Origin of the sequence: Pseudomonas auratipiscis, assembly GCF_036324085.1 — a bacterium.
Classification (GTDB): Bacteria; Pseudomonadota; Gammaproteobacteria; order Pseudomonadales; family Pseudomonadaceae; genus Aquipseudomonas; species Aquipseudomonas auratipiscis.
Window position 1 is genome coordinate 1 of sequence record NZ_JAZDCU010000030.1, and the last position, 47,314, is coordinate 47,314.

The following is a 47,314-nucleotide window of genomic DNA, read 5'->3' on the forward strand; positions in this document are numbered from 1 at the left end:
TCTCGTTTGGATGCTGGTCTCACGGTGTCCAAGGAGAACGAGGCACTCACTATCAACGGAGTGACCTTTGACTTCTCCCGCCTTGCCGAGGGCTCGACGTTGCCCGCCGATTCGGTAGGTAGCGGATTCGTCATTGCTCCGGTAGAACGCATGAGTGGGCGCCTAGTCCTTACCCTCATGCTCCCGCACGCTGCTGATGCGTCGGAATCGGTGCGCTTTCCAGTCGATATTCATGACGCCGCTGACGGTCCCGTTCATTTGCCGGGGCTCGATATCGATCCGGCTCAACCGATAGCAACCAATGGCGTAATCGACTGGTCACAGGTCGTCACTCAGGAAATGAAAGCCCAAGCCGCCATTGATCAGCATCGTGCCCTGGTAGTCGCCGAGGCTGCAGCACGGCGTGCAGTGGCTGATTCCGCTATTGACCCGCTGCAGGATGCTGTCGATCTCGATGAGGCCACAGAGGCAGAAGCGGCTGAGCTCAAGGCCTGGAAAAAATACCGCATTGCGTTGATTCGTGTGCCGGACCAGCCAGGTTATCCCGATACAATCGACTGGCCAGCGCCTCCCGCCTGACTTATTCCGTACCCAAAGCACCCGCCATCGAGCGGGTTTATTTTTGCCTGGAGAAAAGTGAATGCGTACATCGCAACGAGGCCTAAGCCTCATCAAGTCCTTCGAAGGCCTGCGGCTGCTCGCGTATCGGGATGCTGTCGGCGTTTGGACCATCGGCTATGGCGCTACTCGAGGAGTGAAGGCCGGCATGTCGATCACCAAAGAACAGGCCGAGCGGATGCTGCTCAACGACGTGCAGCGCTTCGAGGCAGAAGTCGAACGCCTGGTGAAGGCGCCACTGAGTGGCAATCAGTGGGATGCCTTAGTCAGTTTCACCTACAACCTCGGCGCGGCCAACCTCGAATCGTCGACGCTGCTGCGCAAGCTCAACGCCGGTGACTATGCGGGAGCTGCCGAGCAGTTTCCGCGCTGGAACAAGGCGGGCGGTAAGGTGTTGCCTGGGCTGGTGCGTCGCCGCGAGGCTGAGCGGGTGCTGTTTCTGGAGGCAGCATGAGCGGCTTGGCACTGCGCGCTGTCGGCGCCGGTCTGCTCATTGCGCTGGGCATGGTCGTCGGCACTTGGGCGAGCACCGGCCACTTCCGGCCGCTGCTCGATGAACAGCAGGATCAAACGGCCACCTGCAAGGCCGCCAGGGACAACCTTAGCGGCCTGGCAGCGGAGCAGGGCAAGGCCCTAAGTGACCTGGTTCTGGCCGGAAGCGAGCGCCAGGTCATGGCGGAGCTGGCAATGCAGGAGGCAACTGCTCGAGCACAGGATGATTTCACTGCAGCCAATCGCCTGCAGCAGGATCGCACCGGCGGCGACCAGTGCTCGGCGGCCGCCTCGGTCATTGATCGGGAGCTTGGCCTGTGAACGACAAAGTCGACAGCAAAATATTCCCGAATCTATTCCTGGTAGTGGCGGTAGCGCTGCTGGCCGCCTGTGCGGGGAAGGTTGAGCCGGAGATCCGAACTGTGCGCGTCGAAGTACCAGTGCAGGTGCCGTGCCGCGCGCCTGGCGTTGCCATACCGCCTTGGGCTGCCTCAGGGCTGCGTAAGACCGACAGCCTAGAGATAAAGGTGAGGGCGCTGCTGGCAGAGCGCTTGCAGCGGATCGGGTATGAGAAAATGTTAGTGGCGGGCCTAGCATCTTGTCGATGAGCGGCAACTAATTAATTCTGGCTCCATTTGATTGCCCGTTAACTATGCTCTAAAAATAGGGTATTGGGGTATACAGTGGAGCTAGCCAATGTCCCGAGACTCCGTAGAGACCTTTGGCCGGTTTGTATGGGAGTACAGCTGGCTCATAGCAGACGCTGTGATGGTCTTCATAGTCTTCAGCATGCTATTAGGATATGGGGACCTTGATGCACCATTCAGAGTGTTGTTGCGTGGGATGGTGGTCGGTCTATGGTTCTACATATGGGTTTCTGGATTCCATATCTTGCTTTATATCCGTCATTGCGATGATGCCCCCAATCCGAGAAAGCCTGGGATCATGCCTTGGTGGAAATCGTTCCCGTGTTACTTGATAAAGGGTGGAATTATCGGAGTAGTACTATGGTGGGCAGACCAAAATGGATTGCTTGATTTGGTGGTCTGAGTTAACGACCGCTCGTGGACCAAGCAGTGGAAGGCTTACGCCGATACCCTTCGGCCTCTATTGAAAGCGGCGCAAATGAATTTTTGTAGGGCTTTTCGTTTGGGTGACGTGAAGCTGTTCTTTCCAGAAGTGAAAGTTGTGCTATCAAGTTTAGAGAAAAAGTTCAGCTGAGAAACCACGGTCGAGGAACTGTTCAATGGATGCTGGTCTATTGATTTCTGCAGTGTGTGGAGCCATTTCAGTGTTTCTGATCTTGGGGCTTATCTTTAATACCAAATTCCGCAGAGACGTACTTGGAGGTCAAGGCGAAGCGGCACTCTTTGGGGTTATTACAGCCAAGGGAGCGGCGATCATAGTGCTTTGTGCACTGTTCATCGGGGGGATGCTATATCCGCTTTCGACTTCTAACCTGGAGTGCAGAGGGGCTATTGATAGTCTGAAAGCTCAGTTGGCAGAAAAGTTAGCATCTCGCGTCCAAGATGCAGATAGGTCTTCAGACATAGATGCGCTACGCGGGATCATCAGCCGCCTTATGGAATCTGCTGAAAAAATTAACAAGTCGTGCCGTTGAGCTTGTTGGCTTTTCATTTTTTTGGAATTGGGCCCGACAGGGGTGAGGATATGAAGCATTTGGACGAAAAGCTCGCCACTGTCGAGCTGCTGGTGAAGCAAGCAATAGATGATGCTCTGCACCGATACTTCTCGGTCTACTGTAGAAAATTAGTTCCACTAGTTCAGCTCGAATGGTGGCATGAGGTGCCAGCCACTATCGGCGACGGCGGCTTTGGTTCATGAAGCCGCGCGAGGCGAACTTGCCCCAGGGGCTGCTCAACGAATTGTCGCCATCACCGATAACGGCGATCGAGGGCTGGTTGCCCTGAAAGCCCGCCCAGCCCATGTAAAAGCAGTGCTCGCCACAAAGCAAAAGACGCGGCCAGCTCGGGCGCGTCAAGGCAAGACAGAGCTCACTGGTGAGTTGGTGATTCTGAACTGGCCCCCGATGCGCTGGGGTGACTGTTCTGAAGTAAGCCGTGAGGTTTTTTCAAGCTAGCTGGGGAAGGTTGCGAGTGTCCATGAGGCGCCTACGACCCATTGCTGCACTTCGTGAAGGACAGCTATCGGCCAGAAGCTGACATTCAGACAAGTAGCGATTCGTGCATTTAGACAAAATTCGTAAAGACGTGCGATTCACAGGCTGTTGTTTTCCAATTAATATGATCTTCTCTGTTTCGACTGAGCGCTAGCATTGATGGAGCTGCAACCTCATAAATTAACCATCGACAAGGACGTAAAATGAGCAAACTTATTTACGAGAGACACCTCAATACAGCAGAAGATTTCATGGATTTTTTACTGCCATGGTCTGCGCAACATAAAGATATTAATTTCAAAGATTATATTTTTCGGGGGCAGCGTAATTCCGATCATGCGTTGACTCCGTTTGCGCTGAGAGAAAATGCGCGGGAAGAAATGCGCAAGAAAATGAATATCTTTTTGGAGGCTCATCCCGAGCAGACGAATTCACCCTATATATTGGCGCTAGTCGAATACCAGCTCATCAGAGATTTTTACCGACAAGCCGACATGCACGGTCTTCCAGTGCCGCCCTCAAAAACCCTGCGTAACCTCCATTATAAAAAAACCGAATTCACTACTATGGCGAACTGGATTGAAGATGCAGTTTGGCTTCCTGATGATATGTTGGAAGCTGCTGCACTGGCACAGCATTACGGTGTACCAACTCGTTTGCTTGATTGGAGTTACAATCCTTTTATAGCCGCTTTTTTTGCGACTCTCCCCAAGTTGGAAGGCCGGGATTCAGGATTCAGGCGCGAGGGGAGTTTCTGTATCTGGGGGCTCAATACGGAAGCATTGGGAACATTGCACCAAACTTACGAAGCGGTAAAGTTGGAGTCGATGTCCGTGCCTTTTCCAGAGTTCCCACTGAAGCTTGTAACGCCACCATACGATGGAAATCCAAATTTAGCAGCGCAACAAGGACTGTTTACTCATTGGGTGAGCCAGCCAGGTAGTATCAAATCGTTGATGAGCACCGTGCCGTATAATATTAACCAAACTAATCACGGCCTGGAGAAACAGATTGAAGGATTCTTTACATCGCTAAATTTTACCGGCATTGACCATATGCTTCTCAAGGTAACATTGCCAAACACCGAGGCTGAGAAGGTAGCCCGCTATCTTAGAGACCAAGGCTATGGCCCATCAAGACTGTTTCCAGGATATGAGGGGGTAACACAGGAAATAAATGAACGAATACATTTCACCCGCATGCGGAAGGACGAGCAAATTTAACGGTAAGCTTCAAAATTCTTAGTTCCGCGCCACCGTACTTTCACGAACTTTTGGAATTACAGTAGTCAGGAAGCGGCAGCTTGGCTCGAACACAGATCACCTTCCGCTATGGGTCGTTAGCCGACGTACGTGACTGACCATCAACGACCCAAAGCTGTCATGCGCATAGTCTTCACAAGAGCCGTTTTTACATCTATGAGTACCTCGAAGCCATACTTCCGGTCATCATATTATCTGTCAACATCATCCTTAAATCCCGCTTCCTTCCTTTAAAGGCGCTCCCTAACCAAGCCCTCCACGTAAGATGCTCTAAGTCACACAAAACGTGTGCATCCAACGTATGCAAGAAATCTCTTTGACCTCATGCTTGGGCGCAGGCCGAAGGGATACATGCTGTTGAGCTATCGACGCCTCGGGTTATTGTGCTTTGCTGGTCATGGCTGCGTCACCTGTTGCGTGAGAGCTGGCACGGAGCGCGGCAGATCGACAAATTACGATTTCCCAACGACCTCGAATTCATTGGGGTGCAGGCCCTTCTAGCCCCGCACAACTGAAGCCGACTTTTTGTCCTTCCTTGAGTCTTTTGAAGCCGCTTCCGTGATTGTTCTTAAGTGTACGAACAGGTCGTTGGGGCCGGATTCAAGATTATGAAGCCGTAGCCTTTTCATCGTTAAACCATTTGACGGCGCCGGTTTGTAGCCAGAAATGGTGGTGGACTGCAGGTGATGCGCTGGAGTGCTTAAGGCCGAAAATGGCCTTGTGATCATGCATCTAGGGCTGGAGGGGGCCATAGAGAGCATCAACGCTCAGCTACGCAAGATCATCAAGGCCTGGGGCATTTCCCGAATGATGACGCAGCGACCAAATTGATCTGGATGGGGCTGCGAAACATCCCCGCAAATTGGGTCTCAGCGGCGCATGATTGGAAGAGTTCGATGAATCAATTTACTCAGTATTCATTTGCCCTCTGGCTCTACCGCGTTCATTAAAACTACCTTCCTCTGCAACTGATCCACATGCACTTTCTCCGCCCGCAACGCTGAACGCAGTTCCCTATTCTCCGCCTCATGAATACGCGCCCAACGCAGGTTCGTACGACAATTGGCGATCACCGTCCACACCTTCTGCAGCTTGAGGTAGTGGGCCAACAGCAGTACAGCAATCACCACCATCATCACCAGCGCCGCTGTCGAAATCATATCCGTCGTAGTCATGCTCAATCCTTTCGCTAGGTCATTTATTCCGAAGACAGCCAAAGGATATGTAGTGATTTTTGACACGTATAGATTGTAGACTTGTACAGGTAAACAAATCATGCACATGGACGGCCCATGAAACGCACTCAAGAGATCAATCAGGTCCGCTGGGACCTGGCACTTCGCTATCGCTTGATCGAGACCGTGGCTTGGTGGGAAGGCCGCCTGACCACAGGCCACCTGATGCAGAGCTTCGGCATCAGCCGCCAGCAGGCGTCCAAGGACATCAATACCTACATCGCCGAACATGCGCCTCAAAACCTTACATACGACAAGCAACTGAAGGGCTATGTGCCGAGTAAGCACTTCAAGCCGTTGTTCATCGACGACAGTGCCAATGCTTACCTGCAACTGCTGAACCAGACCCACTCGCGAGCACCGCATGTGGAGGGACTGGCGCTGGCCTATGCACACACCAAGGTGCTGGAGGTACCGGACCGTACGATTCGTCCAGAGGTGCTGAGACCGCTGCTCAAGGCATGCCGTAATGGAGAGGTGATTGCCATTGAATACGTGTCGTTGGCCAACCCGGTTCCGGAGACGCGACTGATCTCGCCGCACACCTTGATATACACAGGCATGCGCTGGCATGTTCGGGCCTACTGCGAGAAGAACCGCAAGTATCGAGATTTCGTGTTGAGCAGGTTCCGCGGGGAGCCGGAATTCGAGCGCATGAGCGAGAACCTGATCAGCGATGACGAGGAATGGAACACCCTCATCGATGTGATCATCGAGCCAGATTCGCGACTGAAGCCTGACCAGAAGGCGATCATCGAAGTCGACTTCGGTATGGACGATGGCGAACTGGTCATTTCGACGCGGTGCGCGCTCGTAGGTTACGTGTTGCAGCGCTACCAGATCGATCCGAAAAAATTAGAGCCCAAGGCTTCAGCGCAGCAGATCGTCGTAAAGAACCTGGAGACATTGACCCCTTGGCTCTATGTATAAGCTCTATCGCAGGAGATACGACCGTTGAATCGTGGCCAGTGTGCAGACATATGTAAAGTTTGCGACGCACCAAGGTGCTAGAGATGTGCGGCGCTTCGACGCCCATTGACTCACTGGTCGAAGCTCCACATCGAGTAGCCCAAGGGGTAAGCACCTCTCTCTCCCGGCCCCAGGCTCGAACGCCCCCTCTCGAACTGCAAGGGCCTTTCCAACAACCCCAGGTATGCACCCGTGCCTCAGCTCTCACAACCTACATGGATTGTTTACCTGTACATGTAAACACTCTAGATACGCCCTTAAAGCCTACATATCGTGCCTCTGTCCTGACACGGTTGACCTCATCGCGTCAGGGCGCCGAGTCAAACCCAGCAAGCCAAATTACCCGAAAGGAACAAGCCATGAAAAATCTCCTGGCAGCCATTGGGCTCGTGGTGGTGATCAAGAAGGGCTACGAGTTGTACCGCGAATACTCGGAGCTAAAGCGCGCCCATTCGGCACGCGAGGAGGCCTAATCGAGAACGGCCTGCGCGTAGCCGATATCGTCTAAAGTCAAAATGGCATTGCGCCATCATCCGAGTTAGCATGTCGCAACTCGCTTAACCTAGAAAAGGATCTTCCATGAGCGTTAGCGCCTATCTCCGCGAAAACCTCGGCTCTATCTCTTCCAAGAACGTTTCCGTTGCTCCGGGGATTGACGAAAAAAAGCTGAACAACGCACTCAAGGCATTTGCATACAACGGGTTGCCTGGAAACGTCGTGGCGTTGTTCGACAACACCCTGTTCGGCACTGCAAAGGACGGCCTGTTGTTCACTGGCGAGCAGGTGATCTACCGCTCCGGGTTTGCCGACCCGATCCATTTCCCCTACGAGGGGATCCGCAGCGCCAAGTACACCCAGATGCACACCGGAAGCATGGACAAGCTCGAACACGCCCTGATCATCGAGCGCAAGGACAATAGCCAACTGGTCATCAAGGACCTAAGTGATTGCGACTATGCTGCGCTCGCATCCGTGCTGCAGGGCGTTATCGAAAACTTCACGGATTTCCAGGACGAGAAGCAGCTCATCCCGCTCGAAGAGATGGACGAAGCGGTCAAGGTGGCTTACCTCAAAGTCATCGTGAACATGGCCTACGACAATGACGAGGTCATCGATGAAAAAGAGTTTGCGGAGATCCTGCTGTTGATGACGCGGCTGGACCTGGAACCCGAATCGCGCTTCACTGTGCGCGCCTACATGACTGGTTTCAACCAGGCGGCACCGCTCGAAGCGCTGCTCGCGGAGCTGGACAGCCATTGTCCACGGGGGCAGATCAGACCGCTGCACATCTCGCTGACCAAAGACTTGATCAACCTGTACTTCTCCACTGGCGGCAGCTCGCTGGATACCTTCGGCTTCCTGCAAAGAAATCGCGCGCTCTTGCAGGTCACCGACGACGAGATCGATCTCGCCGTTGCGGCCATCCGTAACGACCACAGCATGCTGAAGGATGATGTCACCGATGACCAAATCGTCAGCGCACTGAAGCTCCTTTCGGCGAAGGCCGCGGCTGTCGGCACTCCACTGGCCGCGGTGTATCTCTCGGGTTCGGTGGTGGGCATGTCAGCGGCCGGGCTTTCGTCCGGCCTAGCGACTCTGGGCATGGGCGGTATACTCGGCCTGTCGGGCATGACCGCGGGAATTGGTGTGGCCGTGTTGCTCGGTGTGGGCGCATATACAGGTATGCGCAAACTGACGGGTGCAGACGAGCTCACGCGCTCGAAGCGACGCGAGCTGATGCTGGTCGAGGTCATCAAGCAGACCCAGGCCACGATCTCGCTGTTGATGCAAGACCTCAACCACATCACTGATCGGCTGAACCAGGCCCTGGCCGAGCATGGCGAGCAAGGTCAAATGATTCAGCGCGTTACCGCCATGATGAGGCAGATGACCGGAGCCGGCACAGTGCTGACCAACAAGTGCGAAGCGACCCAGAGCAGCGCGACCAAACTGAGCTGCGCTCGTTTCCTCGACGACGCCAAGCTCAAGACGCTCACCAAAGAGCCTACTAAGGCAGAGCTCTACGACTTCATCAGGTCGTTCTACGAAGAGCGCTCGTTCTCCCAGGAGAAAGACGGCCAGCAGATCGAGACGCTCAAGCTTGCGATCAAACCAGGCGTTTCGCCGAAGGCACTGGAGAACCTTGCCCGAGCTTTCGAAGCGGTGGGTTATTTCAACGTCAGCGATGTACTTGTCGGCGGCGCCGCCGATATCGCAGACAAGGCCAAGGGCAAGCTGCTCGGTCTGTTCTCATGAGCAAGAAGGATGCGTGGACCGAACAGGCCCAGGCGATGCTGGTGCAAAAGTACCAGTTAAACGCCGCGCAAAACCACTTGGGACTGGTCGATGGTGCACTGCACAACCTGCAGGCGACGCAGTCACAGAGCCGCCAGCATCTCGAACTGATGCTGTTCGAAGCTCAAACGCTGGTCGAAGGAAATCAGGTGATTTTCGAGGTGGATGACGACGATGCGCTGCTTGTCGAGAGCAGCTATGTCGTACAGGAAAACATCCTGAGCGCCGGCACGCCGTTGCCAAGCCTCGACTTCATCGACATGAATGGCAACAGCGACTGGAGTGGTTACCTAGACCAAGTCACTGCCTATGCCCAGCGGCAGCGAATCGAGTTTGGCCACGACCCGTTCCGCGACATGATGAGCACAAGCCAGCGCATTGCGCTGGAAAAGCGCATCCGCGACGAGTTCTCGTACAAGGGCGCTCACTGCGACAAATACGACTACATGATCGCCGGTACCTGCGGCTTGATCGGCGGCCTGGTGGACGTTCTATTCGTCGGCCTCCCCGGTCAGGGGGTACTCACCCACTTTACGGACGACATGACCGATAAAACGGTGCAGAAGTTTGCTTCTTGGAACGGTTGGCAGGGCCCCAACAAAGGCAGTGACCCGGTAACCAGTGCCATTGGGTTCCTTGAAAGAAAGTACAAGGTCAACTACGACCATCGGCACGGGGGCGATGTCGGCGGCCTGTTCAAGATGAGTACGCGCAACCACCACATCAAGAGCCTGGCGCATTCTCCGGACCTTGTCGGGTTGTTCTTCTCGATACTCGATCAATTCACCAGTACCGCACATTTCGTCGATGGCGGCCGAATCATCAGTGTCGATACCAATACGTTCGAACTCCAGGGATCGAACCTGGTGGCCAAGCTGTTCTGTGGTTTCATGAACTGGCTGGGACACCTGTTCTCGGATGTGGCCGGTTCCTCTGGCGCGAAAACACGGGGATCGGGTATTCCGATTCCGTTTTACTCGCTACTGCAATTCATCAACATTGGCGAGTTTGGACAGCATCGGCAAACCTTCGCCACGATCGCCGTCCAAGTATTTGAAAAGGGCTACGACCTACGTCATGGCCTGGCACTGGCTATTCCGGTGATGCTTAGCGAAATGTTGACCCGAGTGATGTGGGTCGTGAAGCAGCGCTTCTATCACGAGAAGGAATGGGCCCAGTGCATTCCATCGGCCACCAACCCCGAACTTCAGCGAATGTTGCTGGTGGCGCACGGCACGCTTTGCGTAGTAGATGGCGCTGATGCGGCGATTCGATCGGGCGGCGACATGATCCAGTTCATGTTGCGCTCGAACCTTATTGCCTGGGCGCGCTTCGGTACCCTAGCACTCAAGGAACTCAACTCCTGGTACCAGGAAGGAAGGCTCGACATCAAAGCCGTCGACACTTACCTGGATGGTGAATACGAGCGACTAGCGGCGAGCGTATGAGAGATTCAAGGAATGAAACTCTGCTACAGATTTTCAAGGGAGGCCACCTGACTAATGTCCGTGCTGTGGCCTGATCACAGGCCATCCAATCCGGTCCTAGCGGACGGAAGCACCAGACAGCCACAACTCAGAACTTTGATATTTATAAAGTTCGCGCCCGCGGCCCTACCCTCCGGATCGCGGGTGATGACGCAGGCTAGAAAACATAGCTTTGGAGCAAGGTCAGCTTTGGGTCGTGTACAGACTTTCAGGGTGACGGCAACGATGGATTGAAGGCACTGTAGTATTCCTAACTCAGATCCGGATTGCACGGACATAAGCCTGACAAGCCTCGACGGACCGCTGGTCAGGTCATCCAAACGTTTCCAGCCCGCAACGCCCTAACTTGAAGCGATGGATCACTGAGGGCACGGATGATGGATTTTGATATGGCGGCGTTTAGAAAGAGAATGGCTGCTGGCGAGCCGCTGGTGAAGCAAGCAATGGACGCTCTGTGCCTGTATCACAAGGCCCGTGAATCGTCGGCAAGCCAAGAGGAGCTGAAGTGCCTACTGGTTCAGGCTGAATATTTGTTTCAAGCCGTGCGAGATTTCCAGAATGGAGTGCTCGGCGCAGATGGGGCTACCTGTCACTGAGTCGGCTGAACCAGCCTGACAACATCCGCCGCTATCGCCCGAGGCCAGGCAGCCACCCGCGCCGCCATGGTGCTCTCCCACTTGCTCGCACGGGCTGATGAGAGATCGGGAGAGCTGGCGAAAGCTCTTGATAGCTCCAGAGTATCTGGGCAGCAGTGTGAGCGAGAATATGACGGACTAATCTGGGTCCGCTGATGGTTACTGATACGAACAGTAGGACTCCAAGATGGCAGTGGCTAATATTTATAGGATCCCGAATACAACCTGCAGTAAATTGTAATGTTGGGCATAATGGCGATTTTGCCTTGCGGGAACCTTTGATGACTCGTAGAGATTTTTTGATTTCAGCTGGCGTAATTTTTGCGTTTTCCTCTGTTCCATTTTTACGCAAGCTGTCTTCCCCGAAGCCTCTAACCCTAACAAATGCTTATAGCCTTTGGTACAACCGTCCTGCAGTTGCGGAGTTAGATGGAGGTTTTTGCGTTGGATACGTCACATCTTCAGGCGAGGTGACAGTGGCAGAAATAACCAATGATTTGTTGATCAGGCGGACGGCGAAGCTTCACAAATTTTCTGACTCCAGCGATCATGGCTCGCCTTCTCTTATTAAAATTCCAAGCGGCAAATACGCCGGCCGCGTCTTAGCGTGCTTTAGCAATCATGCATCTCCGATGCTAAGTATTCGCAGCAAAAGTCAAAATGACGCATGGTCGTGGGGTGAAGCTAATGTAATAGATTCTGGAAGGGCGACCTACGCGTCACTGGCGGCTCTTCCGGATGGAAGGGTGCTACTCATGTACACACTGCAGGAGCGGATAGGACAGTACTCTAACGGCGAATGGAGGCGTGTTGTTTCTAGATACACCAGAGATGGAGGTGACTCTTGGAGCGATCCGGTTGTTATTGCTGGTTTTGGGGCGGGAACATTTCCATACTCCACGCCTTTGTCGTCGGCTGCGGATGGCAGGTGTGCTATGGCATACGCGATCTACTCAAGTTCTACCAAGAAACATCGTGGACTGACTGTAGTGGTTACGAATGACGGATTTATTAATAAAGTTGAACATGTAATCAATCTCGGAGAAAAAACCGGACTCGATACTATCCCTTATGAAACAAGGTGGATCTCAGGGCGCGATATATCCGTTTCGTATACTGAGATGAATGCTGGAGGTGATAGAGGTATAAGCAGGATTGTGACTATAGATTCAGAAACTGGCAAAGTCTATTCAAATAAACAGATAGCAGAGTCTGCGCTGCATACGTATGCAAGCGGCGCAGCGATTGGACTAGATGGAAAGAGTGCAGTGACGGCTCCCGTTGCAGGTGGTCTCGCTCGTCATGACCTCGAAAGTGGAGAGATCCATAGCATAGTCGACTCAGGTTTTTTTTCTATGCCATGGGTATTTCATATACAAGGAAGGAAAATGCTGATGACCCTTCGAAATCCAATGATCATAACTACACGAGACTTCAAGGCTGATATTTACATAAGTGAGATTTAGCCTTAAGTTGGCATATATAATAAGGTCAGTTAGTTTACCTGTCGAGGCCATGGCGCCAGGCGCCGACACGAAGTAGACGACAGCGTGCTCTGCGAAATGCTCGAGCTCGTCGATGCCGCCAAACTATGGGCGCTAACTGAGCACGATGAGGTATCGGCAATTGGCCTTTTTGACAATCAAGAGCGGGATGAGCCTGGAGCGCCGTGGGTTCGCAAGGCTAAACCGTAGCTATAGTAAGAGGGCGCGGCAGAGTGTGCGGATGAGGATTCTATTTCGGTAGATGTGTAGTGCCAGCAAATCTAGGCGTAGTCCTCTTATTTTGATTGTTGCGCCTAGATATGTGGGCGTTATTGAAATTTATTTAATTTTGATAGGGTCGGCAGAACGCCGGAGAGGTAGCGTGTACAGAACGTGAATCACACCAGTTAACAGCGTGTACTTCTGTACGTCTTATGAGACAAACGTGAACAGCTGCGGGCGGCTCAACGTATTGGTTTTACTGGCTTTGCCAGTGGCAACTATGATTTAGGTTCCAGTGTGCCTAGCGCGGAAACCCTGCGCAAAACCTCCGCTGGAAGCCGCGGGTTTTCGTTTGCAAAACTACAGAAAACAGTCCTTTTGGCTATGCCTCTGGCTAGCGTAAATCCTTTGCAATCAATAGCTTACTGGTCATTGGTCCGCTGCATGGGGTGCAAGGGGTCGAGTGTTCGAATCACTCCGTCCCGACCATATATTTCAACGACTTAGCCACCTTCTGGTGGCTTTGTTGTTTCTGGCCTCAGTGACTTTTCGAGTGACTTGGCCTTTTTCTTCATCCCGATCTCCTCTTCAGAATCGTCAGCACTGGTCCGCGCGAATCAGTGGCTGATACCATGTTTGCCGCCTCGATCAACTGGCCAAGCTCGGCACCCGAGTAGTGGCTGGTAATGCTGCCGTTCTTGTGCCCGAGCAATGCCTTGCGGTCGTCCTCGGTTACACCAGCTGCTTTCAGGCGACGACCGAATGTGTGCTTCAGATCGTGAATCCTGATGGAAGCGTACCCAGGGTGAGCCTGGAGGTGAAGGTGAGGGCGCTGCTGGCTGAACGTCGGCAGCGAGCTGGCTATGAAAAGCTACTAGAGGCCTCCATCGGGTCTTGTCGCTAGCTTCCCTGCCAAAGCCATAAGATGTTGTTCATTGACCGTAGGCTTGGATCAGCCCTGCTGCTTGCTCATGCTTGAGCTTGGCAGCGTCGTATACGAAGTAAAGGTAACCATGTTTCGGGATATTTAGATAAGACATCACAGGTTTCACTGTCTCGTATACCCCAAGCACCGCGATAACTCGCTCACAATATGGAGTTGCGGATGACTTGGTGCCCTCGACAGCCGCATATCCATGGTGTCGGACGTTATCAGCAGCGTTATAGGGGTTCTCGTCCGGCCTGAAGATCCTTGGCATTTTTTCTCGCAGCGTTTGATGGGGGCTTTACGCTATCACACCCAAAAGCTGTTGGCGCTGATACTGGTGGCCAGCGGCTGCGCGACGTGGCAACCACATTCGCCGCCACCGTCAGTTGCCCCGCCACGGATACCGCCGCTATCGCCCGAGGCCAGACAGCCACCCGCGCCGACATGGTGCTCTCCGACTTGCTCTCACGGGCTGATGCTCGAGCGGGAGAGTTGGCGAAAGCTTATGACCGAGCCCGAATAGCTGGGCTTGCCTGCGAATCGTCCTATTCTTCCCTGGTCAAATGGCTTTTCAAATGCGGGACAGCTGATGGGACTTGTATGTGCCTGTTATCAGCTTCTGCGCCGGCAATTGAAAGCTCTGGAAGCTCTCGAGAAATTTTGGGATTCGGGCAATTTGGAAGGGGTTCCAGCTTCTGTCGCATTTGGTTGCTTACATAACCACTACCCATCAATAGCAAAATCCATATCAGCGTGAGACCAACTGTCAGAGTAGGGCGTTTCCTTGACCAATGTCTCTCCCATCCCAGTTCATCGGTTCCTAATTGGCGTTCGCATTTACGCAAATACTTTCCAGCCTCAACGACGTGGAGGTAGGTGAGTATTCCAAAGGCAAACGATGCAGCAACGAAGGCTGGAGGGATCCAAATAGCGAAGAGTGCCATGTCTTTCGGAAAAGCAATGCAATCATTGGCACCTGAAAACGCACCGACTTTAGAGAGTAGCCATGCATACAAGACGGAGCTGGCGATGATGGAATTCCTGAACAAAAAACCAATTCTGGCCAGAAGTGCGGAAATTTCAGCCTTTAGTTGCCTGAACTCCTCAAGATGAAATTCAAACTGTTTTTCGTTCATGCGGCCTCCATCGGAGCACGAGCAACGCGTGCCTCGCAGAAGTCAGTGTAGATCGAAAGCAGTAAGCCAGAATTTGTGTGACCAGACCTTGAAACGCCGGTCTGGATTGCGAGCTCACCTACACTGTCCGGGAAAACAACAGGGAGCAGGGCATGAAGAGCCTGAAAGAAAAGATCGACGCCGGTGAGCCACTAGTGCAGCAAGCCATGGATGCTCTCCGTCGGTACCCGTCAATGTAAATCGGCGAGAGACGCTCGCGTAATTTCTTTAGAGTGCTGGTCAGAAACATGTCGCGCTTGGCTTGTTAGGTGGACTCATCAGTACGCGTCGGAGCTCCGACCTCTACCGCTCGAAGCAACTCGGGTAAAACCACCCCCGCACCTCCAACCAGCATTATCTGGTTCGCCCTATCTAATCCAACGTCTTCAAGGTTTACATGGATCACGGTAGCCCCGGCCGCTAGGGCCATGTCCGGAATGCCAGCAGCCGGCCTGACGACGCCTGAGGTACCTACTGAGATCAGCAAGTCACAGCTTTTCACAAGTTGTACTGCTGACCGCCAGGCGTCTTCCGGTAGGCATTCCCCGAACCAAACCACTCCAGGACGAAGCTTTCCGTTGCATTCGGCGCACCGGGGCGGCTCGATCAAATGTCCTTCTTCAGGAATCTCCAGCCGAACAGGCTTTACCTTCGCTGGCCTGTGGCAGGAGAAACACTTCACGTCCATCAAGCTGCCGTGAAGGTGAAAGACGGGACTGGATTCCGCTCGCTCATGCAAGTCATCGATGTTCTGAGTGACGACGGATACGTCCCAGCCAGCGTTGGCTAACCGAGAAATGGAAAGATGGGCTAAGTTGGGTTTGGCTTGGCAAACCTGGTGTCGGCGCCAGAGGTACCAGCTCCAGACGAGAGCTGGATTCTCTCGGAAGGCGTCAGCTGTTTCGAGACGCTGAGGGTCGTGCTTCGTCCAAAGCCCAGTCAGCTTGTCGCGGAACGTCGGTATTCCACTTTCAGCGGAGACGCCGGCGCCCGTAAAAAAGACGATCTTCTTGGACGCGTGCAAAGCGTCAGTAGCTCTTTGCATGTTGTTCATGTGAAAGACCTGCCCTCCGCAGGGATTACCCGCTTCCAGTAATACGGAAACCGCACCCTCACTACCAAGGGACGGACTCACTATAAGCAGCGGGTACGAAAATCACCAGATTTCCGCCGCCGTTGATGGCTTCTGGCCAGTGGCTGCTGAGCCTTAGTAGCGATTGGTCTAGACTGCTGTGATCAAATAGCAGGGAGCTGAATCATGGATGACCTGGACGAAAAGATCGCCGCTGGCGAGCCGCTGATGCGGCAGGCGATGGACGCACTCTTCCGCTACAACGAGTCCAAAGGCCGTGCTGCGCCGGAGGTGGTGGAGCGATTGCATATTGAGGCTGAGTCGCTGTTTGGGGCAGTGCAGGAGCACCAGCGGCGCTCGTTGGGGTTTCCTGACTACCCGCTCCACTGACTCAAGTAACTCAGGCTTGTCTATGCGATCGCCTCGCTGTTTCTGATTCCCGGCTGTCAGTCTATCTCGCCGCCCCGGGTGGCGGCAGCGGCTTGGTTTATGGATCCCCGCGAGGCGAATTTGACCCAGCGACTGCTCAACGAATTGTCGCCATTACCGGTGATGGTGACGAAGGATTGAAAGCTCTGCAGACTGTCAGTCGTATGTCCGAGAAAACGCCCAGTGAGCCGGATCATTCTCGGGTCGCTTTTTTTATTGTACTTGATATATTTGAAACTTTAATTTCTGCCTCTGAACGGGCATTCTCTAGGAATTCAGATAGTGGCTGTTCGTAGAAGTTAAGTTTTAGATCTATCCAGATTTTCGCTAAGAAAGTGTGTAGGTCCGTTATTTCGCTCCAGACGGCCTCAGATATGAATGGCCTGCTGGCATAAGCTATTTCATCGGCGGAGCTCATTTTCACTTTTAGATCGTTAATAGTGTCTTCTAAGTATCTGCTTTTTAACTCGATTGCGCGCTCGCAGTCATAGTCCTCAATTTCTGATCTGTCCACGCTGTACAAGTCGGCGAGGGTCCAAGGATTAATGTCATCACTTATTCTGTTTAAAGCTATCACGGAAAGCGATATTGATGTCCAAAGTTTCTTATAGGTGTCTATTTCGTCTTTTGCCAGGACGGCATGAAAGCCTTTGAATCGCTCAAGATTGTATTCGTATTTTGCTTTTAGTAGTTCTAGCTCTTCGGCGGACTCTGTGCGTATTGTTTCTATGCGGTTTGAGATTATCCCTTTAAAAGCTTCCAGTCCAAAGGTTTTGAAAATGGCGAGAACTCCAATTATTAATCCGCTCCAGGCAATATAACCGTTTACAGTATCCATAAATGAATTCATGTTAGTGTTCCCCGCTTAAGCATAGATCGCCGAATAATCTTCAGCTTAGCCAGACTTTTCCAAGAGGCTCACCGTGTCCGGTTCTGAATGAAAACAGCTATGGGAGGCTAGGGCTTGGTTGACTGTGCTACAGCAAGGGGAGCGAGAGTCTCGCCTTTTGAGTCCTTTACTGACCTGATCAGAAATTGAGGAGTTGGATCATGGATGACCTGGACGAAAGATCAACGCTGGCGAGCCGCTGATGCGGCAGGCGATGGACGCGCTCTTCCGCTACAACGAGTCCAAAGGCCGTGCCGCGCCAGAAGTGGTGGAGCGATTGCGGGTGTGGAGGCTGAGTCGCTGTTTGGAGCGGTGCAGGAGTACCAGCGGAGATCGCTGGGGTGTCCTGAGTACCCGCTCCACTGATCAGCTCTTGAGGGCCGTCTGACTTTCCACTTGTCAGAAATTCCCTTCCAACAAATTGACCGCAAGGCTTTCAAGATATTAACTGTATATTCGTACAGTATAGGAAGTCGTGCGTCATGAGCTATTCCATAGTAGGCCCTGTTGCGGAGGGCGGCCTAAAGCTGCCATTGTGCCTGTTCCGTGTCCCGGCCGGCTTTCCTTCCCCGGCAGCAGACCATATCGAGGCCCATATTTCTCTGGATGAGGTCTTGAACATCAGGGCCCCACATGTCTACCTGGTGTCCATCACCGGTGAGAGCATGCAGGGCGTCGGTATCTTTGAAGGTGATCTGGCGATAGTCGACCGTTCAATTGAGCCTGCTCATGGCCACATTGTCGTGGCGCTGCTCAACAACGACCCAGTGTGCAAGCGGCTCTGTATTCGCGGCAAAGACGTGATCTTGCTGTCTGAAAATCCGAAGTATCCACCCAGGTATGTGCTTGAGGGTGATGAACTCTCAATCTGGGGAGTGATTACCGGCAGCGTGCGCAGTCATGTCTAAGCCGCCAGTCTTCGCACTGATCGACTGCAACTCGTTCTATGCGTCCTGTGAGCGGGTATTTCGCCCAGACCTGGCAAAGGTCCCGATTGTGGTCCTGTCGAACAATGATGGTTGTGTCATTGCCAGGAGCTACGACGCGAAGCCGTTCGTGAAAATGGGTGAGCCGTATTTCCAGATCAAGCAGAAGCTGAAGCAGCACGGCATCGTCGCGTTCTCGTCCAACTATGCGCTGTACGGAGACATGAGCGAGCGGGTTATGAGCCTGATCGAATCCATGGTCCCGGGCGTGGAGGTCTACAGCATTGATGAGGCCTTCGCCGATCTGACCGGCATCACTGGACTGGACGAGCTGGGGCGCCGAATTCGGAGCCAGGTGCTGCGCTGTACCGGCATCCCGGTCGGTGTTGGAATCGCCGGGACAAAGACCCTGGCCAAGCTGGCGAACCATACAGCCAAGTGGCTACTGGCGCAGACCGGAGGAGTGGTCAACATCTGCGACCCCTTCAAGCGCGACTGGGTACTGCGCAACACGGCAGTGTCAGAGGTCTGGGGCGTAGGCAGGCGGATGAGCGCGCACTTTGAAGGCATGGGTATCAAGTCGGCGATGGACTTGGCCAAGGCTGATCCCTGGATGCTACGGAAGAAGTTCAGCGTTGTGGTGGAGAAGACCGCCCGGGAGTTGGCCGGCACGCCCTGCCTGGAACTGGATGAGCCGAACCCGCCGAAGCAGGAGATTTGCTGCAGCCGCATGTTCGGCAAGCGCCTCCAGGAGTTGCCCCCGATAAAGGAAGCGGTGGCCACCTACATGATGCGCGCTTCGGAAAAGCTCCGGGCCCAGGGCTCGGTGTGCAAAAAGCTACGGGTCAGCATCCGCACTGGCATGTTCAACCCAGACGAAGCCAAGTATGCCAATGGCGTGATTGTTGACCTGCCGTACCCGACCGATGACGTGCGACTGCTGACGAAGGCTGCGGTCGATGCGCTCGACAGGGTGTTTCGGCCCGGCTTCAACTACAGCAAGGCCGAAGTACTGCTGCTCAACCTTTGCCAGCGCGGCGAATACACAGACGACCTGTTCGCCGCAGCGCAGCCTGCCGAGGCTACGAGGGTCATGGCGGTGCTGGACCAGATTAATGAACGATGGGGCAGGGGAACGCTGCGGGCGGCGAGCGTACCGGTGAACCCCGATTGGGGAATGCGCCGCGAGATGATGAGCCAGAGCTTCACCACCAGACTTGATCAGCTGTGGAAGGTCTCGTGCAATTGAGTTTTGAGCGGTCGGCAGGACACCGGGGAGGTAGCGTGCACAGATCGTGAATCACGCCAGTTATCAGCGTGTACTTCTGTGCATCTTTTGAGACAACGTGAACAGCTGCGGGCGGCTCAACGTCTTGATTTTACTGGCTTTGCCAGTGGCGACTATGATTTAGGTTCCAGTGCGCCTATCGAGGTTCGATTCCCCCGTCAGGACGCCGCAAAAGGGATAACAATCTCGTACCAATTTATGTACCAATCGCTGTGTTTTGGTAGGTTGGCGAGAGTGGCAGGGTGTGACGAAAGGCCCGGTTTTATTGGCTTTCGTCACACGCAGGAACTTAGCTAATCGCAAAAACATCTCTGGAGTATGGCCAAATTGCTGTGGATAGCCTTTGGTTGTTACTGCCTGAGGCAGGATGGCCGCCCGTGCCGTTATGGTGCTCGAACGGTAGAGCTGTCGAAAGCGTATGACCGAGCCAAAATAGCTGAAGAGCTTTGCAAGCTGGAGTACGAAGCTCTCAGTCATGACGTTGCTGCTCTTTCCTCTGGCTGAGAAATATCGCGGGAAGGTTTAGTCGCGATCCCACGCTTTTAATAGTTAGATCAATTTTGCGCTAAGCCTTAGTAGGTCCGTATTGGATAATAGTTTTCAGGGAATGGCGATGGTAGAAGCGCCATAAGTTTCGGCTTTAGCTCCCGTTGAACCTTATAGTAATCATATTCTGGCATGCTTCGCAGAGGCGAGTCGCGTGGGACTTCAGAATACGAGGCTGTTTGGATGCTTTTGTATTTAGAAATCGACCGGAGGCCGACTATATATTCATTATAGATAGTTATCAAAAATTCCCGGTGTCCGTTTTCATAAAGCCAGTAACCTTCATTTCTCGATCCGCCTATACATTCGTTCGCATAGGTTGCCGCTTTCTTTCGTATATCCTGCTCCTTTTCCCATGCTAGGTGCTTTTCCTTTTCGCACTCCAAGTAAGTGTCGCCCGTATGTTGGTTGTACCATTCGAGTACGTGTGCAATAAATCCGTTTCCATCAGGGTTTTTAACGATGGATTGGCCTGGATGATCTTTGGCCCACTGCCTCGCTTCTACAGCAGTCTCAAATAATAAAGTTGTCATCCGCTTTACCATTCTCGGATTGAGATTGAATGAGCCGGTAGAACTTTCGCGCATGCCCGCCTCACCAAAAATATTCTCCCAGTCACCCATGTCGTAATCCCTTATTATCTTGATCTCTCTGGATAAAGCTCATCGGTCAGGTTTTCTAGCGCGTCGATGTACTCAGCTAGCGGATTTTCTCTGCAATATTTTTCCAGAAACGCCATCGCTCCGTCTACGTCAGTGTTTCCTAAAATGTTTCTATTGTCTGTAAGGTATTGATTTAGTCCGGTAAGGTAGCCTTGGGTATATGTGAGATAAGTGTTCCAGCTATTTCGGTTTTTGTGATATGTAGCTTCGTTTGCTGCAGTAGTAAATTTCCCGCAGCTTTCAAGGCCGCGTCCGATTACGGAGTAAACACCGTTGGCGTCTTAAGCATTGGTTTGGGTTGCAACTAGCGCGGTAGCTAGCAAGCTCGCATTGATGTAGAAAGTTTTTTTGTGTCCCTGCAATGCTTCCTCCTTAAGCTTCTTTCAGTTGAGCTTCGCAGTCCGGTTTGCTGTTGATGTAGCAGTATTATTGGAGATGGTCAACTGAGGTCAACGACTGTTCGATGATCATATACTGCGGCCGTCCTGAACCTATATTAAGACTGCCCATTCCTGCATCCTCTACCGGCGCTGGTCCAGGTGCGTGGAGTGGTTACAGCTGTGCAGGGTCGGCCTGCCACTGATCGGTGTCGGTGTGGGTTGATATATAAAGAAAGGGAATCGGTCGGCGGAACGCCGGGGCTGGCAGTGCCAGTGACTTTCGAAGTAACTTTGTCCGTATCTATTCGGTTTCGTTGGGCATCGTTGCAGCGAGCACCAAGGAGAAAAGCCCGTGATATCATGCCGTTAAGCTGGCTTAGCATGCATGGGTGCAAGGGGTCGAGTGTTCGAATCACTCCGTCCCGACCATTATTTACTGAGTAAAATCAGGCACTTAAGCCGGTTATCTAAACCGGTTTTTTTGTGTCCGCGCAAAACATGCGCAAAACTATCTGGCGAAATCCCCGATATCCAGGTCAGCTTCGACCTCGGACCACACCACATCTTCGTGCCCTTTCTGGTAGTTCCTGGTCATGCCTTCGGTAGCATGCCCGGCGATCTTCTGCCCGTCTTTGCCTGCTCGTTTGTACAGCTGAAGCGAGAGGGCGCTTCATGAAACCCTGGCATCTCTGATCCGACCATGGAGCGGAACACAACGTCATGACCCGGACCATCAGCGTCGGTCAGTCTGCTCGTTCGCTTCGTTACCTGGCTGGCGCGTAAGGAGTTCCGATGGCAAAAATTAAAATCGCGCAGAATCCAACCTTCGGCGCAGCGGTGCAGCTTTCGCGAGTCGGCTCCGATCCGGTGGAGGTTGGGTTCGAGTTCCGCTACTTGGACCGTATCGCGCTGTCCGAGATGTTCGATCGCTGGAACAAGGCGCGTGACGCCTGGGCGGAGAAGGCGAAGATCGATCTGGTGCGAACCTGCACTGGTGCGACAAAAGCTGTCGTCGACGCCTTCCAGAACGCCTATAACCCGGCACGCTTGGAAACTGAGGGCGGCGGCTCGTGCCTGCTATGAGCGTGGCCCAACCATTGAGTAGTTGGTGATGAACTGCCCGATCACATGCAGGTGCTCATCAGAGGGGCCAACATTGTACTGGCGTTCCCAGTCGATGGTGAGCGACGGGCGTGGTTCAAACTCGTCAGTCCTACTCAAAGTACCTCCTAGGTCATCGGTGCCCCAGTCCATGGGCTTGCAGGCAACGGACTGGGGCAGTTCGTTAGAGGCACAAAGCTACTACGACGCCGAGCCGGTCTGGTACTGGCTTTCCATCCAGGTTTGAATGCGGGCTCAGTGATGGTAATTTGATGGCGTCAAAAAATATCGTCCACTAGGGAATCGCACGATGAGCTCAGGGAAACAGTGGTTTACAGCTAAGTATCGCCATCAGAAGCCTGGACAACAAAGCTCCACCGCTGGCTCAAAACAGTTTTTTGTTTTCAGTCATCAAGAAGCAATCGACCAGTGCCGTAATGAACTAGAAGCAAAATACCCTGGATACATCATCACCGTTTCTCGCGGCTAAAAGATTGGCGTGAAAGAGCCCAGCCCAGTGCTGGGCTCTTTGCATCTGGTGCAAACCTTCCGTTTGACTGTGGTAGATTCCTGGCTTCAACATGGAGGTGCCAATGAGCAACAGAGGGAAGGATCGCCAAATCGACAACATTGAATTCAACGTCAGCGACATCAAGCGCAGCAGGGATTTTTACGGCGCGGCGTTCGGTTGGAGCTTCGTCGACTACGGCCCGACATATACCGAGTTCAGTGACGGTCGGCTCACTGGTGGATTCACCACCGGCGAGCAAGTCAGGCCAGGTGGCCCGCTGGTTATTCTGTATTCGGACAACCTCCCTGACGCCCAGGTCAGAGTGGTGGCTGCAGGTGGAAAGATCAGCCGAGAGGTGTTTTCGTTCCCTGGCGGCAAGCGATTCCACTTCGTCGACCCAGATGGCTATGAGCTTGCTGTCTGGACCGCAGCAGACTGAGGGGGACGGAGCCCAGGCCCGCCCCGAGAGGTTTTGTGCTTGGTCTCCTACATACAGCTGTGGCGTAGAGTGCTTGGTTGGACGCACACAACCCATTACAGATATTAAGTTGTACTCTTCCGTTAAAGCACATCGGCTCTGGAGCAACCATTGTCGGGTTAGGTCCCCAACATCCAGCGGGAGTCCGGTGGTAGGGGCTGGTATAGGCATGTTTGCTGGCTGAAAATTCCCACCATTGCTAGGTATTAGTGAGCCGAAGGCCCTGCCAATATTGGTGTCGCGCCAGCATGAAGTACCTACAGGAGCATACCCATTAACCTGGCAACTAGTTATTGGTGTTCCGCAGGTACTGGAGGGCTGCATACCTAGCGCAGCAACGAGTGGACGGTCAATTACAGTCGGTGAAATATTTTACCGCCCCCGCCGGGATGGCATGATTTGTTGAAGTAGGGGGCTATGCTGAGCTGACACCTGATGAGGGGTTTCAGATGGCAAAGTGCAAGAAGTGCGATGAAGAGCTGAAGTTCGATCTGGACGACACAAAGGACCAGATTGAGGTGGTGTGCACGAAGTGCGGGGCTAGGCATCAGGTCAGGTGGGTCGCTTCATCACCCTTGATCCCTGGGCCGCGGTTTGATGTGGTTCTTCTGGATGAATGATGCCAGACAGCGTCACGCTATTTAAGCAGAAGTAGCGAGTGGGCTTCTTGATGAGCATAAGGCTTAAGCTTGCAGCGTTCCGTTGAACACGTCGAGCGACTCGTAGATCACCCAGCCGCCCTCGCTGGCGTCGCCTTTGTTGAGGCGCCGGCCCGCTGGCGCTGTTCGTCCAGCGTTGCGGACAACTGGCCAAGCTCGTAAACCTGCACGCAGTAGTCGAAGACCTGGCCAAGCGGGATTTGCTTCCTGAGTCGCGTGCGAGTGGCGCCGAGTGGCACATCGCGGAAATCGATGCGCACTTATCCATTCCACCAGATCACCATCAGAAAGGGGTTCAGAGCGTTCACTGCATGGATATGCCCGATGATGACCTTGCCCTTGCCGCTGGAGGGTGCGGTTTGAACTCGAACGCGACCTGCCATCGAGTGCCTGGCGCTTCCCGGTAGCCAGTTGAACGACACGGCGGTGCTCGGCAGCGTTTGCCGGCCCTCCGTTCGCGGGTTCTTCGAGCAACCGCTGATGCCACCCTGGACTGAATACCAATAGTAGGTGTGTCCGTTCAGGTCGATCCAGAAGAGCTCTGGCGGCAGCTCATCCGGATAAAGATAGACTGTACCGTGCGCCGTGATATTGCCGAAGTTCTGCAAGGTGACTTCCTCATTTGTTTTCGGGATTGGATTTCACAGGGCGTCAGCGCTACTGCTGTCACGCTAATGGGGATAGTTCGTCGCGTTGGCGTGATTCAGTGGCGCTGGAGTTGGCTACGCTTAACGTATCGCAGAGAGGTGCGCGTTATGAGCGAGCTAGACAATAAAGAGACGCTAATGTCGGGTTGCGCGGGCTGCGGGGAATCAATGGACTTCGATCCCGATGACCCAAGGCCTGAGTTTGAGTTCCAATGTGAGCACTGCCAAAAGGTTAATATCGTGATTTGGGGGGTAGGTGAGCCGCCCCACTGGTATACGGAAATCAAACCAAATTCACGCGATGCCGATGCTTCGGCGCAATAGGTGTGAGTGATTAAGCCGCCTTCAGCAGCGTTTCAATCACTCTCTGGCCAGCCAGCGGCGGTACTGCGTTGCCAGCCATGTGCATGGTCAACCGTGATTGTTCGGGCGTTGGGTATTGGCTGGGAACGACTGCGCGGCCAGGGCTTCGTTGGTGGTGAGCATCCGCATGCGTTCACCATCGACCAGCGCCCATCCGTCCAAGGGGTGAAGGTGCCAATTCACGGCTTCGGGCCAATGGTTTGCCGCCCAGAGAACCTGGACGTCTGCGGCGCGCGCGCCGGTGCTCCATCCGCCGAGGCCGGCGAATCGGTCGATTGCTGCGGGCATTGAAGTATCTCGTGGTTATAGTTCTGTCAGACCAATAGAAGTGGTTGTGGAACAAAGAACACTCGACGTTGTGGTAAGCGAGTTCCGGAGAGGCCTAGAAGATCTTGTGAGTAGTGGCTTCTACTTCAACATCAGCATCACTAAGCAATTTCCACATGCGTCATGCGACGACTCCTCTCGATTGCTCGCGGCGTATTTGACTGATCACGGGTACCTCGGGGCTTTGCGCATCGATGGGAAATGGGGCGACCGCGATGGTGAGTTGGGATCGCATGTTTGGTTGAGCCTGCCACGCCGACTCATGCTCTGCTCAAGGTTGTTGGCCAAGCAAAATCGCCTCGTTATGAGGCCGGGAAATGTCTACCGGCTCTTTTGAGCGCTGAAAAGCCACTGCGAATTTTTCGCGTTACTACATCATTTACGAAGTTCTGAACGGCGCTTTGGTTTGATCCTGATGGGCTACTTTCTCGTCAGCTCTCTCGCTTGCCAAGGAGAGGCTGCAAAAAGGCGCCGCTATTGAGTTCATCCAGGCGCTGGGCCGTACTGGCTAAGTGAAATTATTTAACTTGAAGCTTTAAGTCGATAACCTAACTAGCTGATTTCACTTAAACCAGTGCGAGACCGCTGATGCTCAAGGCAATAGTTCTGCTTCTTGCTTTCGCGTTTGACTCAGCCTTTGCGCAGCAGTCTGTCCAGGATGCGGTCGGATCAAAAGTCATCGCTGTAGGCGAGGTTGAAGAGTACGCCTGTCCCGGGCTCGGAATTTATGATTGCTCGAATTGGCCAGCGAGCCTTTACCGATTCAAAGACCAGAACATCTGCTTCACACTCAACGAAGTTTGTGATTTTGAATGTACTGCCATGTTGGTTGAGAAGAACGCTGAGCAGTCAATTTTGTTGTTTGGCTCCCGGTATGGCGACAAGATTTTGAAAGCAGCAGGCCAGGTTATGGAATGCCCAGAAAGCTAGCTATGCCAATTTGCTGCAAAAGCATGACCCAAGCCCTTGCCGTCCCTCCGGTTTTGGAGGCGTGATGGATGTGCTTCACGGATGTGAGGTGGATAGGGAATTGCTATTGAGCCTCGTATAGCTTCATTATCGAGCTACCGGAGGCACGATGCCTCGAGTCGCGCCTAAAGGAGCAGGGTTATGTTCCCATTCGAAATCTGGATTGCTTATACAGCCGCCTGCTTGTTATTGGTGCTATCCCCAGGCCCGGATAATCTGTTGGCCATAGGTCGTGGACTCAGTCAGGGCCGCATGGCCGCGATGATCTCAGGTTTCGCTTCTGGTGCCGGGATCCTGTTCCACGTTACCGCCGCCTCGCTGGGCTTGACGCTACTCATGCAGAGTTCAGCGGTGGCATTCTGGTTCATCAAGCTCATGGGTGCGGGATACTTGCTTTGGCTCGGTATAAAGGTGTTGCGCTCGCGTAGTTTGATCAGTTTTCAGCCGACTGCACGACAATCGCTGCCCAGTATTTTCCTGACCGGCTTCCTCTCTGCTGCACTCAACCCCAAACCTGGGTTGTTCGTGTTGGCATTCATTCCGCAGTTCGTTGACCCACTACGTGGCTCGGTGACTATACAGATGCTGGGCTACGGCATATGGTTCGCTGTGCTTACGGCAGTGGGCTTTGCGCTGATGGGCATATTTGCCACCAAACTGTCCCAATGTCTTCGCACACGGCCGCGCCTGGTCAACGGCTTGAACGTCGGCGCCGGACTGACCTTTGTTGTCTCGGGCCTGTCGATTGCGACGCTTAGTCAAAAGTAGCGGTTTTACACGCTGCGTCCTGCACGCCCAAGCTGACGCTATCAAGCGGTAATGGTAAATTCGCTACGCTATAGGACTGTTCAGGAATGCGTTATGGAACCGCAAGTGGTTGAAAATAAACGAATCGGTGTGAATGAATTCACGGGCCTAATCGTAAGTGGCGTCACCTTTCTGGATTGCGATTTTTCCAGAACCGACCTCTCGGAAACACAGTTCTTGGATTGCAGCTTCTATGATCGAGATCGTCAGGTAGGATGCAACTTTCGCAGCGCCAAATTGAAAGGCGCCTCTTTCAAGCGCTGTGATATCTCGGTGTGCAATTTCAATTTTGCCAGCGCACTCGGGCTTGAGATAAGCGAATGCAAGGCTCAAGGCGCCGACTTCAGCAGCGCGAGCTTCATGAATGTAATCTCTAACAAGTCCTGGTTCTGCAGTGCCTATATCAACAAGAGCAATTTGGCCTATGCCAATTTTTCCAAGGTGAATCTTGAAAAATGCGAACTGTGGGACAACCGCTGGACCGGTGCCAATGTAATGGGCGCCAGCTTTGCCGGTTCGGACCTTTCCGGCGGTGAGTTCAGTTCGTTTGACTGGCGATCTGCAGACTTTACTGGCTGCGACCTGACCGACTCAGCGCTTGGCGACCTCGATATCAGAACGGTCAATTTGGATGGCGTGAAGGTCAGCCGTGATCAGATGAGCGAGCTCGCTGCTCGATTAGGGATCAACGTTCTGGGCTAGCTGCGTGTGAGCGCAGGTGAAACAGCGCAGGAGGTGCAAGACGCACCCCCCTTTTTGTCAGGCTCCAGCCAGCATGGCGCTACACAGCGACTCGATGTTTTCTACCAGTTCTTCATATTGCACGGGTTTGCCTAAGTGCCGATCGAAACCGGCATCCTTGGCCTTTTGCGCTTGCGCGGCGACACCGTAACCGGTGAGTGCTATTGCAGGTGTAAATTTATGCAGCTTGGTTTGCCGTAGTGATCGAATGAGCTCGTGACCATCCATGACCGGCATGCCAATGTCGGAAAGAATGATGTCGTAATGCTCTTGAGTGGCGTTTTCCAAAGCGAGTCGAGGGTCGGAAAACGAGTTGACCATCGCGTCTTCCATCTCCAGCAAAATGCGCATTACTTCGATGATTTCCAAGGAATCATCTACCAGTAAAACCTTGAGCCCCTTGAGACGACCTTTCTGCTCGCGCTTATGCTCATTCGGGTTCTCGTCAAAGGACTGCTCAGACAGCGGCAAAAGCACGGTGAATGTGCAGCCGTGGCCCAAACCCGCAGATTTGACGCTGACGGAACCATTATGAGTCTGGACAAGTTGGCGTACCAGTGACAAGCCTATACCCAAGCCATCGCGCTGGTGGTTGCTCGTTCTTGGTTTGGCTTGGCTGAACAGGTCGAAAACCTGTTCGATATCAGACGCCGCAATGCCGATGCCGTTGTCGATGATATCGAGTCGAGCCAGCTCCTCGGCCATGCTGAGGACAATCTGAATGCGAGCATTCCCCTGGGTGAATTTCAGTGCGTTATGCAACAGATTCCAGATTACCTGCTCAAGACGTGTAGGGTCACCGTCAACAGGTACCGAGACGCCCGGTGCGGGAACATCAAGAGTAATCTCGGCATTTGGATACTCTTCAGCGGCTACCGCATGGATGTCGCGCACGATGTTCGCTAAATCCAGCAAACGCGTCTTGAGCTTCAGTTTGCCGGTACGTATACGGGCGACGTCTAGAAGATCGTCAATAATGCGCGCCTGGCTAATGACGGCCTCACTGATCGTGGCAGCGGCTTTGCTTGCCTTCTCGGCACCTCGCACGGACGGTAGTCTTCTGAGTATCTCGGTATTTAGCTGAATCAAGTTCAAGGGGTGCTTGAGCTCATGCGACATGACGGCAAAGAACTCGTCCTTCATGTGGCTCGTCACTTGGTTCTCTGCCAGCTTTTTGCTCTGTTCTTCATGGAGGCGCTTGTGTCCGGTCAAATCACGGGCAATTTTCACATAACCCATGTCGGTTTCCGCGCGCAGCAGGGTTACTTCACCGCTGCAATAGAAGCGACTGCCGTCCTTGCGCACATGCCAGCGCTCGTCCTCACCGCGACCTTGCTCACGGGCTTGGCGCAATTCGTTCTCGGGTACGCCTGCTTTGCGATCTTCGGGGGAAAACAGCAGGTCGTAGTAGATACCCAATACCTCGGTGCTCTTGTAGCCGAAGATCAATTCCGCTCCCGTATTCCAATCTGTGATCAGGCCTTGCTCATCCAGAATGATGATTGCGAAATCGTGGGTGCTCTCCGCCACTAATCGCATCCGCTCTTGCCCCAGGCGCAAATCTTCTTCGGCTTCGCGGCGCTTGGTTATGTCGATGAAAGTCAACACGGTGCCGTCAATGTGGCTTTCGCTCGAACGGTAGGGTAGTAGCCGCGCGATGTACCAGCGCTGGTCGCTGCTGTTGACTTCCCGTTCCATCATGCTGAGGGATTCGAAAACCGAAGCAGCATCGTCAGCCAACTGTGGGTAATTCAAGCGGTGGGTGATATCCAGTAGTGAGCGACCTGTATCGACCGGCAACATGCTGAAAATTTCAGTGGCTCGCGGCGTGAACCAACGAATATGCATGTTGCGGTCAACAAACACCGTGGCGATATCGGTGGAAGCAATCAGGTTGGCCAGATAATCATTTATCTTATCTGTTTCTTCAACTTTGGTTTTTAGCTCGTAATTGACCGTCAGCAGCTCTTCATTGATTGATTGCAGTTCTTCCTTGCTGGTTTCGAGTTCCTCCGTGGCCGAGCGTAGTTCTTCGTTGATAGCGTGCATTTCCTCATTGGACGCCTTGAGCTCTTCACTGGAGGACTCCGAGTGTTCAATTGTCTCCTGCAAGTGCAACTTGGTACGTTGCAGTTCGCTCTCCAGGCTGGAAAGCACCTGGTTCTCTGTTTGCTGGCTCAATTTGCCATCATCCCGCTCGGTTCCCAATTGCGAGATACCGAAGACGATCAGTCGGACATCCTGCTCTGACGGTTCATCCTTGTAAGGCTGCACCATGATGTCGACACAGTAGTCCCCTTGCGGGTCTTCTATTCTGACTTTTCTCGACATCGTCCCTTTGCCGCTTTGCTGAGCCTGGAACAGTGTCGTTCTCAGCTCCAGGCGCAATTGCGGCATTACCAAGCCCAGGACATTTCGACTCATCTCACCGCCTATGTGGCGCAAGAAGCGCCCAGCCCCTTCGCTCATGTGCAGGATGTCCGCATTGGCATCGACAATCAGGCTCGGTGGTAATCGTTGTTCAAGTGCGCGCTGGTGAATGTCGGCGTAGGCGACTTTTCGTGTTACCTGCGCTACCGGGGGAGGAACGGACATGTTGAAGGTGCTGAAACCGCCACGCGGCATCGTTGGCGTCCGCCTGTTTGCAGAAACAGCTTTCGCTCGAAAAATCCGGTTTCGCTTATCCACGGGTGTAAACAAGTCGGGACAGGCATCTGCAGATTCAGATGTGCCGAGAAACAAGTAGCCCCCTGGACGAAGGGCAAAATGGAACATCTGCAGGATATCCCGCTGGATCTCCCGTTCCAGGTAAATCAGCAGATTGCGGCAGACGATCAGATCTATTTGAGAAAATGGTGGATCGGAAAGCAGGCTGTGATTGGCAAACAAGACCTTTTCGCGGATCTCTTTACGTACTTTGAAACGCTCGCCTTCTTTGAAAAAATATTGGCGCAGGCGTGTCGGCGGCACATCCGTGATGATGGCTTCGGGGTAATGGCCAGCGCGTCCGGTCGCGATCGCGCGCTCATCGATATCCGTGGCGAACACTTGAACCTTCACGGGGTGCGCTTCCAGCTTTTGATGCTCAGTGCACAAGATGGTCAAGCTATACGCTTCTTCACCGGTAGAGCAGCCCGCCGACCAGATCCGCACTTCGTCGCGTTTGGGCTTCTCCAGTTCGCCGCCCATCAATGATGTCAGTACGTGCCGCTCAAGTGCCTCGAATGCTTCGCGGTCACGGAAGAAATTGGTGACGCCAATGAGCATGTCGCCGAGCAAATTGCTGGCTTCTTCGGGGTTGCTCTCCAGGTAGCTTAAATAGGCGGGAAGGTCGGGCTGTGCCGTTACTTGCAGCCGACGTTCGATACGCCTGAGCACTGTGGCACGCTTGTAATGCTTGAAGTCATGGCCGGTGCGGTTTCGCAGTAGCAAGAGAATGTCTTGCAGCGTTTGCTCGGCCGCCGCGCGCTCTCGCTCGGGGGGATCCGCGGGCAGGCGCATATCATGCGGCGCTGGAAGCTTAATACTCTGCGAATTGCGCCACAGCTCAAGTATTTTTTGCGGGATCTCAGCGACAGGCAAAACCACATCGACCATGCGTGTAGCGATAGCCGCTTGCGGCATTCCATCGAATTCTGCATCCGAGGGTGTCTGAACTAGGGTGATGCCACCTTGCTCCTTGATTCGAGATAACCCGACGGCACCGTCGCTGCCAGAGCCTGATAGCACAATGCAGAACGCGTGCTCTTTGTGCACATCCGCCAAGTCTCGGAAGAACAGATCAATCGCCACATGATTGCCCACGGGCCGATTGGTGGGTATGACCCGTAAATAGCCGTCATTCATGGATAACTGGCTGGCAGGAGAAATCACGTAGACGTGGTTACGCTCGATTGGGCAGGGGTCATTCACCTGTCGCACCGGCATCGAGGTGCAGTCTTGCAGGATCTGGTCAGCAACACTTTCATGATCGGGTGAAAGGTGCAGGACGATGACGAATGCCATGCCACTGTCAGCGGGCATGTGTTCAAAAAACGTCTTGAGTGCGCCAAGGCCACCCGCAGACGCACCGATTCCGATAACCGGGAAGGCTAACTGGCTTGGCGTAACACCTTCCCGTTGAGGCAAGGACTGGGGACGCCCCGGAATCGATTTCATTGCAAAATCCCTGTTAATCAAAAGAACTGAAACGTTTTGCTAGGCAGGACCATTTTAAACGCCATCAGCCCGCCCAGGGTAAAGAATGTGAGTCATATTTCAGTGCAATGACAGCGATGCTGTAGGGACAACACTGAATGGCGAGTGGGGGACCGATGGACTGGAAAATCCCCTCCCTCTACGGAGCGCAAGAAAGCCTGGTCTGCCAGTACTCGTAGCTCTCGCCACTCAACAAAGCCGATAAGCCTAAGTCGGTCCATCTCGTCCGCTTGCCGGAGCAGATCGTCGTGATAGTTATTGGGGTAATCCCTTCGCAGCTTCCAGTCATCATAGCGTGCAAACCAGGCATCCAGCGCCGCGTACTTTTGCGCTTCCATGAGAGGAAATTTGATATAGGCATTCATGATCTTGCTCCACTGTGCCGCTTTAACTATTGAGCAAACTCGATAACGCTTGGTTCAACGCGTAACTGGGATGCATGAGAATCAGTACCAGGCGGTCTTCGCGATTGAACCTTCAGCGTTGAAATCAATCTCCCAAGGAAGACGGTGTTGAATTGTAAGTGAGTGGGATGACTGCCAAAATTCGGAAGCTCAAAGCCCGTGCAACCATCATCTGCCTTCGCAGCGGTAAGATTCTATTAGTGCGCAAGAAAGGTGGCCGATGGAATTTTCCCGGCGGAGCCATTGAGGCCGGAGAGTCGCCAGGTGAGGCTGCTTCACGAGAAATGTTCGAAGAAACCTGTATTGGTTGCGCGGGAATGGTTGAACTCTGCAGTCTGGAAGTCGGCAGGGTATTGCACTACATCTTCACCACCCAGGTGGCTGACGAGGACAAGGCAATTGCTGGTCACGAAATCGCTGCGTGTAAGTGGGTGCGACAAGAGCAGCTTCATCAGATTCTGCTCAAGCCTATGGCTACCGCTTTGATATCCCGAAGGCTGCCTGCGCTGTCGAGGTGATTTTTTATTTTACAACGCTGGTCAAGTTTAAGCTGAGTTACGCCCACTGTTAGTTATTCGTCTTGAAGTTTATGTATGGCGAGGTCAGTCAGGAATTTCCGGCTTGGTGCGCCATCACGCAACGATGCGCGACATTAACCATTGCGTCTTGCCCCACGCCTGAAATTGCTCAACAACCGTCCATCCGCGCTTTGCGTAGTAAGCGTGTTGATCGCTGGTGTGCAAATACAGTTTTTCAATTCCGCAGCGTTGGGCCTGGAAGTAGATCCCTTCGATAAGTTGTTCGGCGATTCCCACACCCCTTGCCGAAGGGGCAACGTACACACAGGCAAGCCAGGGACCAAGATCAGGTCGGTGGGACAAATCGTGCGCCGCGAGTGCAGCACCTCCCAGCAACTGATCATGATCAAGGGCAACCAGGCATTGCCATCGGCCATTGCTTTGACCTTCGGCGAATTCGTGCTGCCAGTCTGCTAGCGGCTGGTCTTTGAACTCGTATTCAAACTGCTGGTGAACCCATTGAGCGAATGTGTCGCAGTGGGGCATGTGATCTTTTAACCAGTCTATATGGCGCATCGAAAACCTCCTTGTAGAGCCTGCCATCAGATACGAACAGGGCAGCAGTAGCAAGTCCATTCGGTAAGTGTACGGAATGCCTGTGCGCGCTTTTTAGTGCCCAAAGATCATTCCTACTTGTTTAGCAGAAGCGTCTGATGGATGCCATTTCTACCGGGGTGTAACTTCCTACCCTTAGCTCGAACCGGTAGCACTTTACAAATATTGTAAGAATTCTGCAGTTCATTTTTCTGGGTGCATTTAACCCTGGAAGGCCTATTGATTTGCGATAACGAAATAATCTCAATGTCCTATTCAAGCAAGTTGTCTGCTCATTATCTTGAGCTCGCCAAGGCGCCTATCTGCAAACAAAGTTTTGCAGGTGAGGACGTCCGATTTTCGGACGCGTTCGAGGCGTTGGAAAGCGAGTTGAGTAAAACGCAATCCATGCATGAAGGTGGGCAGATAGATTGGGCCAACGTGCTGGAGGGCAGTGAGTTGCTGCTTCGCACGCAGTCCAAGGACCTGAGGGTTGCAGCCTGGTTGGCTTGGGCATTGTATCAGCGCGAATCCTTCCAAGGCCTGGTGGCGGGTGTTGGCCTGTTGCATTTTTTGTGTGCCAACCACTGGGAGCAACTTCATCCCGCCAAATTGCGTACTCGTTCGGCTGCAATTGGTTGGCTGGTACTGCGTCTGGAGCAGGTGCTAAGCCACGACAGCCCGATAAAAGAGCAATTGCCAACGTTCGAGCTGATGGTCGAGTACCTGCAAGGACTCGAGGTAATACTTGCCGAGCATCTGGCCGAAGAGGCGCCTTTGCTTTTGCCACTTTGTCGGCGCTTGAAAGATAGGGTCCAGCGCGCCGCAGGCTGCCAGGCGGAACCCGGCGTTGTCCAGTCGGTAGTGGTTCAGGTACAGCAGGTTGCAACCCAGTTGTTCAGCCATGGGTCGCCCATCGACAACGAGAAAGATGCCCAAAGGGGCCTTCGGGCATTGCAGGAAAGCGCTCGCACTCTGTGTACCTGGTGGCTCAAGCAAAAGGCCACCGATCCGCGAGCTTTGCGCTTGAGCCGGATCATGCTCTGGTTGCCCATCGATTCTGTTCCGGGCCGTGACGCCGAGCAAATCACCGCCTTACGCGGGCTACCTGCTGACAAACTCAAGGCCTACGCGGAGCGTTACGCAAATGGGCAGTATGCCGATCTGCTCGTTGATCTTGAAGCCAGTCTGGCCGGGGCGCCGTTCTGGTTCGACGGTCAACGCCTGGCCTGGGAGTGCCTGCAAGGCTTGAATGCCGAGCAGGCAATGCGTGAAGTGGAGTTTCACTTCGCCTTGTTGCTGCAACGTCTGCCCGGGCTGTTGGAACTGAGTTTTCACGATGGGGTGCCATTTGCTGACGCGGCAACTCGTCGTTGGATCAGCGCTCATGTCATGTCTCATCTGCAAATCCCCAGCAGGCCGCGCAAGGTTGAAGTTACCTCCAGCCTGCCCGCCTGGGAAAAAGCCTTCGAAGAGGTGATGCCCGTCCTGCAAAGAGACGGCTTGAAGGCTGCCGTGCAAATACTCAAGCACGGTCTGCAAGCTGCCCAGGGAGGGCGAGAGCGGTTCTTCTGGCAGCTCAGCATGGCCCGGCTGTGCTTTGTGGCGAAAAAGTACGAACTCGCCAAGACCCAGTTCGAAATCCTCGACCAGGAGCTTCATCGCTCGGGCTTGAACGCCTGGGAGCCCGAGCTTGCACTTGAAGTGCTGCACTTTCTACACAGCTGCTGTGAGTTGTTGCCGCAGAACCACGCGGTGCGAGATCGCAGGGAAGAAATTTATCGCAGGCTGTGCCACCTCGATCTCGAGGTCGTACTCGAATAGACCTCAGGGTCAACAACCACACGGAGAAAAGCCATGGCCAAAGAAGGCTCGGTAGCCCCAAAGGAACGCATCAACGTCACCTTCAAGCCCGCCACAGGTGGAGCACAGGAAGAAATAGAGCTGCCATTGAAGCTGCTGGCTATTGGTGACTACACCCAGCGTAAAGACGAACGCAAGGTGGAGGATCGTAAGCCGATCAGCATCGACAAAATAACTTTCGACGAGGTGCTGGCCAAGCAGGAGTTAAGCCTGACGCTAAGCGTGGCCAACCGTCTTCAGGCGCAAGGAAGCGCAGAAGAGCTGGCGATCGAGGTGCGGGTGAACTCAATGAAGGACTTCAACCCAGCCAGCCTGGTCGAGCAAGTACCTGAACTGAAAAAACTCATGGAGCTTCGTGATGCGCTGGTAGCGCTTAAAGGTCCATTGGGCAATGCCCCTGCATTTCGTAAAGCTATCGAAGCGGTGCTCGTCGACGACGAATCGCGCGGTCGCGTTCTTGGTGAGCTGGGTTTGAACGCCACAGCCCCGAAAGCTTAAGCCCCTATCCGCCAAGGAAGTTCTGACAATGAGCACCAGCGCAACACAGCAAAAAGGCAACGAGAATAGCGAGTACAGCATCCTCGACAGCATCATCGCCGAGACCCGCCTGACACCGGATGACGAGGCTTACGACATTGCCAAACGTGGCGTGTCAGCTTTTATCGAAGAGCTGCTCAAACCACACAATAGCGGCGAGCCGGTCAAGAAGGCGATGGTAGATCGGATGATCGCCGAGATCGATGCAAAGCTGAGCCTGCAGATGGACGAAATCCTCCATCATCAAGACTTCCAGGCGCTGGAGTCCGCGTGGCGTGGGTTGCAACTGTTGGTTGATCGCACCAACTTTCGTGAAAACATCAAGATCGAAATTCTCAACGTGTCCAAGCAGGACTTGCTGGATGACTTTGAAGACTCCCCGGAAGTCATGCAGGCCGGTCTGTACAAGCACGTTTATACAGCCGAGTACGGTCAGTTCGGTGGTCAGCCGGTTGGCGCGATCATATCCAACTACTTCATGTCGCCCAGCTCACCTGATGTGAAGCTGATGCTATATGTCTCAAGCGTCGCTTGCATGTCCCACGCCCCATTCATCGCTGCTGCGGGGCCGAAGTTCTTTGGCCTTGAAAGCTTTACCGGACTGCCGGACCTCAAGGATCTGAAAGATCACTTCGAAGGACCGCAGTTCGCAAAATGGCAAAGCTTTCGCCAATCCGAAGACTCACGCTACATCGGCTTGACCGTACCGCGATTCTTGCTACGCAATCCGTACGATCCCGAAGATAACCCGGTCAAATCCTTCGTCTACAAGGAAACCGTTGCCAACAGCCACGAGCATTACCTGTGGGGTAATACGGCCTATGCGTTTGGCAGCAAATTGACCGATAGCTTCTCCAAGTTCCGTTGGTGCCCGAACATCATCGGTCCGCAGAGCGGTGGTGCAGTTGAAGACTTGCCGTTGCACCATTTCGAGAGCATGGGTGAAATCGAAACCAAGATTCCTACGGAAGTCCTGGTGTCCGACCGTCGTGAATACGAACTGGCTGAGGAAGGTTTCATTTCCCTGACCATGCGCAAAGGCTCCGACAACGCAGCATTCTTCTCTGCCAGTTCGGTGCAGAAGCCCAAGTTTTTCGGAATCAGCGCTGAGGGCAAGACTGCAGAGTTGAATTACAAACTCGGCACGCAGTTGCCTTACATGATGATCGTCAATCGACTGGCCCACTACTTGAAGGTGCTCCAGCGCGAGCAGTTGGGTTCTTGGAAAGAACGCACCGACCTTGAGCTGGAACTCAACAAGTGGATCCGCCAGTACGTCGCTGACCAGGAAAACCCTAGCGCCGAAGTCCGTGGTCGTCGCCCGCTGCGCGCGGCCGAAATTATTGTCAGCGATGTTGAAGGTGAGCCAGGTTGGTATCGCGTCAGTTTGAACGTGCGCCCGCACTTCAAATACATGGGGGCCGATTTCACCCTGTCGCTGGTTGGCAAGCTGGACAAAGAGTAAGCGGGGTTAGTGCATGTCTGGATACGGCAGCCTTTTCGAACGCCTGTGTGGCGAAGCGCAAAAGCGAGTTGGTTGGAGTTGCGAGGAGTCCGCGACGGCTTCGGTGGCTGCCCATCTTTCCAAGATGCTCGGCACTCGAGCGGGCAGTGTGCAAACGCTTTCCGATTACGGGCTGCCCGATCTCAATGACATGCGTTTGAGCCTGCATGATGCCCTGAGCCAGGCTCGATCCGCGATCGAACATTTCATCGAAGCTTATGAGCCACGACTGAGCAATGTACGAGTTATGCCGTTGCCACGTGATCACGATCAGCTTCGACTGTTCTTCAGTATCGAGGGTTTGCTGGAAGTCGATGGCTTCAAGCGCCTGGTCAACTTCACCGCACGACTCGATGGTGGCGGGCAAGTCAGGGTCAGCTGAGTCGACTTAGTCAGATCCGCAAGGCTGTTGCCAATGGCTAGCAGCCGTCTTGAACACGAACCGCAGGGAGCCCCGGTGTCCTTCAATCACTACTATCAAAGCGAGCTCACCGCGTTACGCCAGTTAGGTCGGCGTTTTGCCGAGCGCAGCCCGGCACTGGCACCCTTTCTCGGCCAGGCTGGACGAGACCCGGATGTGGAGCGCTTGCTCGAAGGCTTCGCTTTTCTCACGGGTCGTCTTCGCCAGAAGCTCGATGATGAACTCCCGGAATTGAGCCATTCGTTGATGCATTTGCTGTGGCCAAACTACATGCGGCCGTTGCCAGCGTTCAGCATTTTGCAGTTCGACCCACTCAAACAATGCGGGCCGGCTCAACGTGTCGAGCGTGATACGCCGGTCGAAAGTGAACCTATCGATGGGGTGCATTGCCGGTTTCGCACCTGTTACCCCACCGAGGTTCTGCCCCTGGATCTAACTGCGCTGAATTACTCGGTAAATGGCAATGGTGCGCTGCTCAGCCTGCGCCTGGAAATGAGTTGCGAAGGCCATCTTGGTGAGTTGTACCTGAGCCGTCTGCGCCTGCATCTGGCGGGTGATCGTTACATCAGCCAGACACTCTACTTGAGCCTGCTGCGCAACCTTGAAAGTATCGAGTTGGTGCTGCTCGATAGCGATGGCAAGCCATTTACGGGCGAGGGTGGCAAGAACCTGTCATTTACGTTGCGCAGTCAATGTGTGCAACCGGTGGGTTTTGCCGAAGAGGAGGCGTTGATTCCGTACCCACTCAACACGTTCCGTGGCTACCGCTTTCTACAGGAGTATTTCGCCTTCCAGGACAAATTCCTGTTCGTCGACCTGACGGGCCTGGATGCACTCAATGCGTTGCCACAGGACACACTCAAGCAGCTTCAGGGCCTGGAGATACGCTTCGACATTTGCAAGGACGGCATACAGCGTCTGCGGCCTACGTTGGACAACGTGAAACTGTTCTGCACCCCGATCGTCAACCTGTTCAAACAAGATGCGCTGCCGATCCGTCTCGATGGCAAGCAAGACGAGTACCTGCTGCTGCCCGCTGGATACGACCTGGAAAGTTGCGGTGTATTTTCGGTGGAGACCGTAACCGGCTGGATGCCTGGTGGAGAGGGTTATCAGGCTTATGTGCCGTTTGAGTCATTCGAACATGATCCAAGCTTCGACGTACCGCACAGTCGTCCGCACTACAGCGTCCGCCAGCGACCTTCCATGCTGCACGACGGCCTGGACACCTACCTGAGCTTCGGTGTTCGCAATACCGTCATCCATGAAACGCTGTCGATGGAGCTGATCTGCACTAACCAGAATCTGCCGCGGCGCCTCAAGTTGGGTGACATCAGACTGGCGTGTGAACAAACACCTGAGTTCCTCAGCTTTCGCAACATCACGCCAGTCACCTCAAGCTACGCGCCGCCTTTGAATCGCGATTTCTTGTGGAAGCTCATCAGCAACATGTCGCTCAACTATCTGTCGCTGGCAAACGTCGATGCCCTCAAGGTAATTCTCGAAACCTACGACTTGCCACGCTACTACGACCAACACCTGGAAAAAGTCAGCAGGCGACTGCTGGAGGGGCTCAAGTCGATCCGCCATGAGCATGTCGACAGGCTACACAAAGGTTTGCCTGTGCGTGGTTTGCGCACCGAACTGACGATCGACCCGAAGGGCTATGTCTGCGAAGGCGACATGTTCGTCTTCGCCTCGGTCCTCAATGAGTTCTTTGCACTCTACGCCAGCCTCAACTCCTATCACGAGTTGCGGGTGAAAAGCACACAGGGAGAGGTGTACCAATGGACGCCACGTATGGGGCTTCAGCCCCTGCTTTGAGCGGGCTGACCCGGATAATCCGCGAGTACTCACTGTTCCAGGCCGTATTGTTGGTACTGGACCGGCTGCGCGAGGCCCACCCGCAATTGAGCGCTGAAGATCTCTACGATCAGTTGGAGTTTCAAGCCAATCCGAGCCTGGGATTCCCGGGCAGTGATGTCGATCGAGTGGAGTTCTTCGAAGAGAACGGGCAGATGCGAGCACGTCTGCGCTTCAACTTGATCGGCCTGTTCGGTTCCGGCTCGCCGTTGCCAACGTTTTACGGTGAACAGGCCCTGGGTGATAGCGAAGACGGCAACCCGACGCGTACTTTTCTCGATCTGTTTCATCACCGACTGCAGCGGTTGATGCTGCCAATCTGGAGCAAGTACCGCTACAGCACTCGTTTCGTCAGCGGCGCGCTTGACCCGTTCTCAGCGCAGTTGTTTGCCCTGATCGGATTGGGCGGTGAAGAAATCCGCAAGGCCGAAGAGCTGAACTGGAAGCGCCTGCTGCCCTACCTGGGCTTGCTTAGCCTACGTGCCCACTCCGCGGCGTTGATCGAGGCCGTGCTGCGTTATTACTTCAAGCATGCCGACCTTGTGATCGAGCAGTGTATCGAGCGCCGGGTAGCCATCCTTCAAGAGCAACGCAACCGCATGGGCCGCGCCAACAGCTTTCTGGATGAAGACCTGGTCCTGGGTGAGCAGGTGCGCGATCGCAGCGGCAAGTTCCGCATCCATATCCGTCAGCTTGACTGGCAGCGCTTCCATGAATTCCTGCCCATCGGTTTTGGTTACCAGCCCCTGTGCGCGTTGGTCAGGTTCACCCTGCGCGACCCCATGGATTACGACATTCGCCTGGTTCTGCGCCAGGAAGAGATTCGCGAGCTGCGAATTGGCGAGCACAACGCCTGTCGCCTCGGCTGGACCAGTTGGCTTGGCCGCGAACGTGCGGACGGTGTGGTCACCCTGGGCAGCAAAACTCATTAAGGACAGATGTCATGATTAACGTAGACCTGCAGCAACTCATTCAAGCGCTGGACGCCGACACGCGCAGAGACCTGGAAGGTTGCGCCGAACGTTGTGTCGCCCGTGGTGGTAGCAAGATCCTTGTCGAAGACTTGTTGCTAGGATTGCTGGAGCGCCCACAGGGCATTCTTGCACGGGCACTGCAGGACGCAGAGGTTGACGTCGGGGAGCTCGGCGCAGTGCTGCAGTCGCGGACCGAACACAGTGCCTCGCGTAACCCGGTTTTCGCTCCGGAACTGGTTCAATGGCTACAGGATGCGCTGTTGGTAGCCAATCTCGAATTGGGTCAGAGTCAGGTCGAGCAGGCAGCGCTGATTCTTGCGTTGCTGCGCAACCCCATGCGCTACGCCGGCAGCCGCTACCAGCCGTTACTGGCCAAGCTCAAAATCGAGCGCCTGAAGGACTATGCCCTGTCGCAGAAAGAACAGCCTGGTTGTGACATGTCAGCTGTACCTGGCGATTCGCTGTTGCAGCGTTTCACTCATAACCTGACCCAACAGGCTCGTGACGGCACGCTCGATCCGGTGCTGTGCCGTGATGATGCCATTCGCCAAATGGTCGATATCCTTGCTCGACGCCGCAAGAACAACCCCATCGTGGTGGGCGAAGCGGGTGTCGGCAAGACCGCTGTCGTCGAAGGCCTGGCTTCACGCATTGCTGCAGGTGAAGTACCGCAGGTGCTCAAGGGCGTGGAATTGCTGGCGCTGGACATGGGCCTGCTACAGGCTGGTGCCAGCGTGAAGGGTGAGTTCGAGCGCCGGCTCAAGGGCGTAATCGACGAGGTCAAGGCCTCGCCGAAGTCGATCATTCTGTTCATCGATGAGGCGCACACACTGATCGGCGCCGGCGGCAACGCCGGTGGCTCTGATGCTGCCAATTTGCTCAAGCCCGCGCTGGCGCGTGGTGAGCTGCGCACCATCGCCGCTACAACCTGGGCCGAGTACAAGAAGTACTTCGAGAAAGACCCTGCCTTGGCCCGACGCTTTCAACCCGTGCAGTTGCATGAGCCGACTGTCGGCGAGGCGGTAACCATCCTACGTGGCCTGGCGCAGATCTACGAGAAAAGCCACGGTATTTACTTGCGTGACGATGCAGTGGTGGCCGCCGCCGAGCTTTCGGCGCGCTACCTTGCCGGCCGGCAATTGCCGGACAAAGCGGTGGATGTACTCGACACCGCCTGCGCGCGGGTGCGCATCAGCTTGGCGGCAGCGCCGCAGAGCCTGGAACTTCTGCGTACAGAACTCGCCGAAGGTGGCCGTCAACTCCAGGCCCTGTGCCGCGACGCCGACGCCGGGCTCGTCATTGACCAAGAGATGCTGAGCGCGCTGCAAGCCCGGCTGCTTGAAGCTGAAGTCGAGCAACACGCCGTGGAACGCTTGTGGCAAGAGCAGCGAGTATTGGCTGAGCGCCTGCTCGATTTGCGCCGGCGCCTGGCCAACGCTCGAGAGCGGGCAGCGATCGAACCGATTGGCGACGCCGTGGACACAGAGGCGGGAGACGCGCAAGGGATTGAAGCGCTGACTACCGCGCTCAACCAAACCTATCACGCCTTGAACGATGCCCAGTCGCAAGCGTGTCTGGTCAGCTTTGAGGTGTGTCCACGTCTGGTGGCTGAAGTGGTCAGCGCCTGGACCGGTGTACCGTTGTCGCAACTGGCCCGTGAGCACAGCGCCAAGGCCGCGAATTTCGGCGCTGACCTGCGAGAGCGTATTCGCGGGCAGGAGCAGGCGGTACATGCCTTGGATCGCGCGATGCGAGCTACCGCTGCCGGGCTCAACCAGGTGGACGCCCCGGTGGGGGTGTTCCTTTTGGTGGGGCCGAGCGGGGTTGGCAAAACCGAAACCGCCCTGGCCCTCGCCGATCTGCTGTACGGCGGTGATCGTTTCATCACCACCATCAACATGTCGGAGTTCCAGGAGAAGCATACGGTGTCGCGCCTGATCGGCGCGCCACCTGGCTACATCGGCTACGGTGAAGGCGGCATGCTTACCGAGGCGGTACGCCAGAAACCCTATTCTGTGGTGTTACTCGACGAGGTCGAGAAAGCCGACCCGGACGTGCTCAACCTGTTTTACCAGATCTTTGACAAGGGCGTCGCCAACGACGGAGAAGGGCGCGAGATCAATTTTCGCAATACCCTGATCCTGATGACCTCGAACCTGGCCAGCGAGCGTATCGATGCGTTGTGCGAGCATGGCGCTCGGCCAAGCGCCGAAGCCTTGGAGGAGGCCATTCGCCCGATCCTTAGTAAGCACTTCAAGCCCGCACTGTTGGCCCGGATGCGGGTGGTACCGTACTACCCGGTGCAGGGTCCGGTCTTGCGTGAGCTAATCGAGATCAAGTTGGCGCGCCTGGGCCAGCGCTTGCAGCATCGCCAGTTGGCGTTCAGCTATTGCCAAGGCCTGGTTGACCACTTGGCGGAGCGCTGCACCCAGAGCGACAGCGGCGCACGCCTGATTGATCACCTGCTGGAACTGCACGTCCTACCTCTGGTGGCCGACCGACTGCTGGACGCCATGGCCAGTGGTGAATGTCTTCAGCGAGTGCATGCCACGCTCGATAGCAGCGCCAGTGTGAGCTGCGAGTTTGCCTGAGGTGGGTGCTATGTTCACGCGTATCGCTCAGCCGCTGGTCTATGCCGAGGCGCTGTTGGCGCAATTTGCCAGCCTTTCGCGAACGACAGGCGACAGTGCTCTGCTGCGTGAGTTCGTGTACGGAGCAGCTGGGCTGAGCGACTGCGAACTGATTCAACTGTATGTGCTGGACGCCACACATACGCGACTGCATCTGAGCGCTGAATGCCTCGACGCCATACCTTCGCCTCCAGATACAGCGAGCTTGCCGGCGGATTACAACGGTGAGCAACTGTTGCAGTTCGCACTGTGTCAAAACCGCGTGGTGAGCGTGGTGGGTTTAAGCGACAGCGTGCATGAAACCAGCTTTCTTCCCGCCAAGGGTAAACCCTGGCAGTCATTCTTGTGTGTGCCGCTGCTCAACACGAAGAAGACCGTTGGCGGCTTGCTTTTATGTGCCAGCCGACAACTTGTCGACCTGAGAGGATTCGCCGACTCCCTGGGACAATTGGGAGCGTTCGTGCTGGCACAGTCGGCACTGCTGCAGAGTCTGAGACTGCCGGCTGGTCACGCTACACCTGCAGCCGACACCCGAGTTTGCACCGGTGGATATGGGTTGATTGGCAACAGCACTGCGATGCGCGAGACCTGCCAACTGATCAGCAAGGTGTTGCACAGCCCCTACACGGTGTTACTGCAGGGTGAGACGGGTACAGGCAAGGAAGTAGTGGCGCGCGCGATCCATGATTATGGTCCACGCCATACCAAGGCCTTTGTCGTGCAGAACTGTGCGGCCTTTCCAGAACATCTTCTGGAGAGTGAATTGTTCGGTTATCGAAAAGGCGCGTTTACCGGTGCTGACCGTGACCGTCAGGGCCTGTTCGACACGGCCAATCATGGCACCCTGGTGCTGGATGAAGTGGGTGATATGCCGCTGCCGCTGCAGGCCAAGCTCTTGCGCGTATTGCAGGAGGGCGAGATCCGCCCGTTGGGCTCCAATGACACCCATAAGATCGACGTGAGAATCATCGCCGCCACCCACCGCGACCTGGCGGTATTGGTCAGCGAGGGCAAGTTCCGCGAAGACCTGTATTACCGCCTGGGGCAGTTTCCGATTGAGTTGCCGGCCTTGCGCGAGCGCGAAGGTGACGTTCTTGCGCTGGCCCGGCACTTCTCCGATAAGGCCTGCACCTTCCTGCAACGTGAGCAGGTGAGTTGGTCGCAGGGTGCCCTCGATCACCTGTGCGGTTACCACTTCCCGGGCAACGTTCGTGAGCTTAAAGGCCTGGTGGAGCGGGCAGTTTTGCTCTGCGATGGCGGGGAGCTGCTGGCCGAACACTTTTCCTTGGGGGCGCAGCCGCCAGCGCAAAAACAGGGCCTCAGTTTGCGCGACCGCCTGGAAAAGGTCGAGCGCCATTTGCTGCTCGATTGCCTGCGCAGGAACGACGGCAATCAGAGCCAGGCGGCCCGTGAGTTAGGTTTGCCCCGACGCACGCTGTTGTACCGCCTTGGCCGACTCAACATCAATCTTGGCGACTGCGATGACTAGCGTGCAACGACTTCCTCAATCATCACCGTTCCTTTTGCGCAGGAATGGCGGCAATCGCCGTCGTGCTGCGTCTGTCCTCTCTCTGGAGACTTTCTGATGCCTGTTCGTCACTGGCCAGCCGTCCTGCTGGCGTTGTTTTTTCTCAGCAGCCTTGGCGGTTGTAGCGGCAGTTACAAATTCAACGACAACACCTATCGCCCATTGGGTGATCCGCAAGCGGTCAATCGCGGCAAGTGACGGTAAGGAGCACCACTATGGATCTGGTTTTCGAAATGCTCAAAGGCAAGCAGGGCAAACCCTCGGTGTTGAGCAGCAAAACCTTCAAACATACAGGAGGCGTGATCGGGCGCAACGAGGACTGTGACTGGGTCATCGCTGACAAGGATCGTCACGTGTCAAATCATCATGCCACTGTCAGCTACCGCTACGGTTCGTTCTTTCTCACCGATATCAGTCGCAATGGCACCTTGTCCGGCGAAAACGGTGCGCGGCTACGCAGGGGCGAGCCGCAGCGAATCGAGCACGGCAGCGTCTTTGTTCTCGGTGACGTCGAGATTCGCGCGCGGCTGGTGCGGGATCCGGCCACCTTTGCCACTGAAATTGGCCGACCTCAGGCAGCAGGCAGCGTTATTCCTGATGATGAATTCCTCGACCCGCTCAATGCCCTCGACCATCAGGAGCGGGCGTATGCGCAAATCAACGATCTGCAAGCCCTGGACATACCCATTCAGACGCCACCACAGCGGGCGGACTCTGCGCTTATCGAGATGGAAAACCTGCAGATTCCGCAACTCATAGCGCAGCCTGAAGTGCCCGCCACCGTTGAACCGATTCCGCTGGAGCGCCCGCGAGAATGCTTCTGGGGGCATCTCGGTACTGCGCTGGGTGTGGACCTCGAAGGTCTCGATGATGACAGCCGCGAAGCCTTGGCAATCAATGCAGCGCACTTGCTCAAGCAGAGCATCGGTGGTCTACAGCAGAGTCTGCGCACCCGTAGCGAGCTGAAGAACGAACTGCGCCTGGCGTTGACCACAGCGCAGGGCAGCAGCACCAACCCGCTCAAGTCCGCCGCGGATTCCGGTGAAGTGCTGGGCATTCTGCTCATGGGCAACAACCCCGGGCAATTGTCGGGCGAGCAAGCAATTTTTCAAGCTCACCGTGAACTGCAGGCGCACCAGGTGGCGCTGCTGACAGCCAGCCGCGCGGCACTTCTGGGTAGCCTCGAGCACTTCTCGCCGCTACAGCTGAAGCTGCGCTTCGAACGCGGCAACAAACCGTTACTGGTCACTGCTGGTAGCCACTGGCGGGCATACAACCGTTATCACCAGGACCTGTGTCAGGACGAAGACTGGAGCGAGCGTCTGCTCGCTCGGGATTTCGCCAAGGCCTATGAGGAACAGATCCGCCTGATTTCCACCCTTCACGCAGGACACCAAGGATGATGCGCATGTCTCGCTGCTCGACTCTGTTACTGAAAGCGCTGGCGGTGCTGGCAACCTTGCTGGCCCTGGCGGGCTGCTCGATGCTGTCACCGTATTCGACCCTGACCAAGCTGAACTTGAGGCTGACTGCAAGCGATCAGCTCAATCCGGATCTTAACGGCCGCCCCTCACCGATCGTGATACGCCTGATCGAACTCAAACACCCGGTAGCATTCGAGAACGCTGATTTCTTCAGCCTTTATGAGCGCGCCAAGGAGTCCCTGGCGCCGGACCTGGTGGCCAGCGAAGAGCTTGAGCTGCGTCCAGGAGAAACTGTTGAACTCAAACTCAGCGTCGACGAGGGCAGCCGCTACGTTGGCGTGCTGGCGGCTTATCGTGATCTCTCCGAAACGCAATGGCGTTATGTGGTTCCGCTAAACCCGGTGGCGCTGACTTATGCCGATCTGTTCCTCAATCAGCGCGGTATCGGCAGTCACAGTGCGCCACTTGCCAAGGCGGATAAGTAATCATGAACTTGCATAAAGTCATTTGGCAGGAAGGCATGCTGCTGCGACCGCAGCACTTGCAGCATAGCGATCGTTATTACGACTATCAGATGAAGGCCCGCACTCGACTGCTGGGTAGCTTCACCTGGGGTTTCCTTGGCTTGGAAATCGACCTGCATTTTCTCGACATGGGCAAGCTGGTCATCAGTCAGGCTGCCGGCATCCTGCCTGATGGCAGCTTGTTCGAACTCGATGGCAACACCAATGCGCTGGCCCTCGATGTGCCGCCCAACACAGGTAGGACCTCGGTATACCTGGCGTTGCCGTTAGTCACCGGAAACCACATCGAGTCCCGTCGTGCTGAACAATCCGACGTGTTGGCGCGTTATACCGCCTACGAAGTGCAAATAGCCGACTCCAACGCCGGTGACGCCTCTAGCAGCCAGATCTGCTGTGGCCGACCAGATTTTCGCCTGTTGCTGGGCGAACAGCAGAGCGACCAGGCCTATGTAAAGCTCAAGCTCTGCGAAATTCTCGACACCACCCCCGATGGGGTCATCAGCCTCGACCCCGACTTTGTACCAACCTTCATCCACATCCATGCCTCTGGCTATCTGCTTTCGTGCTTGAAAGAAGTGATCAGCATGCTTAGCCAC

42 protein-coding genes and 7 pseudogenes are annotated in these 47,314 nt (G+C 54.7%); 37 read left to right on the forward strand and 12 right to left on the reverse strand.

From position 1 onward, the window contains the following. The 7 genes and pseudogenes from V0R60_RS25740 to V0R60_RS25775 all read left to right on the forward strand — a co-directional run. The coding region (locus tag V0R60_RS25740) for a tail fiber assembly protein (protein ID WP_330080277.1) at window positions 1–579 on the forward strand (579 nt) is incomplete at its 5' end. A gap of 61 nt (window positions 580–640) precedes the next feature. Further along, a complete protein-coding gene (locus V0R60_RS25745) occupies window positions 641–1,072 on the forward strand; it encodes a lysozyme (protein ID WP_330080276.1) in 432 nt (143 codons plus the stop codon). Continuing rightward, complete coding sequence (locus V0R60_RS25750) at window positions 1,069–1,431, forward strand: hypothetical protein (RefSeq protein WP_330080275.1); 363 nt, start codon at window positions 1,069–1,071, stop codon at window positions 1,429–1,431. The genes V0R60_RS25745 and V0R60_RS25750 overlap by 4 nt, the downstream gene beginning before the upstream one ends. A gap of 925 nt (window positions 1,432–2,356) precedes the next feature. Then, entirely contained in the window at window positions 2,357–2,731 is a 375-nt protein-coding gene (locus tag V0R60_RS25760; RefSeq protein ID WP_330080274.1) for a hypothetical protein, read from the forward strand. Between the two features lie 50 nt (window positions 2,732–2,781). Further along, on the forward strand, window positions 2,782–2,955 hold the full coding sequence (locus V0R60_RS25765) for a hypothetical protein (protein WP_330080273.1): 174 nt from the start codon (window positions 2,782–2,784) through the stop codon (window positions 2,953–2,955). Window positions 2,956–3,453: 498 nt separating this feature from the next. Then, window positions 3,454–4,473, forward strand: a complete 1,020-nt coding sequence (locus V0R60_RS25770; protein WP_330080272.1) for an FRG domain-containing protein — start codon at window positions 3,454–3,456, stop codon at window positions 4,471–4,473. Window positions 4,474–5,259: 786 nt separating this feature from the next. Continuing rightward, a pseudogene (locus V0R60_RS25775) lies at window positions 5,260–5,462 on the forward strand (transposase); the annotation flags it as partial. On the opposite strand, the gene V0R60_RS25780 reads toward V0R60_RS25775, so the two are convergent. Next, window positions 5,430–5,687 (reverse strand): hypothetical protein, encoded by a 258-nt coding sequence (locus V0R60_RS25780; RefSeq protein WP_330080271.1) that lies wholly within the window; start codon window positions 5,685–5,687, stop codon window positions 5,430–5,432. The pseudogene V0R60_RS25775 and the gene V0R60_RS25780 sit on opposite strands and share 33 nt — an antisense overlap. A 117-nt stretch (window positions 5,688–5,804) precedes the next feature. Between V0R60_RS25780 and V0R60_RS25785 the strand changes: the two genes are divergently transcribed. The 6 genes and pseudogenes from V0R60_RS25785 to V0R60_RS25810 all read left to right on the forward strand — a co-directional run bounded on the left by V0R60_RS25785 (window position 5,805) and on the right by V0R60_RS25810 (window position 12,599). Beyond that, entirely contained in the window at window positions 5,805–6,677 is an 873-nt protein-coding gene (locus V0R60_RS25785; protein ID WP_330080270.1) for a helix-turn-helix transcriptional regulator, read from the forward strand. A gap of 618 nt (window positions 6,678–7,295) precedes the next feature. Further along, window positions 7,296–8,972 carry a hypothetical protein gene (locus V0R60_RS25790; protein WP_330080269.1) on the forward strand — a complete coding sequence of 559 codons (1,677 nt, stop codon included), beginning with the start codon at window positions 7,296–7,298 and terminating at the stop codon, window positions 8,970–8,972. Next, window positions 8,969–10,459 (forward strand): hypothetical protein, encoded by a 1,491-nt coding sequence (locus tag V0R60_RS25795; RefSeq protein WP_330080268.1) that lies wholly within the window; start codon window positions 8,969–8,971, stop codon window positions 10,457–10,459. The genes V0R60_RS25790 and V0R60_RS25795 overlap by 4 nt, the downstream gene beginning before the upstream one ends. Window positions 10,460–10,872: 413 nt before the next feature. Further along, window positions 10,873–11,094 carry a hypothetical protein gene (locus V0R60_RS25800; protein WP_330080267.1) on the forward strand — a complete coding sequence of 74 codons (222 nt, stop codon included), beginning with the start codon at window positions 10,873–10,875 and terminating at the stop codon, window positions 11,092–11,094. A gap of 24 nt (window positions 11,095–11,118) precedes the next feature. After that, a pseudogene (locus tag V0R60_RS25805) lies at window positions 11,119–11,289 on the forward strand (DUF2514 family protein); the annotation flags it as partial. Window positions 11,290–11,414: 125 nt separating this feature from the next. Beyond that, window positions 11,415–12,599 carry a BNR-4 repeat-containing protein gene (locus tag V0R60_RS25810; RefSeq protein ID WP_330080266.1) on the forward strand — a complete coding sequence of 395 codons (1,185 nt, stop codon included), beginning with the start codon at window positions 11,415–11,417 and terminating at the stop codon, window positions 12,597–12,599. 811 nt (window positions 12,600–13,410) lie between these two features. Here V0R60_RS25810 and V0R60_RS25815 read toward each other — a convergent pair. Beyond that, window positions 13,411–13,650: pseudogene (locus V0R60_RS25815) on the reverse strand (tyrosine-type recombinase/integrase); the annotation flags it as partial. On the opposite strand from V0R60_RS25815, the pseudogene V0R60_RS27115 reads away from it, so the two are divergent. Next, window positions 13,648–13,743 (forward strand): annotated as a pseudogene (locus V0R60_RS27115) (hypothetical protein); the annotation flags it as partial. The pseudogenes V0R60_RS25815 and V0R60_RS27115 overlap by 3 nt on opposite strands. Before the next feature lie 342 nt (window positions 13,744–14,085). Beyond that, window positions 14,086–14,328: pseudogene (locus tag V0R60_RS25820) on the forward strand (DUF2514 family protein); the annotation flags it as partial. Here the strand turns inward: V0R60_RS25820 and V0R60_RS25825 are convergent. Both V0R60_RS25825 and V0R60_RS25830 read right to left on the reverse strand, forming a co-directional pair. Continuing rightward, a complete protein-coding gene (locus tag V0R60_RS25825) occupies window positions 14,313–14,903 on the reverse strand; it encodes a hypothetical protein (protein ID WP_330080283.1) in 591 nt (196 codons plus the stop codon). The pseudogene V0R60_RS25820 and the gene V0R60_RS25825 overlap by 16 nt on opposite strands. A gap of 304 nt (window positions 14,904–15,207) precedes the next feature. Next, window positions 15,208–15,996, reverse strand: a complete 789-nt coding sequence (locus V0R60_RS25830; RefSeq protein WP_330080265.1) for an SIR2 family NAD-dependent protein deacylase — start codon at window positions 15,994–15,996, stop codon at window positions 15,208–15,210. 204 nt (window positions 15,997–16,200) lie between these two features. On the opposite strand from V0R60_RS25830, the gene V0R60_RS25835 reads away from it, so the two are divergent. Continuing rightward, the gene (locus tag V0R60_RS25835; RefSeq protein ID WP_136475532.1) at window positions 16,201–16,404 is read left to right on the forward strand and encodes a hypothetical protein; all 204 of its coding nucleotides are present in this window, start codon (window positions 16,201–16,203) and stop codon (window positions 16,402–16,404) included. Between the two features lie 232 nt (window positions 16,405–16,636). On the opposite strand, the gene V0R60_RS25845 is transcribed toward V0R60_RS25835, so the two are convergent. Beyond that, on the reverse strand, window positions 16,637–17,293 hold the full coding sequence (locus tag V0R60_RS25845; protein WP_330080264.1) for a hypothetical protein: 657 nt from the start codon (window positions 17,291–17,293) through the stop codon (window positions 16,637–16,639). 521 nt (window positions 17,294–17,814) lie between these two features. Here V0R60_RS25845 and V0R60_RS25850 point away from each other — a divergent pair. Then, entirely contained in the window at window positions 17,815–18,240 is a 426-nt protein-coding gene (locus V0R60_RS25850; RefSeq protein ID WP_136475534.1) for a LexA family protein, read from the forward strand. Beyond that, the gene (gene umuC / locus V0R60_RS25855; protein WP_136475535.1) at window positions 18,233–19,507 is read left to right on the forward strand and encodes a translesion error-prone DNA polymerase V subunit UmuC; all 1,275 of its coding nucleotides are present in this window, start codon (window positions 18,233–18,235) and stop codon (window positions 19,505–19,507) included. Before V0R60_RS25850 ends, umuC begins: the two co-directional genes overlap by 8 nt. 611 nt (window positions 19,508–20,118) lie before the next feature. Here umuC and V0R60_RS25860 read toward each other — a convergent pair. Next, on the reverse strand, window positions 20,119–20,715 hold the full coding sequence (locus V0R60_RS25860) for a hypothetical protein (RefSeq protein WP_330080263.1): 597 nt from the start codon (window positions 20,713–20,715) through the stop codon (window positions 20,119–20,121). A gap of 927 nt (window positions 20,716–21,642) precedes the next feature. Further along, window positions 21,643–21,824, reverse strand: a pseudogene (locus V0R60_RS25865) (integrase); the annotation flags it as partial. Window positions 21,825–21,926: 102 nt separating this feature from the next. Here V0R60_RS25865 and V0R60_RS25870 point away from each other — a divergent pair. The 3 genes from V0R60_RS25870 to V0R60_RS25880 all read left to right on the forward strand — a co-directional run bounded on the left by V0R60_RS25870 (window position 21,927) and on the right by V0R60_RS25880 (window position 23,185). Beyond that, window positions 21,927–22,217 carry a phage tail assembly chaperone gene (locus V0R60_RS25870; protein ID WP_136475538.1) on the forward strand — a complete coding sequence of 97 codons (291 nt, stop codon included), beginning with the start codon at window positions 21,927–21,929 and terminating at the stop codon, window positions 22,215–22,217. 328 nt (window positions 22,218–22,545) lie between these two features. Continuing rightward, entirely contained in the window at window positions 22,546–22,725 is a 180-nt protein-coding gene (locus V0R60_RS25875) for a hypothetical protein (RefSeq protein WP_136475539.1), read from the forward strand. Window positions 22,726–22,828: 103 nt separating this feature from the next. Beyond that, window positions 22,829–23,185 (forward strand): VOC family protein, encoded by a 357-nt coding sequence (locus V0R60_RS25880; protein WP_136475540.1) that lies wholly within the window; start codon window positions 22,829–22,831, stop codon window positions 23,183–23,185. Window positions 23,186–24,143: 958 nt separating this feature from the next. On the opposite strand, the gene V0R60_RS25885 is transcribed toward V0R60_RS25880, so the two are convergent. Together V0R60_RS25885 and V0R60_RS27120 are read right to left on the reverse strand one after the other, a co-directional pair. Then, window positions 24,144–24,491 carry a polysaccharide lyase family 7 protein gene (locus tag V0R60_RS25885; RefSeq protein WP_330080262.1) on the reverse strand — a complete coding sequence of 116 codons (348 nt, stop codon included), beginning with the start codon at window positions 24,489–24,491 and terminating at the stop codon, window positions 24,144–24,146. A gap of 373 nt (window positions 24,492–24,864) precedes the next feature. Further along, window positions 24,865–25,055, reverse strand: a pseudogene (locus V0R60_RS27120) (DNA cytosine methyltransferase); the annotation flags it as partial. Between the two features lie 753 nt (window positions 25,056–25,808). Here V0R60_RS27120 and V0R60_RS25895 point away from each other — a divergent pair. The 3 genes from V0R60_RS25895 to V0R60_RS25905 all read left to right on the forward strand — a co-directional run bounded on the left by V0R60_RS25895 (window position 25,809) and on the right by V0R60_RS25905 (window position 27,698). Continuing rightward, window positions 25,809–26,150, forward strand: coding sequence for a hypothetical protein (locus tag V0R60_RS25895; RefSeq protein ID WP_330080260.1), 342 nt, complete (start codon window positions 25,809–25,811; stop codon window positions 26,148–26,150). Window positions 26,151–26,330: 180 nt separating this feature from the next. Next, window positions 26,331–26,957, forward strand: coding sequence for a LysE family translocator (locus V0R60_RS25900; protein WP_330080259.1), 627 nt, complete (start codon window positions 26,331–26,333; stop codon window positions 26,955–26,957). Window positions 26,958–27,050: 93 nt separating this feature from the next. Continuing rightward, a complete protein-coding gene (locus V0R60_RS25905) occupies window positions 27,051–27,698 on the forward strand; it encodes a Qnr family pentapeptide repeat protein (protein WP_330080258.1) in 648 nt (215 codons plus the stop codon). Between the two features lie 57 nt (window positions 27,699–27,755). Here V0R60_RS25905 and V0R60_RS25910 read toward each other — a convergent pair whose 3' ends face one another. Continuing rightward, complete coding sequence (locus tag V0R60_RS25910) at window positions 27,756–31,895, reverse strand: CheR family methyltransferase (RefSeq protein WP_330080257.1); 4,140 nt, start codon at window positions 31,893–31,895, stop codon at window positions 27,756–27,758. 92 nt (window positions 31,896–31,987) lie between these two features. Then, complete coding sequence (locus tag V0R60_RS25915; protein ID WP_330080256.1) at window positions 31,988–32,299, reverse strand: hypothetical protein; 312 nt, start codon at window positions 32,297–32,299, stop codon at window positions 31,988–31,990. A 167-nt stretch (window positions 32,300–32,466) separates the two neighbouring features. Here V0R60_RS25915 and V0R60_RS25920 point away from each other — a divergent pair, with 167 nt between their 5' ends. Beyond that, window positions 32,467–32,856 carry an NUDIX domain-containing protein gene (locus V0R60_RS25920; RefSeq protein WP_330080255.1) on the forward strand — a complete coding sequence of 130 codons (390 nt, stop codon included), beginning with the start codon at window positions 32,467–32,469 and terminating at the stop codon, window positions 32,854–32,856. 114 nt (window positions 32,857–32,970) lie between these two features. On the opposite strand, the gene V0R60_RS25925 is transcribed toward V0R60_RS25920, so the two are convergent. Then, window positions 32,971–33,432: a GNAT family N-acetyltransferase gene (locus tag V0R60_RS25925; RefSeq protein WP_330080254.1), complete on the reverse strand. Its 462-nt coding sequence runs from the start codon at window positions 33,430–33,432 to the stop codon at window positions 32,971–32,973. A 285-nt stretch (window positions 33,433–33,717) separates the two neighbouring features. Between V0R60_RS25925 and tssA the strand changes: the two genes are divergently transcribed. The 12 genes from tssA to tssK all read left to right on the forward strand — a co-directional run. Further along, the gene (gene tssA / locus V0R60_RS25930) at window positions 33,718–35,274 is read left to right on the forward strand and encodes a type VI secretion system protein TssA (RefSeq protein WP_330080253.1); all 1,557 of its coding nucleotides are present in this window, start codon (window positions 33,718–33,720) and stop codon (window positions 35,272–35,274) included. 33 nt (window positions 35,275–35,307) lie between these two features. Then, window positions 35,308–35,811 (forward strand): type VI secretion system contractile sheath small subunit, encoded by a 504-nt coding sequence (gene tssB, locus V0R60_RS25935; RefSeq protein ID WP_136475550.1) that lies wholly within the window; start codon window positions 35,308–35,310, stop codon window positions 35,809–35,811. 28 nt (window positions 35,812–35,839) lie between these two features. Then, the gene (gene tssC / locus V0R60_RS25940; RefSeq protein ID WP_330080252.1) at window positions 35,840–37,315 is read left to right on the forward strand and encodes a type VI secretion system contractile sheath large subunit; all 1,476 of its coding nucleotides are present in this window, start codon (window positions 35,840–35,842) and stop codon (window positions 37,313–37,315) included. A 13-nt stretch (window positions 37,316–37,328) separates the two neighbouring features. Next, entirely contained in the window at window positions 37,329–37,736 is a 408-nt protein-coding gene (gene tssE / locus V0R60_RS25945) for a type VI secretion system baseplate subunit TssE (RefSeq protein ID WP_136475552.1), read from the forward strand. Window positions 37,737–37,811: 75 nt separating this feature from the next. Further along, window positions 37,812–39,599, forward strand: a complete 1,788-nt coding sequence (tssF, locus tag V0R60_RS25950; RefSeq protein WP_136478907.1) for a type VI secretion system baseplate subunit TssF — start codon at window positions 37,812–37,814, stop codon at window positions 39,597–39,599. Then, window positions 39,563–40,570, forward strand: coding sequence for a type VI secretion system baseplate subunit TssG (tssG, locus tag V0R60_RS25955; RefSeq protein ID WP_136475553.1), 1,008 nt, complete (start codon window positions 39,563–39,565; stop codon window positions 40,568–40,570). Before tssF ends, tssG begins: the two co-directional genes overlap by 37 nt. A gap of 11 nt (window positions 40,571–40,581) precedes the next feature. After that, window positions 40,582–43,203 (forward strand): type VI secretion system ATPase TssH, encoded by a 2,622-nt coding sequence (tssH, locus tag V0R60_RS25960; RefSeq protein ID WP_330080251.1) that lies wholly within the window; start codon window positions 40,582–40,584, stop codon window positions 43,201–43,203. Window positions 43,204–43,213: 10 nt separating this feature from the next. Further along, window positions 43,214–44,731, forward strand: coding sequence for a sigma-54 interaction domain-containing protein (locus V0R60_RS25965; protein WP_330080250.1), 1,518 nt, complete (start codon window positions 43,214–43,216; stop codon window positions 44,729–44,731). A 96-nt stretch (window positions 44,732–44,827) separates the two neighbouring features. Next, complete coding sequence (locus tag V0R60_RS25970; RefSeq protein WP_136475556.1) at window positions 44,828–44,968, forward strand: type VI secretion protein; 141 nt, start codon at window positions 44,828–44,830, stop codon at window positions 44,966–44,968. Between the two features lie 17 nt (window positions 44,969–44,985). Further along, a complete protein-coding gene (tagH, locus tag V0R60_RS25975) occupies window positions 44,986–46,173 on the forward strand; it encodes a type VI secretion system-associated FHA domain protein TagH (protein WP_330080249.1) in 1,188 nt (395 codons plus the stop codon). 5 nt (window positions 46,174–46,178) lie between these two features. Then, window positions 46,179–46,679, forward strand: a complete 501-nt coding sequence (tssJ, locus tag V0R60_RS25980) for a type VI secretion system lipoprotein TssJ (RefSeq protein WP_136475558.1) — start codon at window positions 46,179–46,181, stop codon at window positions 46,677–46,679. Between the two features lie 2 nt (window positions 46,680–46,681). Continuing rightward, window positions 46,682–47,314 (forward strand): type VI secretion system baseplate subunit TssK (gene tssK / locus V0R60_RS25985; RefSeq protein WP_330143365.1); only part of this gene is annotated, 633 nt, incomplete at its 3' end.

Coding starts and splice junctions, on each gene's coding strand:
- V0R60_RS25745 (WP_330080276.1), top strand. CDS start 641: ATGCGTACATCGCAACGAGGCCTAAGCCTCATCAAGTCCTTCGAAGGC.
- V0R60_RS25750 (WP_330080275.1), top strand. CDS start 1,069: ATGAGCGGCTTGGCACTGCGCGCTGTCGGCGCCGGTCTGCTCATTGCG.
- V0R60_RS25760 (WP_330080274.1), top strand. CDS start 2,357: ATGGATGCTGGTCTATTGATTTCTGCAGTGTGTGGAGCCATTTCAGTG.
- V0R60_RS25765 (WP_330080273.1), top strand. CDS start 2,782: ATGAAGCATTTGGACGAAAAGCTCGCCACTGTCGAGCTGCTGGTGAAG.
- V0R60_RS25770 (WP_330080272.1), top strand. CDS start 3,454: ATGAGCAAACTTATTTACGAGAGACACCTCAATACAGCAGAAGATTTC.
- V0R60_RS25780 (WP_330080271.1), bottom strand. CDS start 5,687: ATGACTACGACGGATATGATTTCGACAGCGGCGCTGGTGATGATGGTG.
- V0R60_RS25785 (WP_330080270.1), top strand. CDS start 5,805: ATGAAACGCACTCAAGAGATCAATCAGGTCCGCTGGGACCTGGCACTT.
- V0R60_RS25790 (WP_330080269.1), top strand. CDS start 7,296: ATGAGCGTTAGCGCCTATCTCCGCGAAAACCTCGGCTCTATCTCTTCC.
- V0R60_RS25795 (WP_330080268.1), top strand. CDS start 8,969: ATGAGCAAGAAGGATGCGTGGACCGAACAGGCCCAGGCGATGCTGGTG.
- V0R60_RS25800 (WP_330080267.1), top strand. CDS start 10,873: ATGATGGATTTTGATATGGCGGCGTTTAGAAAGAGAATGGCTGCTGGC.
- V0R60_RS25810 (WP_330080266.1), top strand. CDS start 11,415: ATGACTCGTAGAGATTTTTTGATTTCAGCTGGCGTAATTTTTGCGTTT.
- V0R60_RS25825 (WP_330080283.1), bottom strand. CDS start 14,903: ATGAACGAAAAACAGTTTGAATTTCATCTTGAGGAGTTCAGGCAACTA.
- V0R60_RS25830 (WP_330080265.1), bottom strand. CDS start 15,996: ATGAACAACATGCAAAGAGCTACTGACGCTTTGCACGCGTCCAAGAAG.
- V0R60_RS25835 (WP_136475532.1), top strand. CDS start 16,201: ATGGATGACCTGGACGAAAAGATCGCCGCTGGCGAGCCGCTGATGCGG.
- V0R60_RS25845 (WP_330080264.1), bottom strand. CDS start 17,293: ATGAATTCATTTATGGATACTGTAAACGGTTATATTGCCTGGAGCGGA.
- V0R60_RS25850 (WP_136475534.1), top strand. CDS start 17,815: ATGAGCTATTCCATAGTAGGCCCTGTTGCGGAGGGCGGCCTAAAGCTG.
- umuC (WP_136475535.1), top strand. CDS start 18,233: ATGTCTAAGCCGCCAGTCTTCGCACTGATCGACTGCAACTCGTTCTAT.
- V0R60_RS25860 (WP_330080263.1), bottom strand. CDS start 20,715: ATGGGTGACTGGGAGAATATTTTTGGTGAGGCGGGCATGCGCGAAAGT.
- V0R60_RS25870 (WP_136475538.1), top strand. CDS start 21,927: ATGGCAAAAATTAAAATCGCGCAGAATCCAACCTTCGGCGCAGCGGTG.
- V0R60_RS25875 (WP_136475539.1), top strand. CDS start 22,546: ATGAGCTCAGGGAAACAGTGGTTTACAGCTAAGTATCGCCATCAGAAG.
- V0R60_RS25880 (WP_136475540.1), top strand. CDS start 22,829: ATGAGCAACAGAGGGAAGGATCGCCAAATCGACAACATTGAATTCAAC.
- V0R60_RS25895 (WP_330080260.1), top strand. CDS start 25,809: ATGCTCAAGGCAATAGTTCTGCTTCTTGCTTTCGCGTTTGACTCAGCC.
- V0R60_RS25900 (WP_330080259.1), top strand. CDS start 26,331: ATGTTCCCATTCGAAATCTGGATTGCTTATACAGCCGCCTGCTTGTTA.
- V0R60_RS25905 (WP_330080258.1), top strand. CDS start 27,051: ATGGAACCGCAAGTGGTTGAAAATAAACGAATCGGTGTGAATGAATTC.
- V0R60_RS25910 (WP_330080257.1), bottom strand. CDS start 31,895: ATGAAATCGATTCCGGGGCGTCCCCAGTCCTTGCCTCAACGGGAAGGT.
- V0R60_RS25915 (WP_330080256.1), bottom strand. CDS start 32,299: ATGAATGCCTATATCAAATTTCCTCTCATGGAAGCGCAAAAGTACGCG.
- V0R60_RS25920 (WP_330080255.1), top strand. CDS start 32,467: ATGACTGCCAAAATTCGGAAGCTCAAAGCCCGTGCAACCATCATCTGC.
- V0R60_RS25925 (WP_330080254.1), bottom strand. CDS start 33,432: ATGCGCCATATAGACTGGTTAAAAGATCACATGCCCCACTGCGACACA.
- tssA (WP_330080253.1), top strand. CDS start 33,718: ATGTCCTATTCAAGCAAGTTGTCTGCTCATTATCTTGAGCTCGCCAAG.
- tssB (WP_136475550.1), top strand. CDS start 35,308: ATGGCCAAAGAAGGCTCGGTAGCCCCAAAGGAACGCATCAACGTCACC.
- tssC (WP_330080252.1), top strand. CDS start 35,840: ATGAGCACCAGCGCAACACAGCAAAAAGGCAACGAGAATAGCGAGTAC.
- tssE (WP_136475552.1), top strand. CDS start 37,329: ATGTCTGGATACGGCAGCCTTTTCGAACGCCTGTGTGGCGAAGCGCAA.
- tssG (WP_136475553.1), top strand. CDS start 39,563: ATGGACGCCACGTATGGGGCTTCAGCCCCTGCTTTGAGCGGGCTGACC.
- tssH (WP_330080251.1), top strand. CDS start 40,582: ATGATTAACGTAGACCTGCAGCAACTCATTCAAGCGCTGGACGCCGAC.
- V0R60_RS25965 (WP_330080250.1), top strand. CDS start 43,214: ATGTTCACGCGTATCGCTCAGCCGCTGGTCTATGCCGAGGCGCTGTTG.
- V0R60_RS25970 (WP_136475556.1), top strand. CDS start 44,828: ATGCCTGTTCGTCACTGGCCAGCCGTCCTGCTGGCGTTGTTTTTTCTC.
- tagH (WP_330080249.1), top strand. CDS start 44,986: ATGGATCTGGTTTTCGAAATGCTCAAAGGCAAGCAGGGCAAACCCTCG.
- tssJ (WP_136475558.1), top strand. CDS start 46,179: ATGTCTCGCTGCTCGACTCTGTTACTGAAAGCGCTGGCGGTGCTGGCA.